Genomic DNA, 57,671 nt, shown 5'->3' on the forward strand with positions numbered 1-57,671 from the left:
TTTTTTTGTGAATACGATCGTCATTCGAACAGAGTTACATCAAAACCTAACCTTTAAAGAATATCTAAATCAAGTAAAACAGACTTGTCTTTCAGCTTACGCCAATCAGGATGTTCCATTTGAAAAATTAGTAGAAGAGATACAACCAGAAAGGAACTTAAGCCATAATCCTATTTTCCAAGCAATGTTTATTTACCATAATAAAAACCAATCAAATAGAAACTCTTTTTATATAGGGAAAGAAGAGGTCGTAGTTTCTAAAGAGCATACAAAGTTCGATATCACCCTATTTATTGAGGATCAAGGTAATAAGATCGTAGGAGAGTTTCAATATAAAACAGATCTTTATAAACAAAGCAAAATTGAACAATTTCTGAATCACTTCCTATGCTTACTAGATACCATATCGATAGAATCGGAAACGCCAATTGATCATATCCCTATCTTATCGAAAAAGGAAAAACAGGATTTCATCGAAATGGCATCAAATTCTAAAGATTTTCCAATTCAAAAGAGTATTTATACCCTATTTGAGGATCAGGCTAAGCATACACCTGAAGCAGTGGCACTTCAATTCAAAAACCAATCGATCAGCTATCAAGATTTAGAACAGAAAGCAAAGAAATTAGCCCATTTCCTACTTGAAAAGCAGGGAATCCAAAAAAACTCAATTGTTGGTGTATATTGCGGTAAATCGATTGACGTTGTTATTTCGATATTAGCTGTTCTTAAATCGGGAGCCTGTCTATTGCCAATAGACGTAAATTATCCTAGAAGCAGGCAGGAATATATGGTGAATCATTCTATGCCTGAAGTCATTCTAACAACACAACAACATGTATTAGATGCGAAAAGTATTTTTAGCGGTGAGACGATTAAAGTAGATGAAGAACATTACCTTGAAACAAAAACTGATCGACATCATGCAGTAGATCCTAATGATAATGCATACATTATCTATACGTCTGGTTCAACAGGAAATCCGAAAGCCATTATCAACCGGCACATAGGGGTGACGAATTACTTAACCTTTATGAAGAAAGAATTTGGTATCAACTCAAAGGATGTGGTCTTACAATTAGCATCCTTGTCTGTCGATGGATTTTTACGAGACTTGATCGGACCGTTGACGACTGGAGCAAGAATAATTCTAGTAGAAGATGAAAAAGTAAAGGACCATGATCATCTCTTGTCACTTATTGAAACCAATAAAGTCACTTGCTTACTAAGTACAGTTCCTTCCATGTTAAAAGTATTAGCGAAGTCAGCGATGGAAAATGAGCTCAACTATGAATCGGTTAGAATGATTTTTTCAAGTGGTGAAGTATTAAATCATGAAACCGCTATGACTGTACTGAATAGGTTCAACCATACAAAATTAGTTAATCTATATGGTCCAACCGAATGTACGCTTACAACTACTTTTAAATATGTGGATAAGCAACCTTCGTTTACGTATGATGTCGGGAAGCCGATTGATAACATGTTTGTTTTTGTATTAGACAAGCATCTTCAGCCTGTTCCAGCAGGTGTGGTAGGAGAAATTTATATTAGTGGAGTGGGAATGACAAAAGGATACTTTAATAATCCCGTTCAGACCGAGAAAAGCTTTATTTCTAATCCATATTCCTCCGATGATCTGCCTTTATACAAAACGGGCGATGTAGGTTTGTATCTACCTAACGGGAATATTGAACTAAAAGGAAGAATCGATCGACAAACAAAGATTAGAGGCTTTAGGATCGAGATGGATGAGGTAGAGAGAATAATCGTAAAACATCCTGCTATTCATACAGCTATCGTACTTGTAAAGGAAAATAAACAGCAGGATCAATATTTAGAAGGATATATCTTACCTAATCAGGGCCAAGAATTGAGTTTGGTTGAGGTGTTTACTTATTTAAGGAACAGCTGTCCTGATTATATGATCCCTACTTATTTAAATATGATCCATTCCCTTCCTAAAACACCAAATGGAAAGATTGACAGGAAAAGGCTTCATGAAGTGACGGTTGAAAGTAAATTAGATCATCCAGTAGAACCTGTTAAAAATGATATAGAAGAAAAGATATTAGGAATTTGGAATGAGCTTTTAGACAAAGAGAATATAAGTGTAAATGATAATTTCTTTGAGGTTGGAGGACACTCTCTGTTAGCAACTCAAATTATTTCAAAAATCAGGAAGAAACTAGAGCTAGAAGTGCCGTTACTCTATTTATTCAAATATCCAACGATTCGAGAGCTATCATCACAGTTAGAAAATATGACATCAACTAATCGAAAAATAACGAAAATGAAAAGGATCCCAAGAAGAAAGAACATATAAGAGGTGAAAAACATGAGTGAAAATCAACTAATGAATGATGAAGTGATCATAAAAGAAGAAGAAACTCTTTTTGAAGCTCCTATGTCTTACAGTCAAAAAAGATTATGGTTTCTTCAATCTTATAACCCAGAATTAAATGCCTATAACATATCTTTTTCATTTAACATGTGCGGAGAATTGAATGTTTCTAAGTTTGAAGAAAGCCTGAAAGTCATAGTCCAGAGGCATGAAATATTCAGAACCTTTTTTAAACAAGAAGGTTCTGAATATATGCAGGTGGTTTATCCAGTAAAGAAATTAAATTTTGACTTAGTCGAATTAGAATCTCTGAACGGTGATGATGAAGAAGAGCAAATTCAACGGTTCACGGAGGAGCTCCAAAATCAAACATTCGGTTTAACATCCAAAATCCTCTATCATTTTTACCTTTTGCGGATTGATGATCATCAATATCGGTTTTTCGTGAATATCCATCATATGATTTTTGATCGCTGGTCATTTAATAAATTCATGCATGAATTAGTTGAAATTTACCATGCTAAATGCCATTCTACTGAAATGAAATTACCAGACTTAGAGATTCAATACTCAGACTATGCTTATTGGCAGCAGTCATGGTTGGAAGAAGGGAATGCAGAGGATCAACTTCATTATTGGTCTACTAAGTTAGGGGGAAAGCTTCCTGTTTTAGAATTGCCAACAGACTTTCCAAGACCATCGAAACAAACCTTTAATGGGAGCAGCGTTAAATTTAAACTTCCGGAAGAATTGTCAATGAAGTTGAAAAAATGGTGTCAAGAAGAAAATGTAACGCCAAATATGGCTTTATTAGCTGCGTATAAAGTGCTGTTATACCGCAATACAGGTGAACAAGATATTTTAATTGGAACTCCGATTGCAGGAAGAAACCAGGAGGAAACCGAGGATTTAATTGGGTTCTTTGTGAATACCTTAGTCATTCGAACGGATCTTAGTCAAAATCCTAGTTTTATAGACTATTTAAATCAGGTGAAAGATGTTTGCCTTGAAGCTTATTCGAATCAGGATATACCATTTGAGCATCTAGTTGAAAAATTAAGTCCAGAAAGAAGTTCAAGCGCAGCACCCATTTTCCAAGGTATGTTTTCATTACAAAATAAGATTGAGACAAACATCGACATGGATGGGGTGGCTATTGAACTTTTGGAGAATGAGAATAAAACCTCTAAATTCGATCTGTCGCTTATCATGCATGAGGAAGGAGCCTGTTTCGTTGGGGAGCTGCAATATAATACAGATCTATTTAAGAAGAGTTCGGTACAAAGAATGGGGCGGCATTTCTTGAATTTGGTAACAGCCGTTATCGAAGAACCTTCAAAGTCGATTGCCGATTTTTCTATCTTGACGAGTGAGGAGAAAGAATTATTCCAGCAGGTTAATAGCTTGGAGCCCAATCATTTGGAAGGCTCGATACAACAATTATTTGAAATGCAGGTCAGAAATCATCCTCACGCTATTGCGCTTGAATATGAAGGAGTTCAATTAAGTTATTCTGAATTAAATTCGAAGGCCAATCAGCTAGCGCACTATTTGATGAAAATTGGTGTGAACAAACAAAAACCTGTTGTGGTATGTCTTGAAAGAACGCCTGACCTCATGATAACCATTTTAGCGGTGCTTAAAGCGGGAAGTTTCTATTTGCCAGTAGATCATTCATTGCCAGCTAATCGAATGAAGGACATTTTAGAAGACAGCAATCCAAATGTGATCATCACAGAAATCAACCATATCGATAAGATGGGAGATGATCAAAATCAAGTAATATGTCTGAGCACTATTAAGGAAGCAGTAAAGAAAGAAGAAAAAACGAATCCCAATATACAAAGTGAAAAACTTGATTTAGCTTATGTCATCTATACGTCTGGTTCAACAGGGAAGCCAAAGGGAGTTGCTATACAGAATAAGGGGGTCATAAGGCTTGTAAGAGATACAAACTATATCAAAATAAAGCCTGAGTCTAATATCGCTCAAATTCTAAGTATCTCATTTGACGTTACATCCTTCGAGATATGGGGAGCATTACTGAATGGGGCAAAATTGATTATAGCTAACAAGGACACCATTCTATCCCCGCAGAAATTCAGTAAATGGTTGAAATCAAAACAGATTACAACACTGGCGATTCCGGCCGCATTGTTTAACAAAGTCGCCCAGGAGGAACCGGCTGCATTCTCAGATGTTGAAAATGTTTTAGTCGGGGGAGAAGCTTGCAGTCCTAAATGGGTAAACCAAATCTTGACCTATGGTGCTCCGAAAAGACTTCTTAACTCGTATGGACCAAGTGAAAATACGGCGATAACCCTGAACTTTGTTATGAATACATCCTTAGATTTAAAGGATAAAGAGATCGAGACGATACCGATTGGGAAGCCGGTTAATAACACACAAGTATATGTATTAGATAAACATTTAAATAGAGTACCGATAGGGATTCCAGGGGAGCTGTATATTGGCGGTGATGGTTTAGCGCTTGGATATTGGAATCGTCCTGATCTAACAAAGGAAAAGTTTATTGATCATCCATTTAGTCATGTTGAAGGGGCAAAGCTTTATAAGACTGGAGATATCGTCAAATTTTTAGACGATGGAAATCTTGATTTTATTGGACGAGTGGATCATCAGGTAAAGCTTCGTGGATTCCGAATTGAATTAGGAGATATTGAAGAAAGCATTCGCCAAAACCTGAGAATTAAAGACGCTGTCGTACTTTTAAAAGAAATGGATCAAGGCGATAAGAAATTAATCAGTTATTACACAACCGGCGAACCCCTCCTTAAAAGCGAGTTAAGAAAAGAGTTAAGTAATAAATTACCTGATTATATGATTCCTTCGATTTTTATTGAGATGGACAATCTTCCGCTTACGTCGAATGGTAAGGTAGATCGTCAATGCTTACCTGAACCAACGGAAAAGGATTTCGAAATGGGAGAGTATATAGCTCCACGAAATTCAGTAGAAGAGATGCTGACAAAAATATGGCAAGAGATTTTAAATCATGAAAAGATCGGGATCCATGATAACTTTTTTGAAATAGGCGGTCATTCCCTTTTAGCAACACAGGTCATTTCAAGAGTCGCGGACAATGTCGGAAAGCAAATCCCAATACGTTTCATTTTTGAATTCCCAACAATTGCTACAATGTCTTCAGAAATAATGAAGAGTGATCAGAAAGAAGAAAAGAAATCAATCCTAGTGAAAAAAAATAAAGAACAGAAATACCCACTTTCATTTTCTCAGAAGAGATTATGGTTTCTAAACCAAATGGACCCGGAGAATGTTTCCTACAATATCCCATTTGCCTTTCAAATCTCTGGAAACCTCCATTATGGAAATTTCGAGAAGAGTTTAAGAGCTGTATTAAAACGTCATGAAAGTTTGCGTACAATTTTCGAAGCGGAAAATGGTGAGCCGTATCAAATCATTCAGAATCAAGTCGATCGTCATTACACTTTTATTAATTATGAGAATGAATCAGAAGCAGATCGACTACAAAAATTAAATACTCTTATCAGCGAGAAATCATGGGAGCCTTTTGATTTAACTAAAGGTCCGTTATTTCGTGCCTATCTTATTAAAATGACGGAAACAGATCATACTTTATTGTTTGTTATCCATCACATCATATTTGATGGCTGGTCAGGGGAGATTCTCCTAAAGGAAATTAATGACCACTATTCAGCATTTCAACAAGGGAAAGACGTTTCTTTAGCTAACCTTGACATTCAATATTCTGACTATGCCCAATGGCAGAAAGAGTTGATGGCAGGTGAGAATGTCAATCAACAGTTAGATTATTGGCGTCAGAAATTAGCGGGTGAATTACCTATACTCGAGCTTCCGATTGATTATTCTAGACCAATGGAACAAACAACTAATGGGAAAAGCATTGCTTTAACGATCCCTGATGATCTAACACTCCAACTTAGAACGTTAAGTCAAAAAGAAAACGCTACATTATATATGACTTTTCTCTCGGCATTTAAAGTCCTTTTGTATCGCTATACAGGTCAAAAAGATGTACTTATAGGAACGCCTGTGGCAGGAAGAATTATGAAAGAATTAGAGTCATTAATTGGATTCTTTATTAATACGGTCGTTATCCGGACAGACTTAGGAGAAAATCCTACATTTAATGAATTATTAAAGCAAGTAAGAGAGAGCTGTCTTGAAGCCTACTCCCATCAAGATGTGCCATTTGAAAAGCTGGTGGAAGAACTGCAACCAGAAAGAAACTTGAGTCATAGTCCAATTTTCCAAGTGATGTTTTCTCATCATTCAATTGAAGAATCAGAGCAGTTTCTATTAGAAAATCCAATCGTTTCATTAAATATAGAGAACGAGGTTTCGAAATTTGATTTATCTCTAAATATCAATGAAAGTCAACATTCGATTACGCTTGAGCTTCAATATAATACCGATTTATTTAGAGAGAATACGATTCAACAATTTAGCAGCCATTTAGTAAACCTATTAGAAAGTATCGTCAATAATCCGAACACTAGTATTTATCAACTACCAATACTAGATGAGACGGAAATCAAAAATCATGTAAATCATACAATGAATGCTAAAGAAGATAAAAACATTGAATACTTCTACGATAGGATTGATCAGCTAGCCCGTTTAACTCCTGACAGACCAGCCATTTCATTTGATGGTGAGTCTATTACTTATAGGGAATTATCCAAATATTCGGACCAGGTAGCGAGTTTCCTAGTAAAAGAAGGATATGAAACTCAATCTACGATCGGTGTTTATATGGATAAAAACCTTACTGTGATCCCCATCATTATTGGAATCATGAAAGCGGGATGTGTATTTGTTCCATTAGATCCGCAGCATCCAAGCGACAGGATTCACTACATTGTAAATAATGTAAGTTTGAAGGCGATATTTACACAAGATAAATGGATGAGTAAGTTGGATACCACCGTTGATTTATTGAGTGTTGATTCAATATGGAAAGACATTCTTTTACAGCCTATCCATCCGAAGATACATGATAGGATACCAGAACATCTTGCCTATATTATCTTTACCTCTGGTACGACTGGAGATCCTAAAGGAGTCACCGTTAGCAATCGAAATCTGGCAAATTCCTTTCCATCGTATTTGGATGCCTATAAGACGAACGAACTAACAAATTTCATTCAGTTGGCTAGTATTGCTTTTGATGTTTTTATCCAAGATATGCTTCGGTCCTTATGTTCGGGTGGAAGGCTGATCCTTTGTTCTAAGGATACGATCATTCATCCTGAGGAATTATACAATGTGCTATTAGATGAAAAGGTGGATTTTGCAGAATTTGTACCTGCTCTATTAAAGCATCTTGTCACATACATGAAGGAAAGCGGAAAAGTTTTAAAGGATTTAAAAGTAATCGTTTCAGGTGCGGATACGTGGTATGTAAAGGATTTCGAAGAGATAAAAAAATTCTTTAATCAAAATGTGAATTTTATCAATTCCTATGGGGTAACAGAAGCGACAATTGATAATACCTACTTCGTATTAAATGACCAGACAAAGCTAAATACTGAAATTGTTCCTATTGGGAAACCTTTCCCGCATGTCAATATTTATATATTTGATGAACAGATGCAATTTGTTCCTCAAGGTGTGGCAGGAGAGATGTACATTGGCGGACCAGCAGTATCAAGTGGGTATTATAACCGTCCTGATCTGACATCTGAAAGATTCCTAACCAATCCATTTAATAATGAGGAAAGACTATATAAAACGGGAGACCTAGCTCGTTATCTACCAGATGGAAATTTGGAGTTCATTGGCAGGAAGGACAACCAAGTCAAGATCAGAGGGTATCGAATCGAAACGAGTGAGATTGAAGCGAGCATAAGGAAATATCCTGATGTTAATGAAGTGGTTGTAACCATGAAGGAAATCCAGGATGAAAAACATTTAGTAGCCTATATCATTTCGAATAATCATATCGAGAATAAAGAATTAATCGAGTTCTTAAAGAAATCATTACCGCCGTACATGGTTCCATACAAAATTGAAATCATTGACGCTTTTCCGCTTAATGCAAATGGAAAGATTGATCATAAGGCATTGCCTCTACCGCAATTAGTGGAAACAGATGACAATCAAAATGAACCAAGAACCTTAGTGGAAAAGAAAGTAGCAGAGATATGGAAAGAGGTTTTAAATCTTAAAAAGATTAGTGTCAAGGATAATTTCTTTGAACTGGGGGGACACTCTCTGATTGCTACCCAGGCAATCTCACGTTTACAGCGGAAGTTCAAAGTGAAAATCCCTCTGAAAATATTATTTGAACAATCAACAGTAGAGGGGATAGCGAATTATATCGAAATAGAAATCTATAAAAAACTAGAAAAGATGTCAGAGGATGAGGCGGAGAATCTTCTTGTTAATTAGGGGGAATAAAGAATGAGTATCACTTTAGATAAATTGTCTACTGCAAAGCAGGACCTATTGAAAAGAATGTTAGAAGAGGAAATGGACGATAGTAATAAAATTGTTAATCTGGAGCCATGGGAAGAAAAACCGTTGTCATTCTCGCAACAACGTCTATGGTTCTTGGATAAATATTTGGACAATAAAGCAATCTACAATGTTCCCTTCTACATGAAAATGAAGGGAACAGTAGACAAAGAGGCATTACGTTTTGCCTTTAATGAAATCATCCATCGTCACCAGGTGTTGAAATCCTTTATTGTTGACGGGGAGAAAGCGACAGTTGGGATTCTAGAGAACTTTGAATTCCAATTAGAGGTGATTTCAGCTAAAGAAAAGCCGATTGAAGAAAAAGCAGGATTTATCCACCAATATATAGAGGAGAATACCAATTTCCAATTTGACCTGAACACTGGCCCGCTATTTACAGTGAAGCTACTTGAGTGCTCTGATTCAGAATCGATTCTACTCGTAAATATGCACCATATTATATTTGATGGATGGTCCCAACAACTATTTATAAAGGAATTCAGTCATTACTACAACGATTGCTTAGAAAAGAATCCAACTCACTTGCTTGATCCGATTAGCCAGTATTGGGATTATTCCAATTGGCAGCAATCCTGGTTTGATGATGGGAATGTAGGCGACCAGATCCACTACTGGTCGACAAAACTGGGTGGGAAGCTTCCAATCCTAGAATTGCCGACAGACTATCCGCGCCCTTCTAAACAAACCTTTAATGGCAGCAATATTGCATTCGAACTCCCTAAAGAGGTTTCGAGTCAATTAAAAAAGATTTGTAAGGAAGAAGGGGTCACTCCTAATATGGCCCTTCTAGCAGTCTACAAGATTCTGCTTTATCGCTATACCGGTAATGATGATATTTTAGTTGGCACTCCGATTGCTGGAAGGAATCATGAGGAAGTTGAAGAACTTATCGGATTCTTTATAAATACATTAGTGATTCGAACAAATTTAAGTGAAAAACCAAGCTTTAGAGATTACCTGAAACAAGTAAAAAATGTTTGCCTGGAAGCTTATTCAAATCAGGATGTTCCTTTTGAGAAGTTGGTAGAGAAATTAAGTCCGGAACGCAGCACAAGTGTGTCACCTATTTTTCAAGTGTTATTCTCTTTACAAAATACGATTCCGGCGGATATCCACTTAAAAGATTTAGAGATTGAAATGCTCGAAATCGAGAACAAGACGGCTAAATTTGATCTTGCCTTGTTTATGCAAGAAGATCATGATCGTTTTCTTGGTGAGTTTCAATATAACACCGATTTATTTAATCGGAGTACGATTGAGAGAATGTGTAAACATTTCGTACGTTTAGTATCAGAAGTAGTGAATGATCTTTCCCAACAGATCACGGCCATTTCAATATTAACAAAGGATGAGACGAAATTATTCCATCAGATTAACAGCAAGGAACCAAACTGTTTAGAAGGGGCAGTCCATCAACATTTTGAGCAGCAGGTTGAAAAGACACCTTATGCCATTGCCATTGAATATCAAGGGTGTAAGATGACCTATCAAGAATTAAATATTCAAGCAAATCAACTTGCATATGAATTAATTAGGAAGGGTGTGAGTCAAGACAAACCTGTAGCGGTTTGTCTTGAAAGAACTCCCGATTTACTTGTCGCCTTCCTAGCAATCTTAAAAGCTGGAAGTTTCTATTTGCCATTTGATGCTGGATTGCCGCAGCGAAGGATAAAAGCGATTTTAGAAGATGGTGAACCAACGGCAATCATTACTAATTCACAATATATGGAGAGAATGAAAGAATACGAAAATCGTTTAGTTTTCCTAAATGACCATATGGCTACAGACGATGAAAGTGATCAAAATAATCCGAACCTAGAAAGTCATCCAGATCATCTAGCATATATGATCTATACATCTGGTTCGACTGGTAAGCCAAAAGGTGTAGCCATTCAGAATAAGAGTGTTATAAGGCTTGTGAAGAATCCTAATTATATACAAATAATGCCTAATGACCATATTGCTCAAATTTCAAATGCTGCATTTGATGCCATTACATTTGAAGCTTGGGGGGCATTATTAAATGGGGCAAAGCTGATCATCGCCGAAAAAGAATCGATCCTTTCATCCCAGAAATTTAGTAAATGGCTAAAGGAAAACAACATCTGTTCAATGTTTATTACCGTCGCTCTTTTCAATAAAGTCGCTCAAGAGGAGCCAACGGCATTTTCCAATATGAAATATTTATTGGTTGGCGGTGATGCATGTAGTCCAAAAATGATAAACCGAGTATTAGCCCATGGTCCCCCTGAAAAAATTCTGAACGCCTATGGACCAACAGAAAGTACGACTTTTGCCCTTACATATGGGATTGATTCCAATAACTCTCCAAATATAGAGATCGTTCCAATTGGAAAACCGATATCCAATACACAAGTACATGTTTTAGATTCAAATATGAATCCTGTGCCAATAGGTGTACCTGGAGAGCTATTTATCGGAGGGGACGGATTAGCTGTAGGGTATTGGAATCAAAGAAGCTTAACTGAGGAGAAATTCGTGAAAAACCCGTTTAGTACAGACCCTAAATCGAAAATATATAAAACTGGGGACATTGTAAGATACCTTCCAGATGGAAATATTGACTATATTGGTAGGGTTGATCATCAAATTAAATTAAGAGGTTATCGTATTGAATTAGGTGAAATAGAGGAGTCCTTACGCCAAACCGGTTTGGTTAAAGAAGGTGTGGTCTTACTAAAGAAAGCGGAACAGGAAGAACCGAAAATAGTAAGTTACTATACTTCTTTAGGAAATGTTTCCAAAAAAGAGATTAGAGATGCATTAAGTAAAGTGTTACCTGATTATATGATCCCATCTATATTCATACAAATGGAGAAGCTCCCTTTCACACCTAATGGCAAAGTGGATCGACGTCAGCTGCCTGAGCCAACAAGTTTAGATATGGAATTAAGAGAATATGTTGCCCCACAAAGCATGATGGAAGAAATCCTAGTAGAAATCTGGTGTGAAGTATTGGGAAATAATCGAATTGGGATTCATGACAACTTCTTTGAAATTGGCGGCCATTCGTTACTGGCGACTAAGGTGATTTCAAGAATTCGCAGTGTTTTGGAACAAAGTGTGAGCATACGGATGATCTTTGAATATCCAACAATTTATCAACTTTCACCTATCTTGGAGAATCTGATTTTTGAAAATGATACCGAAATGGTTTAATGGAAGTTTAAGATGAATAAACCGATAATCTATTATGTTTCACTTTCTGAAATATCAGATCAAGAATTCTTTCATTATTATCATACTAATTTAACTGAAGAAGATCGTGTAATGACTGACAGATTCAGTATGAAAAGATTGAAAGAATATGTAGTGGGCAGAGCACTATTAAAGTCAGCGTTGAAGTTAGAAGTGGGTTTAGATATCCATCTTCTAAAGTTAGGAAAAAACCACTATGGTAAACCCTTTCTAGAAGAGTTTGAGGGAATTCATTTCAACCTTTCACATTCAGAAGATCTCATCATGGTCATCCTTTCTGATACAAGTCCTGTAGGGGTGGATGTAGAGTTTGCTAGAAAGGATTATTTAGATGTGATGGATGAGGTGTTTTCTTTAGAAGAAAGGAAACACATCCAATCCCTTTCGAATGAGGAGGAGAAGATTCTCTCATTTTTTAAGCTTTGGACGAAGAAGGAGGCTATCATGAAAGCGGATGGAAGAGGGTTTTCTTATCCGCTAAAAAGCCTCGAATTTTCCTCAATCGATGATACTAATGGCTTTATTAACGGTTGGTGGTTTCGAACATTTACACTAGAAGAGGATTATGTAGTCTCCATAGCTTCAAAGCATTCTTGTCGTACCCCATGTATTCGGAAGTTGGCGTTCAATAGCACGATTGAAAATTAAGACATTCAAGGAGACGGTTTTATGCAAGATACAAGATTTTGGATTCCAAATCGACTAAATGCTGAAAAAAGTAAAGTAAGACTTTTCTGTTTTCCGTGGGCAGGAGGAGGAGCAAGCTTTTATCTTACCTATTTTAAATCAATAAATCCAGATATAGAAGTTTGCCCGATTCAATTGCCAGGCAGGGAAAATTTGTACAGCCTTCCATTTTACAATGACATGGATTCACTTTGCCACGATTTGCTGCGGGATTTAAAGAAATTTATGTCTGAAAAAAGCTATGCCTTTTTTGGCCACAGTATGGGGGGGATTATTTCTTATATGCTCGTGAAACAGATGTTAAAGGACGGGTTCAATATACCTGAACATGTGTTGATTTCAGCCAGCGCTCCTCCAGATCAACTATCGATTGATCCAGATGGGGATATAGAAGATTTGCTGATTACTAATGAAACGGATCAAGAAATCATGGAGAATAATGAATTGCTTGATATTTACTTACCTATTTTAAAAGCTGACCTTGCCTTATTAAAGTCGATAACAGAGGTTAAGCCTGGTATCGTGGATTCTATTCCCTTTACGATAATGGGCGGGAAGTCTGACAAGCTATTGCCCTATCAATCTTTAGAAAGCTGGAAAAAAAGAGTGAATTCTCTAAATGACATCACTCTTTATGATGGCGGCCATATGTATATCAAAAATAACCAAAGCCATGTCATACACGACATTGAAACAATATTAACTCCTACTATCAATCCAAGAGGGGGTCATTCACCTGTGTATTCCATTTAAGGAGATTCAACTAGCAAGAGATAACTTAAAGAATAGGATTAAACCGACACCTTTACTAGAAAATCCTTTGTTGAATTCGATTACGGATAAGAAGGTTTTTATAAAACCCGAGTTTAAGCAATGGACAGGCTCTTTCAAATATAGAGGGGCATACAATTTTATCTCCCAATTAGATCGAACAAGCAGGAATGGAGTGATTGCCGGTTCATCTGGAAATCATGGGATTGCCGTTTCGAGTATTGCCGAAAAATTTGGGGTGAATGCCACTCTATGTATTCCGAAAGATGCTCCCCGAGAGAAACTAATAAAAATAAACAAATTTAATCCTAGGGTTATTTTATTTGATCGACAAAAGCAAGATCGGACAACATTGACAGAAGAAATTGCAGGACGTGACAGTCTACATATTATCCCTTCCTCTGATCATGAGAAAATCATTGCGGGAACGGGCACAATCGGCATTGAAATGCTGGAAGAACATGATGGTTTAGACGTCATTCTCATTCCAGTAGGGGGCGGAGGTCTTGCTTCTGGTGTGGCATTAGCTGCCCATCATATGAATCCACGAGTACAGGTAATAGGAGTGGAACCTGAAATCGGTTGTGATACGAAAATTTCATTGAAAGCAAATAGAATAACAAGCATTCTTACACCGAATACAATCGCGGATGGATTAAGACATACTCAACCTGGGCAGCTCACTTTTCCGATTATGAAAAAACATTTAGATGATGTGATGACGGTCACAGAAGAAGAAATCCTATCTGCGATAAATTTTTCACATACCAAACTAGGATTAAAGATAGAGGCTTCATCAGCTGTTGTCATAGCAGCTTTGCTTTACAAAAAGCTTCCAGAAAATATTAGGAAAATCGGTGTTGTGTTAAGCGGATCAAATTATGATCATTCCCTTTTGTATAGTGGATCCATTGAAGCTATCTAAAAGAATGGATTTTCATAACTTTCAATACGTAAAAGAAGGTGTATAGTTCGTCTGTATTCATCATAATTGAAACAGTTTCTCTAAAGACGAATGGAGAGATCCTAAAGGGGTTGACCAAATCAATTTATCATTTACCCTACGACTCAAGGAGGTAAAAAAGTTCTTTAAACCTCAATGTTTGGGAAAGTCAAATAAAACAGAGTCAGCCCCTTGATCTTTAGTTAAGTACTAATCAAGCGGGGGGATGGAAAGAATGAATTTACTAAAACAAAATATGAATTTTTTGATGTTATTCCTTGGCAGACTAGTCACGAATATTGGAGATAGTATTTATTATGTAGCATCGATGTGGCTTGTCTACGATCTCGGGAAAAGTGCTTTCTATACGGGACTTGCAGGTTTTTTGATTCTATTGCCCAAGGCATTGCAATTTCTAACCGGCCCCTTCATAGATAAATGGAGGATCAAGAGGACACTTGTGATTACCCAACTATTACAGTGCATCCTTATATTAATTATTCCCATTGCTTATCTGTATGATGTTCTTACCATTCAGATCATCTTAATCGTCATGCCTATTATTGCGTTTATAGAAGAGTTTGCTTATCCTACACAAACAAAAGCGCTGCCGCTTATTCTTAAGAAAGAGGAGTTAATAAAAGGGAATTCTCTTTTTGCCTTCGCATATCAAGGGGTCGATATTGTTTTTAATGCCTCTGCAGGAATCCTTGTAGCTTTGGTAGGTGCGGTTACTCTGTATTTAGTAGATTCTGTTACCTTTGCGGTTGCGGCTCTATTTTTCGGTTTATTAAAGATTTCTGGAGAATCGGTTGTTGAACAAAAAGAGAAGACGTCAGTAAAATCGGCTGTGGGTAATTACTTTGCTGATTTATCAGAAGGATTTTCAATTGTTTTTAAATCCTTGCTTTGGGCCTTTTTAATTGGCTCATTTATCGCAAATTTTGGGATTGGCATTGCCATGGCAATCCTTCCTTCCTTTTCAGCTTCAATAGGTGGAGTAGAAATGTATGGTGTTTTATTAACGGCTCTATCAGCTGGTTCCTTACTAGGAGCTCTACTCGGTTCTCTCGTTGGCAAGTACCGTGTAGGCCTATTAGCTATTATCTGCTTTACAATAGGTTCTGGATGCTGGACAATAGCCGCTATGGTTGCTTCGCCGATCTTAACACCTGTATTATTCGGTTTAGCCTGGGTTCCGATTGGGGCAATAAATGTATTATTTTCAGGGATTTCTCAGTCAATCATTCCTAATCACTTATTAGGGAGAGTGAATTCGGTTATGTACAGCATGAGTATCATTGCAATGCCAATTGGCTCATTATTAGGCGGATATTTAGCTACGAGAATAAGTAGTCAAAATCTATTTGCTTATACAGGGGCAGGTATACTTTTTATTGCCATTGTATGGTTTTTACATCCTAAATTGAGAAAGCTGCCTAGTGCAGGGAACATAGGGGTTGAATCGTTTAACTTGTCGTTTAAGGAAGAGGGGATACAAAGAAGTAAGGTGGTTGGTTAGGGTGAAAGTTAGATTATTTAGAAGATTACCAATGTTAATCATTGGGTTGACAGTAAAATAGTAATATAATATTCTAGTTTCTAGTAGAAATGAACTTCATAATTTTTCTTATCCAGAGAGGTGGAGGGATATGGCCCTTTGAAACCTCGGCAACAGGTTCTGTGTAGTAGAATACTGTGCCAATTCCATCAGGTGTTGCCCTGAGAGATAAGAAGAGACGAATCTATATCAATCGGATCAAGCCTCTTCTTGTTTTCAGGAAGAGGTTTTTTTATATTTTAAACTAAATAATCATCTTATCCAGAGAGGTGGAGGGATATGGCCCTTTGAAGCCTCGGCAGCGGGTTCTTCATTAGAATACTGTGCCAATTCCAGCAGATTTCATTCTGATCGATAAGATAAGTTTAGGTTTATCAAACCTCTCAACTTATCTTAGTTGAGGGGTTTTTATTTGTAAGAGAGGGGAAGAAAACATATTTCCTAGAGGATGAAGAGAAAGAAGGGGTCTTACATATTTAAATCCTACTATTCTGATCTAATTAATTATATTTATAAACGATTTTAGATAGCAAAATATTTTATATATGGAGGACGATCATGTACATAGTTAAACGGTTATTTACCATGGTTGTGACGTTATGGATCATTGCAACCCTTACTTTTGTAATGATGCATTTGATTCCGGGGGATCCTTTTGCAACCGATGCGAAAATGCTGCCGGAGGATATTCTGGAAAATATGCGGGCTAAATACAATCTTGATAAGCCATTAGCGGAACAATATTTTCTTTATTTAAAAGATCTGGTTCACCTCGATCTAGGACCTTCAATTCAATCAAAAACAAGGGATGTCAATACGTTGATTGCAGAGGGATTCGGTCCATCCGCATTGCTAGGGATACAATCACTAGTTATGGCTATTGTCTTAGGAATTGGTTTAGGAGTAATAGCAGCTTTAAATCATAATCGGATACTTGACTATTTATCTATGTTTATTGCGATTATAGGAATTTCAGTTCCAAGCTTTATCTTAGCTCCCCTATTAATCAAATATTTTGGGGTTGAATGGGGAATATTTCCGGTTGCTTCTTGGGGAACTTGGCAGCACACGGTATTGCCTTCATTTGCATTAGCTCTAGGTCCCTTGGCTATCATCGCAAGATTTGTCCGAGCCAGCATGTTAGAGGTCTTTAATCAGAATTATATTAAAACTGCAGAATCCAAAGGCCTCTCAAGCTTTGCTATTGTTGTGAGGCATGGGATTAGAAATGCTCTTATACCGGTTATTTCCTTTATCGGACCATTATTTGCAGCCATCATTACAGGAACCTTTGTCATTGAAAAGATATTCGCAATCCCTGGAATTGGAAAATATTTCGTTGACAGTATTTTTAATCGAGATTATCCGGTAATTATCGGGACAACGATTTTTTATAGCCTTATTTTAATCATTACATTATTTATCATCGATCTATCTTATCGATTCATCGATCCAAGAATCAAAATTACAAGCAGAGGTGAATAAAGTGGCAAATTCTCTATCAAAAATGGATTCACTGTTTCGACCAGTCGATCCTGCTACTTTCGAGAAAACGCAAATCTCACGGCCAAGTTTGAGTTTTTGGAAGGATGCCATCATAAAAATAATCAAAAATAAAATGGCTGTATTGGGCTTTATCTTATTAGCTTCTATTATTTTTCTATCTATTATCGGACCCCATTTGGTTCCATATAGTCCAAGCAAACAGGCACTAACGGAGGGAAATCTTCCTTTATCAAGTGAACACTGGTTTGGTACAGACGATCTCGGTCGCGATATGTGGGCAAGGACATGGGCAGGTGCAAGGATCTCGTTGATTATTGGTATTGTTGCAGCGGTCATTGATCTTGCTATTGGAGTCGTTGTCGGCGGGATTTCTGGATATATGGCAGGAAGAGGCAGAATGGGAGATCGTATTGATAGTTTCTTAATGAGAGTGGTTGAGGTTTTGTATGGAATCCCTTATCTATTAGTGGTCATTTTATTAATGGTTATTATGAAACCAGGCCTACTTACAATGATTATTGCTTTGTCCATTACAGGCTGGGTAGGAATGGCAAGGATTGTGAGAGGGCAAATTCTTCAGCTTAAGCAACAAGAATATGTTTTAGCTGCTGAGAAGCTAGGAACTTTACATTGGAAGATCATTGTAAAACATTTGCTGCCTAATATGATGGGAATCATTATTGTAAATTTAACCTTTACGATTCCTCAAGCGATTTTCGCTGAATCGTTTTTAAGCTTTCTTGGTTTAGGAGTACAGGCACCGACTGCAAGCTGGGGAACGATGGCGAATGATTCTCTTGGAGTGATTTTGAATGGGCAATGGTGGAGGCTGTTCTTCCCAGGTCTCATGATTGCTTTAACGATGTTTGCTTTTAATGCGTTTGGTGATGGATTACAAGATGCTCTCGATCCTCGGTCGAAAAATTAAGGAGGTAGAAGAAATGAGTCTATTAGAAGTGAATGATTTGAGAGTGTCTTTTCGGACGTATGGAGGAGAAGTCCAGGCAGTAAGAGGGGTTTCTTTTCAAGTAAATGAGGGGGAAACTTTGGCGATTGTAGGGGAAAGCGGCTGTGGGAAAAGTGTAACCTCACAAGCGATTATGGGGATGATTCCAACCCCGAAAGGAAAGGTAAAGAGTGGTCAAATTCTATTTAAAGACAAAGATATTACGAAAATTTCTAAAAAGAAACTGCAGCAAATACGTGGAGCAGAAATCGGCATGATCTTCCAAGATCCAATGACCTCTTTGAACCCGACAATGAAAGTAGGAAGCCAAATCAAAGAGAGTATTCTAAAACATCAAAAGCTAACAAAACATGAAGCAATTGAAAAGGCAATAGAACTTCTAAAATTAGTAGGGATTCCCGATGGGGAAAAACGCTATTCACAATACCCGCATGAATTTAGCGGGGGAATGCGACAGCGGGTCGTTATCGCGATTGCACTTGCATGTGATCCTAAGCTTATTATCGCAGATGAACCTACTACAGCACTTGATGTAACGATACAAGCGCAAATTTTAGATCTATTAAAAGACATTCAACAAAAGCGAGATTCTTCTATTATATTAATCACTCATGATTTAGGGGTAGTGGCAGAAGCAGCGGATCGTGTTGCCGTGATGTATGCAGGAGTGATTGTTGAGAGTGGGACGGTGGAGGAGATTTTTGAAAGTCCTAAGCACCCATATACTTGGGGGCTGCTTAAATCGGTTCCAAAACTAGATTCACTCGAAAAAGAAAGACTTATTCCAATAGATGGAACCCCACCCGATTTATTTGCCCCGCCAGAAGGATGCCCATTTGCTTCCCGATGTCCTTATGCGATGGAGGTGTGTGTTTCGCATATGCCGGAGATACAGACGTTTACAAGCGATCATTATGCAAGGTGTTGGTTAAATGATCAACGGGCTGAAGCAGTGAAAGAGTTTATTGCAGTGGGGAGGGAAAAGCATGCCTGATAATATACTTGAAATTTGTGATGTAAGAAAGCATTTCAATGTAGGGCATAAGCAAATAGTGAAATCCGTGGATGGAATTACGTTTTCCATAAAAAAAGGGGAGACCCTTGGCATTGTTGGGGAAAGCGGGAGTGGCAAGTCCACGATTGGTAGAACGATTGTAGGGTTGTATGAAGCGACTGCTGGAAAGGTGGTGTTTGAAGGAAAAGATATTTCACAGTTGGATCGAAGAAATAAGCGAGACGTTAACCGTAGAATGCAAATGATTTTTCAGGATCCCTATGCTTCCCTTAATCCGCGTATGAGGGTTGGGGATATTGTTGCAGAAGGGATTGAAGCATACGGTCTAGCAAAAGGAAAGGCGAAACAAGAAAGAGTGTTTCAGCTTCTAGAAAGGGTTGGATTGAATCCTGATCATGCTGCACGTTTTCCTCATGAATTCAGTGGAGGACAGAGGCAAAGAATCGGAATTGCAAGAGCACTTGCGGTGGAACCGTCCTATATCGTAGCGGATGAACCGATTTCTGCTCTTGATGTTTCCATCCAAGCACAAATAGTGAATTTACTCGAAGATTTGCAAAAGCAAGAGAATCTGACCTATTTGTTTATTGCTCATGATTTAGCGATGGTGAAGCATATAAGTGATCGGATAGGAGTGATGTATCTAGGAAAAATGATGGAATTAGCCGATAGCAGAAAACTATTCCAAAATCCACTTCATCCCTATACAAAGGCATTACTATCTGCCATACCTGTCCCAAACCCAAAACTAAGAGGAGCACGTGAAAGAATTGTACTCGGTGGGGAACTTCCGAGTCCGATCAATCCTCCTAGTGGCTGTCCATTCCGGACAAGATGCCCTTCTGCAATGGATCACTGTGCGAAAGCAGTTCCAGAATGGAAAGAAGTGCAGGAAAATCATTGGGTAGCCTGTCATCTTTATTAACCAGGCATTTATAAAAGTAAAATTCATCAACTAGAAAACATTAAATCGGGGGAAAGAAAATGAAAAGAATATCGTTAGCTTTTATCACCATTATACTATTCATTTTAATAGCGTTATCTGGCTGCGGAAAAGAGGAAGTTGCTTCAGGTGGTAAAACAAGTAAGGATGTCAAACAGGAAATAACGGCAAACCTAGGTGGAGAGCCTTATACTTTAGACCCTGCATTTGCATCTGACACCACTTCCTTTTGGGTTATTAGTCATCTTTATCAAGGATTGTATACCTATGATAAGGATGGAAAGATTGTCGAAGGTTCTGCAAATAAAGTAGATATATCAGAAGATGGAAAAACTTATACCTTTACGATCCGAGAAGGTGCGAAATGGTCCAATGGAGATCCACTAACAGCAAAGGACTTTGAATATTCCTGGAAGAGAGTGTTGAATCCAGAAACAGCTGCTTATGATCCATCCCAATTTTACTATATTAAAGGAGCAGAGGCGTACAACACTGGTAAAGGATCTGTAGAAGATGTTGCCATTCATGCTAAGGATGATAAAACGCTCGTTGTTGAATTAAAAGACCCAGTGAAATTTTTCCCGAAAGTGATATTGGGGGAAGGCTTTTTACCTGTTAATCAGAAGGTGGTTGAAGCGAATAAAGACTGGGCAGCAGAAGCAGAAGGAATTGTCACAAATGGGGCCTACACTGTTTCGGAATGGAAGCATAATGAACAGTTAACTTTGCAAAAAAGTGGTAGCTTTTGGAACGCAGATAACGTGACAATGAACACCATTCACTTCAAAATGGTGGCAGATACAACAACAGAATACCAAATGTATAAATCAGGTGAGCTTGATCTAGTAACAGGATTACCTGCTGAAGCGGTCGAACAAGAGAAAGACAATGAAGAATATGTAAACTTCCCATCCTTTAGTGTTTATACTTATACTTTTAATGTCAAGGAAGAACCTTTTACAAATGCAAAAATCAGAAGAGCTTTATCCTTTGCCATCGATCGAAAAGCGCTAACGGAAAATATTCTTAAAGGTGGAGAGAAGCCTGCATATGGCTATGTTGCAAATGGAGTGGAATCTCCATCAGGAAAAGACTTTAGAGAGGAAGCCCCTGAATACTATAAGTTTGATCCTAAAAAAGCGAAGAAGTTATTAGAAGAAGGGTTGAAAGAAGAGGGTTGGGACAAACTTCCTGAGTTCACGTTAAAATATAACTCAGAAGGGAATCACAAGAAAATTGCTGAAGCCCTGCAAGAAATGTTTAAACAAAACCTTGGTTTGAAAGTGAATATTGAAAATCAGGAATGGAAAACGTATATCGACACATTCAAACAAAAGAACTTCCAATTGGCACGTATGGGCTGGGGAGGGGACTTTATTGACCCATATCCGGTATTAAATCTGTACAACACAAAAAGCTCAAGCAACTTTACCAACTGGAGCAACCCTACTTTCGATGAATTATTGGCTAAGTCATTAGTTGAACAGGATGAAAAGAAACGATTTGAATTATTACATGAAGCGGAAACGGTATTAATGGAAGAAATGCCAATTCTCCCAATTCTCTTCTCTGCACAAAATATCCTTATAAGCAAAAAGGTTGAAGGAATTCGTTTAGATGTTTTATCAAAACCAGACCTTCGTTTTGCGGAAAAGGTTTCAGAATAATAGATGATAGAATCGAAGGATTTAAACAAACTAAAGGAGAAACTTAAATGCTAAAACGATACTTTTACTCTGCTAGTTCTGTGATCATTATGTTGTATTGCTTTTTATTCTTCCAGATCTTTCAGGCTAATTCTGCTGATTTGGATAAGTTTTTTCTTGTTGGAATCACTTTATTACTAGTTGGTGCATTTATGTACGTGCTAAATACTGGTTTTTTAGATCTATTCTTTGAAGGGTTTAAAAGACTAGGGAATGGCGTCATGAAGAAACCCTCTTTAATGGAAGAGGTAGATTACATGATTCAGGCAGATGAAAAATTTATTGAATGGAAAATGAAACTTAAAACACAATTCATGATTTATTCGCTTGGAATGGGGACAGGATTTCTTCTTGTATCGGCAGCTTTGTCCTTTAGTTTGTGATTACAATTGTTAACTCGGACTTACCGATTATGGTGAGTCCGATTGTTTTTTACTCGGTAGTTGGTGGGAATTCTTGTGGACAACCTACCCATGGATTCCTTTTATACCAGTAGTATTCTTTACTTTAACGATTCTTTCGGCAAAGCTAATGTTAAATGGAGTTATAGATGAACTTGGTAATGATCAAAAGGAGACTGAAAATAAAAAGAGTTTAGAGGATAGATTTAGTCGTGTAAAACATGGGTTTTAAAATAAGTAGCAAATAAACAGTTATTCAATAGTTTTCATCTTTTTCTAATATAACTACAGCAGAAAGTTGGAGAGGTTTGTGTAGAGTAGATAACGAAAAATACCCAATGTGGTCTTTTTTATCAATCGTTGGAACCTTGTGGATGGCTGTACTGGAAAAATGGTTTAACAGCTACCATTCTTTATTATATGTTTTTTCATCTTGTCTGGTTGGGTTTTGAAAAAATTGGAACAAGCAAACGGTTTGGCGTTATAATAATGAAGGGATAAAAAAGTAGGGAAATGCCCCCTGCTTTTTAATATGGCTTCACGAAGTACAATTGAACATGATTCTGGTACAATACAGACAAATAAATGTGAGAGGAGACTTCAATCTTGTTCAAAATATTAATTGTAGAAGATGATGTAAAGCTAGTGTCTCTACTTGAGGATTTTCTTTATAAATATGGATATGAGCCCTGCACAGTGAAGAGTTTTGATACTGTTTTAGCTGAATTTGAACAGTTTGAACCTCATATTGTCTTACTCGATGTGAATTTGCCTAAGTATGATGGTTATTATTGGTGTAGGCAAATACGAAAGATTTCAACATGTCCGATTCTTTTTGTTTCCGCTCGGGACGCGAAAATGGATCAAGTGATGGCACTCGAGAATGGAGCGGATGATTATATTACGAAACCATTTGATTATGAAATTGTACTTGCGAAAATAAAAAGTCAATTACGAAGAGCTTATGGATCCTATGCAGTGAATCAAAACGGATGGACGGTAAAGGTGAATGATTTAGTGTTAGATGTTGAACGATTGGAATTAAGACTCGGGGAGAAAAAAGTTGAGTTGAGCCATACTGAGGCAAGAATACTTGAAGAATTAATGAATAAAGCAGACCGTGTGGTAGGTCGTGAGCGATTACTCGGGAAAATTTGGGATGATCAAGTATTCGTCGATGATAATACGTTAAATGTTTATATAACAAGAGTGCGAAAGAAGCTTGCTCAGCACGATATCCATGATGCACTCCAAACCGTTCGCGGGAGGGGTTATCTTTTAACTACCAGTTGGAGTACGGATGAATGACACTGTTTATTCGTGATCATCTCCCATTATTCTTTGTTTACTTTATCCAATTAGCAATTATCATGTTTATTTTCTGGCTGGATGGCTACGAGCATTTTGTTACGATGTTTTACGCCTGTTTCTTAAGCACATGTTTGTTCATAGGGTATCTGTTCTATCGATATGTGACAAACAAATCTTTTTACAAGAGGCTATCGACTCCGCTTGCTTCCCTTCAGGATTTAAAAATCGAACAACAATCAGCACCACTTCCTGAAAGCTTAGAACGATTTCAAAAGCAACAGATTCAACATTATAAACAAGAGCTATTTACCTACAAACATAAGCAGGATCACCAAATTCAATTTATCAATCAATGGGTCCATCAAATGAAAACACCCATATCCGTCATTCATTTAATGATTGAGGATTTAGAGGATATTCTTCGTGAATCCATTGATGAGGAGCTGGATCGACTAAGAAAAGGACTTGAGCTCGTTCTCTATAGTTCAAGGTTAGAGACGTTTGAAAGGGACTTTCATGTAGAAACGATCCATTTATATGAATTACTTCGGACATTAACTTCACAACAGAAGAGTCTTTTTATCCGAAATCGAGTATATCCTGAAATAGTGATCGATCCTTCCATCAAAATCACTTCCGATGAGAAATGGCTTACATTTGTTCTTTCCCAACTTGTGACAAATGCGGTACGTTATACGGTTGACAAGGGAAAGACGATTGTTTTCAAAGCAAGGAAGGTGGAGGGGCACACTCTATTAGAGGTCATAGATCAAGGTGTGGGGATTCCAAAGAGTGATATGGCACGTGTATTCGATCCTTACTTCACCGGTGAAAATGGACGTAATTTCCAAGAGTCCACAGGGATGGGGCTTTACCTTGTCAAACAAATCTGTGACAAGCTTGGTCATCACGTCGAAATGGAATCGGAAATAAACTCTGGGACTATTGTTCGTATTGTTTTCTAGAATCCAGCTACCTTACAATATTGTAAGCTAACTGTAATTTTAAAAAATAGTAGCTCCTGGAGAATCTAGATAACATAGAGGTATACATCGAACAAGGAGTGAGATCAATGTCGATCTTAACTGTTAGGGATTTGACGAAGATTTATGAAGGGAAGGTAGCCCATAAAGCTTTAGACAATATTAACTTTTCAATTGATAAAGGAGAGTTTGTTGGGATCATGGGTCCGTCGGGAAGCGGGAAAACCACTCTGCTTAACTTAATCGCGACGATTGACCAACCAACATCTGGGGAGATTTTCATCAATGGGAAAAATCCACATAGCATGAATCGAAAAAATACGGCTTTATTTAGACGGCAAGAGCTCGGATTTGTCTTTCAACATTTTAATCTACTTGACACGTTAACGGTAGAAGAAAATATCGTTTTGCCTCTAACTCTAGATGGTGAAAGTGTAAGTGAAATGTCGAACAAGCTTAAAGAGGTTGTAAAAAAGTTAGGAATAGAAGAGATAGGGATGAAACGAACGTATGAAATTTCTGGAGGGCAAATGCAGCGTACGGCAATTGCAAGGGCCATTATACATGGACCCTCACTTGTTTTGGCAGATGAACCAACTGGTAACTTAGATTCGAAAGCATCGAAGGATGTCATGAATACTTTTTCAACGATCAATAGTGATGAGAAAGCAACAACTTTAATGGTGACACATGATCCCGTGGCTGCGAGCTATTGTCATAGAGTTATTTTTATTAAAGATGGACAGCTTTATAATGAAATTTATTGTGGGGAAAATCGGCAAGCCTTCTTCCAAAAGATCATTGATATGCTTTCTTTGCTAGGGGGAGACAGTCATGACCTTTCCACAATTCGTCTTTAGAAATGTTGTACGGAATAAGCGTACATACGCTGCCTACTTTTTTAGTAGTGCTTTCTCTGTTATGATTTTCTTTGTGTATGCCCTCTTTATCTTCCACCCGGGGATCCAAGGTGGCATTACGAATGCTGCGGTAATTCAATTAATGATCGCCGCTGAAGTTATTATGTATTTGTTTTCTTTCTTCTATGTTTTATATTCAGTTAGTACCTTTCTGAAAACAAGAAAACGAGAATTCGGGATCCTGATGATGCATGGAATGACGAGAAGACAACTAAATTGTCTCGTATTCTTAGAGAATATGCTTATCGGTGGAGGGGCAATTATTTTAGGAATCGGCTCCGGGTTAATTACCGGGAAATTATTTTTAATGATCGGCTCGAAAATTCTTGATATTGGGTCATTAGGATTCCATTTATCATGGCAAGCCATTAGTTTAACGGTAGTAGCCTTTTCATTACTTTTCCTGTCGATCTCGCTATTTACGACGTTTTTAGTGAGAACGAATAAATTAATTGACTTATTTCAGGCTAGTCAAAAACCAAAGAAAGAACCGAAAGTATCGACTTTCTTTTCAGTTGTATCAGCTATCCTGCTACTGACAAGTTACTATTTGGCTGCTACCACAACGATGGAAACCTTATTAATACGTATGCTTCCTGTTATAGGAATGACCATTATCGGGACCTATTTCTTGTATACACAATTATCCGTTTTCATTTTGAAATGGTTACAGAAAAACCGACTTTTATTCTGGAAAAATACAAATATACTTACGATTTCAAACCTTGCTTACCGGATGAAAGACAATGCTAGAATGTTTTTTATGGTGACGATCGTTTCTACCGTTGCCTTTTGTGCCGTTGGAACACTTGCTTCAATGAATGTGATTAATAAACAATTTGAAATCGATTATCCTGCTGCCATTAGTTATGTTGCTAAAAATGAACAATCGATTCATCAACGAAATTTGCAGCTAATAAAGAGAGAGTTAGATGATAAAGGGTTTGACTATACATCACATCAAGTTCCTATAAAATATGTAGAAGTAGTTTCTTCAACAGATCCAGACGTCTCTGATTCACTTCCGATTATTTCTTTTTCAGACTATAAGATAATGGCTAACTTGGCTGGCTACGATTTTTCAGAGAAGGCCATAACGGGAAAACAAGCACTCGGAATGAGAACGCATCGATTTGAAAATGATGCTAATCACGTCACATATACATTGCAACAAGAAGACATCCATTTGCAAAGAGTAGACTTAACAAAAAATGTAGTCATTCCAACTGAACTTGTAGCAAATGATGGACTTGTTGTAAGTGACGATACCTTCGAAATGCTGAAAGGAAACAAAGATATCGAGCTCTTTACCGGTTTTTTTATAGATGACTTCGAGAAAACAAAACAGATGTTTGAAGGTTTAGTAAACGAAGGGAAATTAATACACGATGAGGACAAACCTTATGCAATGTCAGTAAGCGGGACCTTATTGGAATACCAAATGAGTTTGTTTAGTATGATGTTATTTATTGCGTTACTTGCGGGTGCGGTCTTTTTCATCGCTGCCGGAAGTTTCCTATACTTCCGACTATATGCTGACTTGGACTACGATCGACATCAGTATTTAACTATTATGAAGGTTGGGCTGACTGATAAAGAATTAAAAAAAATCGTTACAAGGCAGCTGATTCTATTGTTTTTTGTACCGATTATTGTAGCGATGGTTCATAGTACGTTTGCCTTTAAGGCGTTACAAAGTTACTTTACTTTATCGATTGTTACTGAGATGATTATCGTTCTGGCATGCTTTTTTATGGCTCAAACGATCTACTTTTTCTTTATCCGTAATCGATATTTACGAAAACTGAAAAAGAATTTATTTTGAATTATTTAAGTAAATGGAGACGATATAATGGAAAACTGGATCACAGATATAATTGAACAGTTTGGTTATATAGGAATTTTTATTATGATAGCACTTGAAAATGTTTTCCCTCCGATCCCTTCCGAGGTCATTCTCACATTTGGGGGAATGATGACTACTTTCTCAGATCTGACGATAACAGGGGTGGTTATCGCTGCAACTGCAGGGTCAGTAGTGGGAGCGGTCATCTTATATAAGATTGGTAATCTGTTAGATGTTGAAAGGCTTGAGAAAATTGTTGATCGCTGGGGACACATTCTTAGAGTGAAAAGGGAAGATATCTATAAAGCAGATCGCTGGTTTGATAAGTTTGGTTATTGGACAGTACTTCTGTGCAGGATGGTCCCTTTAATTAGAAGTTTAATCTCTATTCCTGCAGGGATGTCTCGAATGAAATTCCCAATCTTTCTTCTTTATACTACAATTGGAACCTTGATTTGGAATATTATTCTAGTAACCGTTGGAGCCGCTTTTGGGGAATCATGGGAAAAAATTGTTCATTTTATGGACATTTACTCAAATATTTTTTATGTGTTGATTGCCTTAGGGCTCATCACGTTTATCATCATCTTTATGAAAAAAAGAAAAAGAGTGTAAGGAGTTTATATTATGGATATTTTTACAATTCTAAAGGCAATTATATTAGGACTTGTTGAGGGGTTAACGGAATTTGCGCCCGTATCTTCAACAGGACACATGATTATCGTGGATGACATGTGGCTTCAATCGGAAGAATTTCTAGGGAAATATGTAGCTAATACATTCAAAATTGTTATTCAGCTTGGTTCTATTCTTGCCGTTGTCGTCGTTTTTAAAGACCGTTTCATTAATCTACTTGGTCTTGGGAAGCTCAATAAAGAAACAAATGATAATCAAAACCGTTTAAAATTGTCCCAAGTAATAGTTGGTCTGATTCCAGCAGGAGTATTAGGAGTGTTATTTGAGGATTATATTGATGAGCATTTATTTTCGCTTACAACCGTGTTGGTTGGTTTAGTGATTGGAGCCGTATTAATGATTATAGCCGATCTATTTGGGCCAAAGAATCCAAAGGTTCAAACGGTTGATCAAATCACCTATAAACAAGCACTATCGGTCGGGCTCATTCAATGTCTTTCCCTTTGGCCAGGTTTCTCAAGATCAGGATCGACCATTTCTGGAGGGGTATTAGTTGGAATGAGTCATAGAGCAGCTGCTGATTTTACCTTTATTATGGCCGTTCCGATTATGTGTGGAGCAAGCGGTATTTCTTTACTCAAGAACTGGCAATACTTTACCCTTGATGCTATGCCATTCTTTATTGCCGGATTCATCAGTGCTTTTGTGTTTGCATTAATCTCCATCCGATTTTTCTTGAAGCTGATCAACAAAATTAAATTAGTTCCATTTGCTATCTATCGTATTGTTTTAGTGTTGGTTATTTATTTCCTTTACTTTTAATATGAGTAAAGAAGTTAGAGAACCGGAGCTTTTCTAAAAGGGGGCTAAGGACCACAATGTTCATCGAAGTTGTGTTCCTTAGCCCTTTTGGATTAGGGAAGCCTTGTTTTCTTATTTTATAAAAATATCTCAATAGAGCTAAAAAGCAAAAATGACATCCTCAAAGGAGTCGAATGAGGTCCTGAAAAAGAGAAAAAGCTTAAATGAGGAACTCAATAGAGCGGAATGAGGTAATGAAAATTCAATAAAAAGAATAGACAACCTCAAAAAATTGGCTGTAATAGAAGCCATGATTTTCATGACTCTTATTACAGCTTTTTTTATGCTAAATATTGCTTCGAATAAACCTGCGAATATCACGATTTCCAATAAATTTCTTCGACTGCTCATCCCATAATTTAAAAGTAAGAGATTTTAAACTTGTCCATAATGTTAATGTTGGGACATCCTGAAGTCGCGGGTCACTCTTGTGCGCTTTTTCAAGGTGATAGTTCGGCACTCTTGAATTAAGGTGGTGAACATGATGAAATCCGATATTTCCTGAGAACCATTGTAATACTTTCGGCAGCTTATAGAAAGAACTTCCTTTTAATGCAGCTTCAACGTAATTCCAATTTTCGCTAGTTTCAAAGTAGCCATCTTCAAATTGGTGTTGAACATAAAATAGCCAAACTCCTGAAAAGGATGCAATAAAGAAGATAGGTAATTCTACTAAAATAAAGGCTTTCCATCCAATAGTTAAGCAAAGTAACAACACAATAGAAGCAAGAATGATATTTGTCATCCATACATGTCTTTTCTCTTTCTTAGATGCCCCTTTAGAATTGAAACGGTAGGAGATTAAAAAGATATATAGCGGGCCGATGATAAACATCACGAAAGGGTTTCTGTAAATGCGATACGAAAGTCGTTTCATCCATGATGCATCCGCATATTCTTGCAGTGTCATTGTCCAAACGTCCCCAACACCACGCTTCTCTAAATTTCCATTTGTCGCATGATGGGTTGTATGGCTGTGTTTCCATTGTTCATAAGAACAAAATGTGAATAATCCAGTAATAATCCCCACTACTTCATTAGCTTTTCGACTCTTGAAAAAAGAGTAATGAGTGCAATCATGAAAAATAATGAAGGTACGAATTAAAAAACCTGCTGCTGGAATCGCACATAATAACGTTAACCAAAAAGATATTTCTAAACTAAAATAGGCTAACACCCAAAGGATCAAGAAAGGAACAACAGAATTAAGGAGCTGTATGACACTTGCTGATTTACTCGGTTTCTCATATTGTGCTAATTTTTTCTTCCATTCACGTATACTGTATTTTGAATTTTCACTCATTATTCAATCGCCTCATCTAATTTTGACTTTAGTATTTTTCTTCTAAGAATAAAATAGTACATACTTAATGGCCACCAGAGAATGGCGAATATTGGATAGATCGCCCATATTACATGTGGTGTTGACACCTTATTTACAACAATAAAGAATATGATGCTTAGTACACTCGCCCATAATGAAAGGTGAAAGTATTTCTTTGCTTTTACACAATGAAGTACAATCGGCCACCATAGGACAACAAAGGAGGGGTAAATTGCCCATGGGTATTGATGGGAAAGGGTAGCATTTAAAATGGAGTAATACACAATGGTCAGCAAACTACCAAATATGGCAAGTGAAACGGTTTTTCTTTTTTGGACTGAATACATCAGAATCGGCCACCATATCAATGGATACGATGCATATAAGAACCATGGATGGGACGGGCTATATAGATAGTTGATCGTAATTAGGAAAATGATGATCCAAATACTACAGAAAATCGAGTGAATTTTAAAATCACCTTTTCTAAGATAATGCAAACTGACCGGCCATAGTAATAAAATAAAAGAGGGATAGATAAACCAAATCTGATGTGAGCTGGTTAAATAATTGACGGTAGCAAAAAATAAAATACTCATTATACTTCCTGCCCAAGCAAAACCGACATCAAGTTTAAGCATGCTAACTCTCCTTTACTTTAAACGTAACCATCTATATAACATCGATAAAGGCCACCACAATATCGCAAACGTTGGATAGACAAACCAAATGGTTTGTGGAGTATAGTAGAAATTAATAAAAACAACGAGAGCAATGATTAAGCCGCTCCCCCAGAGAGAAAAGCCAAAATCGATTTTCGTTAAATTCTTTTTTACGGGTTTCATGGCTCCTAACTCTTTTTCAATTTCGTCGATATCTCCAAAGTCTACGATTGTCTTATTAATGGCATCCTCTTCCGATTTTCCTTCAGCCATTAAGTCGTAAACTTTTTCTTCAAGATTTTCCATAATCTCTTGTTTGATCAATTCTCTTTGTTCACTTTTAGGAATGTTCTTGAATAATGCATCCACATGGTCCTTAACTTCTTTCACTCTAATCCCTCCATAAATAGATCAACAATTTCCTTTGTTTCCTGCCACTCTTTGAAGGTTTCTTGTAAATAGGCCTTCCCTAAAGTCGTGATTCGATAATACTTTCGTTTTCCTCCATGTGAAATATTCCCTAAGTAAGATTCGATTAATTCCTTCTTTTCCAATCTTTGAAACACTGCATAGAGGGTGGCTTCTTTTATTTGAAAACGATTCTTTGTCCGTGAACTTATTTGTTTCGAAATTTCATAACCGTACTGATCCTTCTCTAAGATCAATCGCAGGATAATCGAATCCAAATGACCCCGGATAATATCACTTCTAATCATATTTCACCATCCAAAAATGATTGTTCTATCTGATAGAGTAATCATAACTTACATTACTCTATCTGTCAAAGTAATGTTTAAAAAGTTTTTCTATTTTGATAAATGGAAACATAACGGGAGGGAATAAACCCCAGTTGAGTAGACTGATAGACTTTCGAATCGATTCAATGAAATGCATTTCCTTTACAGATGTAGGTAAATGTACAAGCCTCGATAAACAAATTACATATCCTATAAAGATATAAAAATGTGAATATATGGCTGAATATAATAAGTTAAGGTCTATGTAGGAGGGTATTTCTATAAAAGATCCTCACGTTTAACTAGAATCGAAGGGGGGTTCTAAAATGGGGAAAAGGAGAAAGCATACGAGAATTTTTCCTAAGTGGTGTGTGTTCCCTCATTACAGATGGTGCGGGCCTGGATGTAGCGGACCAGGTGCACCTATTAATGCAGTGGATGCAGCTTGTAGAAATCATGATTTGTGTTATCAAAAGTATGGGTCGTCTTGTAAATGTGATCGGTTGTTCCTCTGTCAACTTAAGTCAAGTATTAACCCTCATACTAAGGAAGGGAGGCAAGCCCTTCTAATATACAGATATATGAGGTTTCAAACATTTTTAAAATGTAATTAATTAGGCGGTATACTCTTAATAAAAAGATGACCCATAAGTGTAGGAATTACTATAAGCTTTAGAAAAGTGTGAGTTCTCTATATAAAATTTGGACGAGTTTTCTGACCAATTTGTTATCACTGTTAGTTACTAGCTCAATATACCAAGAAAGGGAAAAGGCACCCTTTCCAGGTGGCTCGTCTTATGCTTGTCAGAGGTCCACAGGATGTGGATCAGAAAGGCGTTGCCACAGGACGTGGTGAACTTAGCCTTTCATCATCTAATCAAGGTGCTTCCGCTTTTCTGTTCATTTTTCCTTCTTAAATTCTTCATTCCAAAAGCTTGCTTTATGAAGAGCGAGTGGATCGTGTGATACTTCTTCTGGTTTTACGCCACGGGCAATTATATAATCGATGTATTCCATTCCAACAAAGTCAAAAATATATTTGAATTGTTGGATAAGAGGAAGGGCTGTAATGGTTGAAGTGTTCCCACCTGTTACAACTACATAAGCTTTCTTCTTCCTTAATTCCTCTTTAAAGTTGTACCGCTCATCACGCAAATATTGTGACCAGCGATCAACGAAGTTTTTCAAATGCCCTGACATCCCGTACCAATATAGCGGGGTAGCAAAAATAATGACATCATGTTCTAGAAATTGATGAAGTAAGGTTTCATAATCGTCGTCAACAGGTGAAAAGCCTTCTTCTGTATGTCGCATATCGGTTATTGGCTGGATGGTGTAGTCCGCGATGTGAACCGATGTATGATCGACTCCTTCTAGAATACGATGAACCATATACTCCGTGTTCCCTTGTTTTCTAGAGCTTCCTAATAGTGCCAATATCTTCATATCGTCGCCTCCTTTTCAAATAATTAAGTATGAATTTTTGGAGTGTTTACAAATAAAAGATCTAATCCTGCCTGGCTCCTAGAGACATCATACAAATAAGGGAAAAGACATAATCCTTTGTGACTCGCCTTATACTTTTCAGAGCTGATCAAGGCACTTTCGCTCTTCATATAGTATGTTTGCCTATTCAGTATGTTGAGAGCATTAGTGAAAATCATTAACAAAGAACTAAGAAGAGTATAGCATTTAGATGAAAACAACACATCCGAGAAGTTTCGGGAACCGAAAAAAACGAACTAATCCTTGGGGAAGAGTCCGTTTATTCTATATCATTAGTCAAGCCTTATGTAATACAAATAGCTTTAATTTCCGCTTACCGATTGTTCTCTTTTGTATAATTCAAATCCCAAGTAATTCCAAAAGGATCTTCTACTTTAGCATAAGTCGCTCCCCAGAATGTATCTTGAAGCTCCATCAGAACAGACCCTTTTTCTTTAAGCTGATCGTAAATCTTCTGGATTTCCTCACTGCTTTCGAATTCAAGAGCTAAAGAAATATTGTTCCCCACTGTAACGGACTGATCTTGAAATGAATCAGACATCATAATAAATAATTCTTCCTTCTTAAATTGGGCATGCATAATTTTGTCATCCATTTCTGGCGGCGTTGGATAATCGGCATCACCAAATGTTTGAACATTTAATATTTCTCCTTGAAAAACATCATGATAATACTCTAATGCCTCAAGTGCTATACCATCAAATATAAGGTAAGGGGTTGCCTGATGCTTCATTGTTATCACTCCTTTTTCTTATTAAGAAACACAATTTTTATTATTGAGTATTCTTACAATTATTATTATAGATTAATTTTTAGGGATAATAAAGAACATATGTTCGTTTTCGGTAGAGTCAGATCGTATAAATTCATATTGTGTTCGTTTCTATAAGAATCACTGCTAAGTTGTATGCTAAAATATCCCTAACATCTTAATGAATGAGGGATAAAAATGGATAAGCCCAAAATTTTAATTGTTGAAGATGAAGAAAAAATTGCACGAGTGTTGGAATTGGAATTAACTCATGAAGGCTATGAAGTCGTAAAGGTGATGGATGGATTCGAAGGATTAACGATTTTTCGCGAGCAGTCATTTGACTTGGTCTTGTTAGATATCATGCTTCCAGGGATGAATGGGATTGAGTTATTACGTAGAATTCGATCCAAGGATTCCGTTACACCCGTTTTACTTTTAACAGCAAAGGATTCTGTTGAAGACAAGGTTGCCGGACTTGATTTAGGTGCAAATGATTACATCACCAAGCCTTTTCAAATTGAAGAGCTTTTGGCACGTGTTCGTGCAGCACTACGCGTAAAGCTGAAAAGTTCTGAACCTGAGTTTGATGAGAGCCTACTGCAAATTGCTGATTTAAAATTAAATGTATCAACACGAGAAGTGACGAGAGGGGAAGATGAGATTGAACTTACTCCTCGTGAATTTGACTTATTAGCTTATTTAATGAAGCATCCTAAACAAGTTCTAAATCGTGAACAGATTCTCGATGGAGTCTGGGGTTATGATTATTATGGCGACACAAATGTAGTGGATGTCTATATCCGTTATTTACGAAACAAAATGGATAAACCATATAAAGAAGGTTTAATCCATACGATTCGTGGAGTCGGCTATGTAATGAAGGAGTCAAAATGAAGCTAAGAAATAAAATACATTTATATACGACAGTGTTATTTATTCTCCTTTTGATTTTAATAAATGTCGCCGTCTATTTTTCGTTTAGTCGGATGATGTATGAGAGTGAGCTCGAACAAACAGTAGCAGAGTCAGAGCAAATTTTAACAGGGATTAACCAGAGGACCAATCAAATCCCAGCATCCGATCTAGTAAGAGCGTTTGTTCCTATTAATGGAAAACTGCAAATTGTGCTGGACAATGAGCATATCGATGTAGAAGCAATGGTACCTAATCAGCCATCACTTATGGACATTCCGATTCGTTATTATCAAAGTGAAAAACAAGAAATTATTGAATATAATGGGATTCCTCATGCCTTTGTGTCCACCCCGATTATTTGGAATGAGGGAGTGGTTGCAAATCTTCAAGTAATCGAAAGCCTAAAAGGAACAGCTGAGAATTTAAGGGTTTTACAAATAGTATTAACAGTGGTAACCGTTATTGCGCTTATACCATTATTCATCTCTGCCCGGTTGTTAAGTGAAGTCATGATCCGTCCGATTACAAGCATGATTGATACAATGACAGAAATAAGAAAGAGCGGCCATTATAAACGACTCTCTTTTCCAACAAAATCAAAGGATGAGCTTATGCAAATGGGGAAAACGTTTAACGATATGATGGATTTATTAGAAACAAACTATGAAAAACAGGAGCAATTCGTAACAAATGCGTCTCATGAGTTGAAGACTCCGTTGACCGTAATTGAATCATATGCAAGCCTTTTAAAGCGAAGAGGCATGGATCAACCTGAACTTTTTGAAGAATCAGTGGAAGCGATACACTCTGAAGCTGTTCGAATGAGGGAACTAACCCAGCAGCTTTTACTTTTGGCCAGGCATGAGGAACATTGGAAGGTGGAAATTCAAGAGGTTTCATTATTTGAACTTGTAGGGAATTCTGTTCGTTCATTCCAGGAAGCCTTTCATCGAAAAGTGGACCTCGACACTCAGTCAGAAGAGCTATTCGTACGAACAGATCCACAAAAATTAAAGCAAATACTCTATATTTTTTTAGACAATGCCTATAAGTATAGCCAGCGTGCAATACAAGTGCGTATAACGTCGAATCAAGAGGGAGCAACCATTGAAATCATCGACTCTGGTTTCGGCATACCTAAAAATGATCTTCCGAAAGTGTTCGACCGTTTTTATCGAGTGGATAAGGCAAGAACAAGAAAAACAGGTGGGTTTGGCCTTGGGTTAGCTCTCGCGAAAGAAATAGCCGATGCTATTGGTGTACGGATACAGCTTAAGAGTTTAGAGGGAAATGGGACAACGGCCATAATCGTTCTTCCGCAATTGGACTCTCAGTAAATTCTCATCTAAGGTCGATACAATAGTAAAAAATAAGATGAGGTGAACTAGATGTTACAAGCACATTGGATCAGAATCGTCGGAATGATCATAGCTCTTACCTTGATCGTGCTTGTTATTTGGCAGTGGACAGGGAAAAATTCTTCTACTGAACCGCTTTCGAGAGCGGAAGCAAGTGAATTAGTAAGGGAAAAATTTAATGGAGATATCGTGGAGATTGAGACGAAAGAGAATAAATATATCATTTCCATAACGTTGGACACTGGTGATTATGAAGTTAAAATAGACCGTAATAACGGCGAAATCGCTAGTGTGACTCAGATTACCTCTAGGAAGGAAGACATCGAACAACAATTAACAGTAGAAGAGCTGAAGGAAAAAGTTTTGCTCGAGCAAAAGGGAGAAATCGTAAAATTTGAAAATGAAAAAGATCACTATCTAGCGGTGGTTGAGCATGATTCAAAACAGACTACAATGAAAATTCATCCTGTAAGTGGAAAAATTATTGAAAAATCGACGAGGGATGTTCAAACGAAAAATCCTCCTAAAAGATTGAGTGAAAAAGAAGCTCAGCAAATTGCGTTAAAGCAAGTACCTGGTAATATAGATGATATTGAGCTTGAAGAATTAAATGGTCAAACATATTATTTAGTAGAGATTGAGTTAGATGAAGAGCAGGAAGCGGTCGTCCAAATCAATGCTATTTCTGGGGAAGTAATGACGATCACAAGAGATGACTAAGAAAGACCTGAAGCCTATGTGCTTACGGGTCTTTTTTTATTAGAATTGGAGCATCTCTCAGTAAATTCTCAGAAACCTATCTCTATGTTCTCAGATTCAGTGGATATGATGTAAGTAACAAATTAAAGGAGGCATTTTAAATGAAACGAAAAATATTAACTGGAAGTATTATTGGATTTATTGTATTGGGTGGAGCTGTAGGAGTTAGCGCAGTAAGTGGAAATGTTGATGGTGGAAAAAGTTCTACTGGTCAAGAGTTGATTTCAATGGAAAAGGCAAAAGAGATTGCTTTAAAAGAAGCTCAAGGAACAGTTGAAAGTATTGAGTTAGATAAAGGATATGGCCAAGACATTTATGAAATAGATATTGAAAATAAGAATGATGATGTCGATGTGAAAATTAATGCCAAATCTGGAGAAGTCGTGAAAATTGAGAAGGAACACAACATTGATGATGATAACAATGAGCCAGCTACCAAGGTGAAGATTACTCAAGAAGAAGCAATTGAACTCGCCCAAAAGGCAAAGCAAGGGAAAGTAGTAGAAATAGAACTTGATGACAATCAATACTATGATATTGAAATGAAAAATGGTAATGAAGAAATTGAGTTAAAAATCGACGCGAATAATGGGAAAATAGTAGAAGAAGAAACCGATTGGGATAATGATTGATTAGTGGGCTCCTAGTGGGGGCTCTTTTTGTTTGAAGAAAGAAGGCTCATGAACTATGGGAGTCGGTGCAGATAAGATGGGTGAGTTACAAAAGCAGGGGGAAGGTTCATAAAAGGAAAAGGCGGCTCATAAATCGATGGAAACGGAGCATAAGAGCGGAGGAGTGGCTCATAAATGAATTGAAGAGGCGCATAAAAAGGGGGAAGGCACATAAAAGGAAAAGTTGGCTAATAAAACGTACGTTATGGAGCAAAAAAGTCGAGGATGGGCTTATAAAGAAACATAATGGGTGCAAAAAAGGACCAAGCAATTAAAGTACTAAAAACTTAATAAAACATTTTTATTAATACATCAAAATTTCTTTGTTATAAAAAGGGAAATTTAATTCTCATGTCGAATATTGAATCTACCCTATTAAAAGGAAGTGATAGATTGATTCTAAAAAACGGGAAGTTCCCCTGCAAGTTTTAAAATTGGAAGCTCTGAAACGCCGTCTCCCTTTAAACATCCCAAAAGATCTGTAATTGAAGATAATCTAGCAAGAAGTAAGGCTGGTTTTAAAGGGGAACAGTCAATTGATTATCCTTTAGTTTTTTTTATCTAATGGAGAAAACTATATTCTTCATGATTTAAGGCTTTTTGATGGACAACATCATTTTCAAATTGACACTCTGATTATAACATCTAAAGTTATCTTCATAATTGAAGTGAAGAATATCTCCGGAACAGTTATTTTTGATTCTGCTTATAACCAATTAATTTCAGAGTTAAAAATGGAAAAGAAGAGGCGTTTTCTGATCCTATAGTACAATCTGAATATCATTTGCAGCAGTTGAGAGCATGGCTCGAGTATAATAATTTTCCCTAAATCCCCATAGAATATCTCATCGTCATTAGTAACCCGCATACACTCATTAAATCTTCTTCAACACATATCGAACCACGGGTGATTCATAGTGCGACTATTCCCCAAAAAATTGACACTTTAAAAAATCAATTCACTAAAAAGTACTTTACCAAAGAAATAAAAAATAAGTTATCACAGCAACTAATCAGTAAGCATGAGCCGTTAAACTATAATGTGATGAAATACTTTCAAATCCCTTTGAAGATATTATTAAAGGAGTTATTTGTGAGAAGTGTGAATTTCTCCCGATGAAGAGAATTAAAGGAAAATGGAATTGTTCAAAATGCGGTTGGATATCAAAAAAAGATCATATTTCTGCTATAAATGATTACTTTTTATTAATAAAGCATACAATTACAAATCGTGAGCTTAGGGACTTTCTTTGTTTGCCTTCAAGGTTTATCGCTACTTCACTACTTAGATCCTTAGATTTTCATTTTTCAGGGGAAAGAAAATCTCGTAAATACGAGCTTGTTTTAAAATGATTTTTTTCTAACCCCTATGTTAAAAAATGTGATATACTCTAACCGAAATCAAAACCAACCTCATACAAAAGTTCTCTAGGGTTCCGCAATTCATCTGGTCTGGTCCGAGAGAGAACGCATAGTTAGAAACAAACTGTGACACGGAAGGACAAAAGCCTGGGAGATTTACATTTTGATGTAATCTTCTAGGCTTTTTTGCTTTTACTTGATCATACTAAACTAAAGGAGTGAACGATGTGAATGTTCAATGGTTGAAAGTGATAATTGCTGCCTTTTTTGAAGTGTTTTGGGTCATTGGGTTGAAACATGCTGATGATATTTGGACTTGGACAGGGACCGTGATTAGTATTGTTATTAGTTTTTACTTGATGATCATGGCAGGAAAGACTCTTCCTGTAGGGACGGTATATGCTGTCTTTGTTGGTTTAGGGACAGCAGGTACGGTGTTTTCAGAGATTCTCTTCTTTGGGGAGCCCTTTAAATGGATGAAAATGATCTTCATTTTGATTCTATTATTAGGGGTTGTTGGACTGAAGCTAGTGACGAAAGCTCATGAAGAGGAAGTGAACTCATAATGGATTGGTTTTATTTAGTTTTAGCGGGGTTATTTGAAATGGTTGGCGTAGTGATGATTAATCGATTACACCAGCAGCGTAATGTACAGTCGTTTCTTTATTTGCTGGCGGGATTTGGTTTAAGCTTTCTTTTTTTAGCGCTAGCGATGAAGACTCTTCCGATGGGGACTGCTTATGCAGTGTGGACGGGAATCGGGGCTTCTGGCGGTGCGATAATGGGGATGATTCTGTATGGAGAACCAAAAGATTGGAAGAGGATTCTCTTTATTGCAATGGTATTAGGTGCGGCCATTGGGCTTAAATTGATTTCATAGTAAAAAATCTCTATCGGAAAAGCAAAAGTATGGGGCTGTCCCAAAACCAAGGTGTCAGGAACCGCAACTTTAATATATATTGCCGACCTTGGTGTTCTGGACCTTTATAGGACAAGCCCCTATATTATTTGGCGTCAGCCTGCTGTATCGGCGAAATCGGTAGCTTGAAGCCAGCTCTAGTACCAATGCCTTTTTTACTTTCAATAAATAGCTTTCCATGATGAAGTTCAATAATATGTTTGCTGATGGCGAGACCGAGACCTGCCCCTTCTGAATTTTCATCTACTTTAAAAAACAGCTCAGAAACGTTATGGATTTGATTTTCTTCAATTCCCTTTCCTTCATCCACTACTCCAAAGTAAAAAAATCGATGGCTTAATTCATAATGAATCGTAATGGTGGTGTTCGTATCGGAGTATTTAATCGCATTATCCACCAAGTTAATAAGAACTTGGCGAATCCGGTTTTCATCCGCTTTTAATTCAATAGGTTCTTCGTTTTCAAAAACGATGGTTAAATTTCTACTTTTGATTTTCTTGTCAAACTGTAAAATCACTTGTTTTAAAAGTGAATCGAACGAAAAAAGGGATGGGAATATTTGAAAAGTATTTTTAGAGTAACGGGAAAAATCTAATAGTTCCTCAACTAATCCAATCAAGCGATTTGTTTCATTCGATATGATGGTAAGACCTGTTTCCGTTTCATTTACATTTCTTAGATCACCTGCTAGCAGTGTTTCGCTCCAACCTTTAATACTTGTTAACGGTGTTCTTAGTTCATGAGAAATCGAAGAAATAAATTGATTTTTCATTTGTTGCGTTTTTAATAACTCTTTGGCCATCTCATTGAAAGACTTACTTAAAGTTTGAAATTCATCCTTATACGTACCTACCACCTGTGTTTCCAATTTCCCCATAGCTAATTTCTGCGATACTTCTGTTAATTCAACAACTGGGGTGATGATGTTTCGTGCAAAAGCTTTACTAACAAGAAAGACAATGATAAGAATGATAAGTCCGATGATGAACAATGTACCAATGATCGTTCTAAAATTATCATCTAATGGCTCTAAGGAAGTTACAAACCGGAGAACTCCCACGGTTTTTTTCTCTTCCATTAGTGGGACAGAAACGGCCAGGATGTGTTCCTGGGTAATTGGGTGATGCCCCATCCATGTTCCGCTTTCAAGGTGAAGGGCTTCTTCTATATCTTTGAACTGGCTGGTATGATCATGCTGAAAGCCCGAAGAAGAAGATAATAAGTCTCCATTTGCATCGAGTATTTGCATCTCCGCTTGAGGGAGGGAGAAGTTATTTTGAATTTCAGATAGATGACTTCTTAAAGTGTACGTACTTATATTCATATATCGATCAGCAAATTGCGCTGAATTGATAGCATGATTTTTTAGGATATCTGCTGTCCCATTATAGTAATAATGGTAAATGCCAGAAATAAGAATTCCTAGAAGTAAAGCAATGGTTAATGAAATAATGGTCAAGTTTTGAAATAATAACCTTCTTTTAATTCCCATGTGGATCTTCCTTTATATTTTCATTCCAACGATATCCATAACCCCAAACCGTTAAGAGGTATTTTGGATTTGAAGGCTCCGTTTCAAGCTTTTGGCGAATACGGCGAATATTTACATCTACGATTTTAGTGTCCCCTGCATAATCAAGTCCCCATACTTCATCTAATAAATCAATACGACTAATCGCTTTTCCTTTTGCATTCATTATAAGTGCCAACAATTCATATTCAATTGGTGACAATTCGACCTTATTCTCCTCAACCATGAGAAGACGTTTTTCCTCGTCTAGATAGATTTTAGGAGGAACGACCTTTGGTTCTTGATGAACCTTTATTCTTCTAGAAAGAGATTGAACTCTTGCGATTAATTCATTAGGACTGAAGGGTTTTGAAATATAATCATCCGCCCCATTCATCAATCCGTGAACTTTATCCATTTCTTGCACCTTGGCCGTCAACATGATGATTCCAATAGACTGATTCCGTTCTCGTATGACTTTACAAGCTTCAAATCCATTCATCCCAGGCAGCATCACGTCTAGTAGGATGATATCAATAGGACGGGAAGAGTTTTTGAGGATCTCCAACCCCTGCTCGGCACTACTTGCTTGTGACACCATAAAACCATAGCGTTTCAAATTGATTTCGACAAAGCCACGAATGGATTCTTCATCTTCTACTATCAAGATATGTTCCATTTGATAACATCCCTCCTCACAATCCTTAATGTATTAATTGAAATAATGATTTCCATTCCTCAGGTGAAGATTTGGTTAGATATAGAAACTCGTTGGTTTCAGTCATGACACTCCAACCTTGTAAATCTGATTGTTTTCCTTTGTCTACCACATAGACATCAAACAATAGAGAGCCATCTTCAGTTGATAAAAACTGTACATATCGTCGGTCTTTTGAAACTTCGATCTTAAAGTCACGCCAATCCTTTGGGATTTTGATTTCGTAGGCATATTCATAATCGCTATAGGACTGTTGAACCATAGTGGCTTCTTGGTCGTCATTCAACTGATAATACTGGTCAATCAGGGGCATTTCCGAGTAGGGTAAATCCTTATTGGCTTCCTTCTGTAAGGAAAACTCGATAATGCCATCTCCGTTAGTATCATCACTCATTCCTGAAGAAGCTCTAAATAATTCTTCCTCTTTCATATTTTTTGGAATAACATTCACTAATTGATTATTGATTACCCCCACAACGAATGAAAGCGAAGAATGAGCACCAAGTCCAGCATCAAAAATTGCTCCTTTTATTGATGGAGAAATATGCCCTGACCGAGAATGATAATAGTTATATACATAGGGATCTAATTTTAGTTGATCGATTATTTCTATTTGCTTTTGTTTCATATGGTAGAGAGATACCTCATGTTTTTGATTAGGCTCTAATAAAGAAAGTAGAAGCTCGTCCCTATCATCATCATTAAAATCTCCGGAAAAAAATGCGCTGTAAGGAGATTCAAATAATTTTTTTGGTTTTTCTCCTTGAACATCATACACTGTTAGAGCTTTTTCTAGAGCGTCATTAGAATAAGAGAAACCAATGAATACTTCCTTCACATTATCGTTTGTTAAATCACTGAACTCAACCTTATCAAGCTCCCTGCCTAAATCCTTTAAGTGAGAAATACGCTGCCATTTGTTTTTGATTTTCTTTAATACAATGGCCTCTATTTGGGTTGTTTCCTCAGGAAGTCGATAAAAAACAATCAGTTCATTCTTACCATCTTGGTCTAAATCTTCTTTTATCATTTTGTTTGCCTTCTTTTCATCTGTCGGGGAAACCCATTCAGCCTGTGCAGGAACATATTGCTGAATAGCGTTTTTTAATTCTTGCTGATTGGCAGGCAATTCTGGTGGCTTCATTAGGGATGTGTTGGATTGAAAAAGGGAACAACCAGAACACATGGTAAGCAAGCCCAGTACACAAAGGAATTTCTTCACTCTACTATCACACCTCACGAACATAGCTTTATATAGTATAGTGTAATCCCTTTCGACAAAAGTAACAAAAAAGTTACAAATCCGGTCAAAAACTGTAACCAGGAATTAACCCTTTTTCTGCTACCCATAAGTATGATCGAATTAAAGATCATGAAAGGAAAGGGGAAAAAAATGGAACGACAAAAGAAGACAAGAAATTGGATAAAACCTTATGAAATAGTAGGAGTATTGGGGCTGCTATTACTACTCACTTTATTTTCTACGATGATGGTCATTGATCAAGGAGAAGCGAAAGCACCCAAGGATACGCACAGTGAGAAACAATCTGCTATAAATACAGAAGCAATAGAAGAGAATGGAAAGCGTGATGAAAACGAGTCTTCTATTTCTGATGAAAATGAAAAACAGAGAGTAGAGGTCACCAAGAAGGAAAATCAATCAGACCAAACGTTAACAGAAAATGAAGACAAAAGCGAAACGGTTTCCCCTAATAAAGAAGAGAACACTCAAATTGAAAATAATGGGGATTTAAACGATCAAGGAATCCTAAATGAAAAAACATTGTATATCACCTTTGATGATGGACCTAATGAGAACACGAAAAGTATCCTTAATCTATTAAATAAATACAATGCAAAAGCGACCTTTTTTATGTTAGAACCCAATATGAGAAAATTCCCAGAAGCTGTGACTGCAATGGTGGAGAATGGACATGCTGTAGGGCTGCATGGTGTCTCTCATAATCAAGAGGTAATCTATGAATCTAGTCAATCGGTTGTTGGTGAAATGACAAAGGCTCAACGTACACTTGAAAACATTGCGGGTATCCACAGTGATTTAATTCGAGTACCTTATGGCTCTGTTCCTCATATGAAGCCTTCCTATTTTGATGCTGTAGATCAAAAAGGATTTAAATTATGGGATTGGAATATTGATAGTGAGGATTGGAAATTCCATCATGGCGAATTCGTTCAAAAGGTGTTAAATCAATTAGAAGAGTTTCCGTATCAACACGAACCAAAAGTGGTATTACTTCATGAAAAATCAACCAGTCTTCAATACTTAGACTCGTTACTTCAAAAACTTACAGATATGGGATATCAAATGCAAGCTTTAACCGAGCAAATGGATACGGTCACTTTTTAAACGATATTGTTGATAGATTAGGAGAAAAATATGAATAATAAATGGAAACTAGCAATTAGTATTTTAACCGTTTTAACGTTATCGTCAGGAATCTTTTTATATTTTGTTTTCTCAAAAGTTGGTGCATTTTTTGAGGAGACCTATAAGCCGATTGAGACGAATCAACCTGAAGAGTCCTCATTAAAAAATACAGATGAAAGGATACATGTACTACTAATGGGCGTAGACGAACGACCAAATGATAAGGGTAGGCCTGACGTAATAATGGTAATGGAATTAAACCCTAAAACAAAGCAAACAAAATTGGTAAGTGTTCCACGGGATACGAAAGTCCAGATCCCAGGAAAAAATGAAATGACAAAGCTCAATCATGCTTATACTTTTGGCGATGTAGCGTTGACAGTACAAACAGTTCAGAAGTTGCTTGAAATAAAGATCGAATATTATGCAAAGGTGAATATGGATGGCTTTGAAAACATTATCGATAAAATTGGGCCATTGACTGTCGAAAATGAGTTAGCGTTCTCTTATAAAAATATTGATTTTCCTGTTGGAACGATCGAGTTAAGTTCAGAGGAAGTCCTTCCATATGTAAGAATGAGAAAAGATGACCCTTTAGGGGATGAAGGCAGAAATATACGTCAACGAAAGGTAGTTAATGCAGCGGTTGAAAAAGTGATAGAAAGCAAAGATTATTTACGAATGGTAGAACTATTGGACGAGGTTTCTCCCTACTTAGAGTGGAATGTGCAGGATACAGATTTTAAAACGCTATTTGTACATTATCTCCCAGCATTAAATAACATCGAATTACAATCATTATCTGGAGAGGGAGAGCTTGATAAGACGGGAGTTTGGTATTTCGTTCCCGAAAATCCTTCAGCAGTCTTCCATGAATAAGGAAAGAATAAAAAGGGAAAACTAGGTTAAAAGATCATTTTTGAGGGGTGTTTTGGTGAAAGAAAAAAAGTATTTTGATCAGGAAGCTACTGAAGCCAATATGGAAATACAAGAAAAGTTTTATGAAAATAACGAGAAATTAAGTGAAGATTCTCCCCCAAGTTATATTGGAAATGGGACACCTTCTATTAAAATTACTGGTAACGATGAATAAAAAAACAGCCACAAACTTGAATAGACAACAAGTTTGTGGCTGTTTTTTAAAAAAAGATGTGTCTATTGTCAGCTTTAGTGACTGTATGAAGCGCCTCCGCTTTTCTTATCGATCCGATTTATCTCGCTGATCTTTGTTGTGCTTATTTCCCTTACTATTATCACCACTGATAAATTCTTTCCCAAACTCTTCTTGGAAGTGTCCCCGCTGTGGTGAATTTTGATTCTGACTGCCTTTGTTTTCCCTTTTTGTCATTAGTCATTCTCCTTTTTAGTTGATAAGGATAGTTTGGCAGTCCTTTCAAACATTATTCATTTCAATTATCTTACTTGTGGAAACCCAAAGCCTGAAGCGATGTCATCTCCATCAGTTGCATGAAGACCACCCTTAATGTCATGGGTTTTCGCCCGATTCTGAAGTTCAGATCTTAGGTCTGCATTTGAAAAACCAGGGTTCTCGCTCCAAATTTTTGCCGCAAGACCGGAGACATGCGGTGTAGCCATTGATGTCCCGCTAATGGTGTTGTATGAACCATCATACCAAGTAGATAAAATATCCCGACCTGGAGCAGAAACTTCTACATCTTGTTCCACTATGACATAATCACCATCAGAAGCAGGGTTCCCTCGAGAAGAAAAGTTCGCTACTCGATAGGTTCTATTTTCTTGAACATCTTCTAAAGCCGCTACAGCTACTGCATCCTTAAGAGCACCTGGGTATCCGATCGTATTTTCATTTGGTCCTTCATTTCCTGCTGCCGCAATGACTAAAGTCCCTTTTGAATTAGCATAGGAAACCGCTTCTGCAATCAATTCGTCTTTTCCTGTGGAGCCTAACGACATGGAAATGATCACTTTTACTCCTAATCGTTTCCCTTCATCTGCTGCATGACGAATGGCGCCGGCAATATCATCTGAAAAACCAAACCCTAAATCTCCAAGAACTTTGTAAGTCCATAGCTTAGAATCTGGTGCGACACCGTAAATTCCTTGTCCATTATCACCTCCATCGGCAAGGACAGTTCCGGCTACATGGGTTCCATGACCATTACGATCAGCACAGGAATTATTTATGATTTTAAAGAAGAAGCTTGAAAAATCCTTGCATTGTTCGACTTGGTTTTCTAGATCAGAGTGATTCTTGTTCGTCCCTGTATCTAGGACAGCGACACGAATGTTTTCACCACCAGTTGTTTCTGTTAGCGACGGGTTATTGTAGATTGCTTCAATTCCCCAAGGAGTCTGGTCAGTTAAAGTAGCTTGTGTTGAATTTCCAAGGAAGTCGATGGACACTTGGTTCACTTTTTCAACCTTTAAGTTTTTGTTGTTCTGGAGTGCTTCATATTGTATCTCGTTAACGTTTGTCGTAAACTCATTGCCATTAAATTGCCACCTTACTCCAAATTTTTGTTTGGATTCTTGCAAATGAGAAGCTTTTGACGATTGAATTAACACACGGAATGTTTCTGGTTTATTTTTTTCAGATTTTTGTACCGCAGTTGCATCGTAAGAAAGGGAAGGGAAAATAATGGCAGTAGAGAGGATTAAGATCCCAAGAATTTTTTTTGATTTTTTCATCTGGTAAACAAACTCCTTTATTCAGAATTTTGAATCAATTTTACCGTAGCATAGATATTCCTCTGTGTATATTGAGAAAGTTTGTATCTAAAGCACCGAAAGAATAGCAGTAATCACACCTATCTTTCTCAATAAAAAAAGGATGAAAAGCCTATTCTCTTTAATTGGTTTAAATCTTTAGTCTTTATCGGAGATCCAGTGAATAATTAGTTCTCAGTCCTTTATCCTATCTCTCACTTTAGGTGTTCTATTTCCTATTTTTATTCCGATATAAATAGGGAAGAGTTGCTCTGTTAAACTTTTCGAAAATAATTTATAAAGGAGAGAGAGAATGAGAAAGGTATGGTGGATGGTAATGGTTGCGTTATTAATGATCCCTTATCAGGCTCAGGCGGGTTCATTTGGAAAGGATGATCCTTCCGGAAATCCTGGAGAATGGTACTTAGGAGATGTGCCGACGACAGTTGATGATGAGAAATATCCCATTCTTTTTGTTCATGGATTAAATAGCTCATCTGCAACATGGTGGAATGAAAACGACATGTACAATACGGCATTCACAAATGGCTATAAAACGGCATTTATTGACCTCTATCCGACAAAGAATATGTGGGATAACGGGGAGCTGTTAGCACAGAAAATTATCGATATCTATCATCATTTTGGTGAGAAGGTGATTGTGGTCGCTCATAGTAAAGGGGGGATTGATACTCAATCAGCGCTTGTACACTATGGAGCATACCCTTATGTCGAAAACATCATCACCTTGTCAAGTCCACATTATGGGTCACAATTAGCAGACTTAGCTTATAGTAGCTGGGCAGGATGGCTTGCCGATATATTAGGATCAAAAAATGATGCAACGTACTCACTACAAACTGGTTACATGAATTATTTTCGAGAATTGACAGACGACCATACGAATGTTAGGAAAAACGATATCTATACACTGGGAGGCACAAGCTGGGGGAGCTTTGGAAGTTCCCTATATTGGGGCGGGCTTTATTTACGCCAATTCGGTTCAAATGATGGAGCTGTAACTGTCCAAAGCTCCCGGCTTCCATATGCTCAGGAAATAAGTGTAGGAAGTTGGAATCATTATGCGATTAAGGAAGGAAGCAAGACCTTTCAACTGTTTGCCCCTTATTTAACGGAGAGTGGTCAAATCCAAAAAGCGTTTATCGCAAACCAGTATGAGCAAGAACGACATGCTGCCTCGAGCTTCATAAGGGGAGGACAATTTGAGGGGGGGCAATCTGAAAGTTTTTATGTAGAGGAAGACGTCACTGAAATCCAAATTGATTGGATGAGTGACCAGCTCCTTGATTCTATTGTGCTCACAGGCCCATCAAATAAACAGCATCAGTTTAAACAAACCAATGGACATTCAGAATTTTTCCCTGATTCTGAACAACATTCCGTAAGTGTCAAAGATCCAAAGCCAGGAAAATGGACCATTACTTCATCTAACACAAAAGAAAGTAATTACTTAGTTAATGTCTCATTTGAAAGTCCATTGAATGAACAAGTGAAGCTAGGATTATCTAGTAAAAAAACGGCAATGGAAGTCAAAAAAATGGGGACAAAAGTAAAAGATTTTAAAACAACCACGACGATCCATTATTACAAAAATGGAAAAGCAAAAGAGAAAAAACTGAAATTTACCCATAAGGATAAACTTAAACTTCCTCAATTAGGTGAAGGAATCTATAATATTACGACGGATATTGAGGGAAAGACAGCTAAGGGAAATCATTTTGAAAGGACCATTGTAGAAAGTATTTACGTAGATGGAAAAGGGAATGTGTATTAATTGCTGTTTTCTCTCGGGACACAGGCGCCTGAGGTGAACATAGCAATAGGGAGTCCACTTGATGACTCCCTATTGCTTATTGATTATTTTCTAAGAACTCGGTTACTTGTTCTGGAGTTTTAGCATTTGCACTATGAAGATGAGCCACCTTTTCTCCATCTTTAAAAATGAGTAGACTAGGTATTCCCATGACTTCATACGTTTCAGCGATTTCTGGAAATTCGTCACGATTTAATTCATACCACTTATATTGATTGAATTGGTCCATGATCTCATCAATAAACATATCCATTCTCCTACAGTCTGGACACCAGTTTGCAAAGAATTTAATGATCACAGGACTGGACCCGGCAATCAATTCCTCGAAAGCTTCTTGGTTTTGTATAGATTGCATGTTGTTCTACCTCCTATTACCTCCATTATAAAGGATACAAAATATTTGTGAAAATAAAACGATTCAAACAGAAAAGGAACGTTTGAAATCTTGACTGTATTCGCAAACTTTGTTGCCTCCATGTTCCTGTAACGTCTAGTGTATTTGATGTCAGAAGAGAGAGGTCGAACTAAGAAGCAATTGGTGATTTGCCAATTGCTTAATCTAGAAGAACTTCTATTTGTAATAAACATCAATCATTACAAAAAGAGTTGACAATTTTTTATAGAATAGAATTAAGTCCCTATTCTACAGTTCCGGATTCGACAATTTTTACATCTGCTTTCACTTTAATATCTGCCTGCGGGTAAGAAGCTTCCCATTTTTTGAAATCAAAACCACGAACTTCATGCTTTAAGTGCTGACCAATACCGAGTGGATCAATTTTTTTTTCTTTAAACATATTTATCATTTTGTTCCCGTGTTTTTCAATGTCTTTTACCATTTTCTTTTCAATCGTTGTTATTATCTTTGGAGAAAGTTTTTCACCAGTATATTCTTTTATTATCCCTTTTATTTTTACTTTAATCTCCATTTTTGGAGGTAGTCCATTATTTTTTATAACGATATTATTTTTTGAGTCTAAACTATTTATAGTTGCCTCAATTTTTTTACCAATGGTACTTTTCCCTTTTTTATTTAATTTGACAATATGACTTCCTTCACTGTATTTATCAACTAATAGTTTGAAATAAAACATATCCTCTGAGGGTATTTCAGCCACCACTTTATCTTTATCGAATAAAGCGACGCCAGCTATTTCCATATTCTTTTCATCCAATTGACGAATCATAGGAAGATAGGCTGTCTGTCCTTCCTGGAAATGATTAAATAGAAACAAATGTAGGTTTGTTTCAGGGACGTCTCTTTTACGTATATTATGCTCTAGCAAGTTTGAAATGAAAATAGCATTTCCTCGATGTCCATATTCTCCATTTAATAGCTCCTTTGAACTCCCTTTAACAACTGCAATATATACTCTTGAACCAACACTTGGATCTCTTTGAAGAGAATCCCCTATGTTAATAACTCCTTTATGAGCAAGTGATTCTCCCACTAGCACTGCTTCTAATCCCCCTCTAACAAGAGGTTGTTGTGATCTTTGTTCAAGCTTGCCAAAGATTTCTCTTGTCGACCCGGCTGAAGCGGAGATCGTTACGTTTTCAGTTGTTTTGTCACTAAGATAACGTGCAAATAATCCAGTTCCTTCAATCGTGTTCTCATCAACAAGATCATACCCTAGTGCTGTTTCTATATTCAGATCATCTAATATTTCCCTCTGGACACAACCGTTCAATAAAATTGGTGTCAGTATGAGGATGATTGCCCATCGTTTCATTGCTTTTTTCTCACCTTCTTCATAATTAGGAGAATAGATAACAGAATCGGAATATAAATGTAATTAATATAAAACCCCATTTTTGAGGAAATATCATTAATTAAGTTAATTTGTTGACGATCAAATAACAAACTTGTGCCAAGAACACAAAGGATCATTAAAACAATTAATGAATGTCGTTGACGGAAAGGTGTCATTCTTTTCAAGATACGACTTGCACACCACAAAGCAATACATGCATTTGGTAGAATAATTAAGCACCAATTTGCAATTCCGATATACTCAAAACGTTCAATAAAAGGCATCTCTACAATCTTCCACATGGATAATGTAGCCCATACGGTTTTCGCCAGTTGTTTTTCGCTAAAAAATGAAAACGTAATGATTGCCAAAAGGGTATATAAAGATGTAGTCGTTAATAGTGCCCAATGCGCCCACTTTTGAGATTTCCTCCCTTTATTTATAAAAGGGTAAATGACGAGTAGGACTTCATAGCCAAGATAGGTTAAGGACATATCTCTAGCAGATTGAAGAAAGTCCATTAAGCTATGATCGAAAATGGGGAGAAGATTTCGAAAGTCGGAGTATTTAAATGTAAACACAAAGGTTAATAGCAAATAACTAGGTAAAATAATGCCAAAGAATGCTACTCCGGTAACCGTTCGAATTCCTCCATTTACAATGTAGTAGACAAGGATTAAAAAACAGAGGGCAAATGCCCAAGTGCTAAGCTTGGGGTACATCCAAACCTGGAGGACTTCAATATACGTACGAACAGTTGTCACAGTTAGTAAGCAGAAATAAAAGATGAAAATAACATTGAAAATATTCCCTATCCATTTTCCGAAAGCGATGTAATGAGCAGAAATGATATCCCCCTCACTATTCTGAACTACCTTATAAATAAGGAACATGCCGACATGGGTTAAACCACCGGCAAGAATGACAGACATCCATGAATCATAGCCTGCACTCATTGCAATGACTCGCTGATACCCTAATACTCCTACCCCTACTTGGACGGAATGAATTAAAAAGAAGACAAGAAAAGGTGATATTTTTCTATTTTCAGGAATGGATAGCATAAATATAACCTCCGTTGTCTATTCGTCGATATCAAGCTTACGTTGCCCTTCTTTCTTTTGGAAACGAAACAATTTGTCTGTCCGTAAATATTGTGGACGTTTATTATGCCTGCTAAATGGAAAGCGAATAAGAGCATCCTTCAGATCATTTAACCGTGGAGGATATATTGGTTGTAAAAAGGGTCGTCCTAAAGATGTCAACTGTAAAAGGTGTGTCATTAATAAACAAAAGCAAAAGACGATCCCAACAAGCCCCCATAATTGTGCAAATAATAAAAATGGAAATCGTAGTAGACGAATGGTATTACCAATCTTATAAACAGGTGTTGTAAAGGAAGCCAGTGCAGCTAAGGCAACAAGAATAAGGAGGACATTACTCGTTAGGCCTGCCTCAACAGAAGCAGTTCCAATAACAATCCCCCCCACGATACCGATTGTCTGACCGACCTTGGTTGGGAGTCTAGCCCCTGCTTCTCGCAATAATTCAATTGTTAATTCTAGAAACAATGCTTCTAGAATGGGTGGAAGAGGTATTTCTTGTCTAGATGTAACTAATGTCGCCATTAAGTCTTTTGGAATTAGTTCATAATGGTATGTTAAAGCTGCGACATATATGGGTGTAATCAGGATCGAAAACGCAACGGCAAATAAACGGACAAGACGAAAGAATGATGCGATAATGAAATTAAGAAAATAATCTTCGTACGCATTAAAGAATTCTACTAATGTGGTTGGTCCTATAAGGGCATGTGGTGATCCATCAGCAAGTATCACGATTTTACCTTCCACTAGTACTGAAGTGACTCGATCGGGTCTTTCGGTATCTAAAAGCTGTGGAAACGGAGAATTGGAATTATCGGCAATTAATTGTTCGATAAAGGAAGTATCGTTAATCTGATCAAAGTCAATCGCTTTTAAACGTTGTCTGGTGGTATTGACATTCTCATCATTTGTTAATCCGTCAATATATAGAAGAACCACTTTTGTATGTGTTAATTTTCCAATTTGAAATTCTTCTGTTATCAACTCTTTAATAGGGATTCTTTTCCTAATCATGTTAATGTTTTGATCAATTGATTCTACAAACGCCTCTTTAGGACCGACAACGCTAAATTCAACTTCAGGTGTGGTAACACTTCGTCCAACTTGTTTTTGGGCTGCTATAAAGGCAAAACTCTTTTTTTCTGACTCGATTTTTAATAAGACATACCCATTGAACATTTTTTGTTCTATTACCGATTCGTCCTCTGACACTTGGATATCCGCTAATGGTACGATTCTTTTTATATCATCAAGAGAGTTAAAGTCTTTACTTAATAGGGAAGGGAGTACATGTTGTTGAATGATATTTTCATCAATAATCGATGTCATAAATTGGAGATGAAATCGTACACCTGTTTCAGCATTGGTATAATAAATGGTTTGGAAATCAGAAGACTTTTTTGCTTCTCTTTCAACACTTTCCAACGTTTTCTTCTCTTTTTCATTTTGTTTATCCTTATTTTTAAAGAATGAAAACATGGTTTTTCCTCCAAATCCCTAATAGCTTCTTCCTGTAGTGTTTCCGAAAAGATTAGATTTATGAAAAAAATGGAGAGAGTGGAAGAGAAATAATGAGTGGAAAATGAGGGTTTGACTAAATGTTAATTGTTAGCAGCGGCAGGTTTATAAAATAGGCAATGAAAAAGACTGACCCAATAGGATCAGTCTGAAAATTTTGTTATGTTATTCTTTTTCAAGAAAAAATTTCTCGATATCATCTAACATCTCGTTTGCTGCAAGAACTCCACCAGCAGTATTCCAAGTCGTATCACTTACTTCGTGTACTTTACCATTTTTAGAAGCCTCTAACTTTTTGAATAAAGGATGATTAAGGAATTTTTCTGCCATCGCATTTCCTTCACCATCACCTGTTTCATAAGTAAAGTAGAATAATACGTCTCCATCCATTTCCGGAATTCTTTCTTCCGTAACACCCATTTCAGCAAGGTCATTTACTTCTTGACCTTCTGGACGAGCAAATCCTAATTGTTCCAGGATTACACCTGAGAAGGAATCTTTATGGTAGATACGAGCTTCTCCCGCCATAAAACGAACCATGGATATATTTTGATTAAGTTTGTCACCTAGTTTTGATTTTAAATCTTCAATTCTTTGAGTATACTCTGCAATCACTTCTTTCCCTATTTCTTCTTTATTAAGTGCTTTTGAGTATAGATCAAAGTTTTCTTGCCAATCTCCACGTAACGTTTCAGAGAAAACGGTTGGAGCAATTGCTTTTAATTTTTCGTATTGTTCTTCTTGACGCATTTTGTTTCCAATAATAAGATCTGGCTTAAGCTTTGCAATCGCTTCTATGTTTAATTCACTTTCTGTACCGACTACTTCAACGCCATCCATTTTCTCAGCGATATGATCATACCAAGGATCACCAGTCCAAGATTGTACGGCTCCCACAGGTGTAACTCCCATTGAAAGTAAAGCTTCTGTTCCTTCATTTGTTAAAATAACCACACGCTCTGGAGTCCCTTTAATTTCCGTTTCGCCCATAGCATGTTTAATTGTATAGGATTCTTTTTCTTTCTTATCACCGTTATCATTGCTTTCCTCTTTTGTGTCATTGTTGCCACAAGCAGCAAGTAGAAAAAGAGAGGAGATGAGAACTAGAGAGAAGATAAATTTAAAATTACGCATATGTAGTACCCCCTATTTTTATTGATAATGATTTTCATTTGCGCTTCACAAAATTTATATTAGAAGAATTGTGAACGATTGTCAATAAATAATTGATAATGATTTTCAAAGTCATTGACGCATAGTACAAAATTCACTAAAATTAAATAGTATGAAGAACTAGAAAGGTAAATTAATTTAATGAGAAAAGTAAGCTATCAAGCGGGAATATTTATAGGAACGATTCTCATTTTAGGATTATTACTTGGAATGAGCATTGTATACGGTTACACAGATACTTCTTGGAGTCTCGCCTATGAGGCATTTATATCCTCAAATAATAGTAAGGAACATATTGTTATTGAATCTATTAGACTACCAAGGGCTCTGATTGCTGCAGTTGTAGGTTCATCGTTGGCCATTGCAGGATTATTAATGCAAACATTAACGAAAAACCCACTGGCATCTCCAGGGATTTTTGGTATTAATGCTGGTGCAGGTTTCATGGTTGTGGCAGCTGTTACGCTATTCGGTGTTGCAGACCTGCAAGCATTTTCTTGGATTTCTTTTTTAGGTGCAGGAATTGCTGCGGTCGGAGTGTACGTTATCGGATCGGCTGGACGTGAAGGTCTGACCCCAATGAAATTGACTTTAGCAGGGGCAGCCATCACGGCTTTGTTTGCCTCTTTTACTCAAGGATTACTAGTTCTTAATGAAGCCGCACTTGAACAAGTATTATTTTGGCTAGCTGGTTCAGTCCAAGGAAGAGATCTTGAAATATTGGGAAGCGTTTTTCCATATATATTATTTGGATGGATTCTTGCGCTTGTCATTGCTAATAAAATGAACGTGATTGCCATGGGTGAGGATGTAGCAAAGGGACTAGGATTAAAAACAGGTCTGATTAAATTCCTTGCACTATCTATTGTCGTGCTATTAGCAGGTGGGTCAGTGGCGATTGCTGGACCAATTGGCTTTATTGGAATTGTGATCCCACATATAGCAAAAAAGATTATTGGCATCGACCATCGCTGGTTAATTCCCTATACAGGTCTATTAGGAGCGATTCTTTTATTAGCAGCAGATATTGGAGCAAGGTATATTATTATGCCTCAGGAAGTTCCGGTAGGAGTGATGACAGCTGCCATTGGTGCTCCGTTCTTTATTTACATCGCAAGAAGGGGGTTTTAACCAATGAACAGATTTTCATCAAAAAGATGGCTCGGTGAACGAATCTCGTTCTTAATGGATTTAACGGCTGTTAAAAAGATTCTTATTTTAGCCATTTTCACAATGTTAGTGTTTATTATAAGTACAGGTCTTGGAGATATGAACATGAAACCGTGGACGGTTGCTTCCGTGTTCTTCGGTGGAGGGACTGAGCTCGAGCAGCTTGTCGTTCAATCCTTCCGCTTACCGAGAATCATTATCGCACTTTTAGCGGGTATGGCTTTAGCGGTTGCTGGAGGTATTCTTCAAGGGATGATACGAAATCCGCTCGCATCACCAGATATTATTGGAATTACTGGTGGAGCCGGAGCAGCGGTTGTTGGATTTTTAACCCTCTTTAGTGATGAAGATAATACCCTAACAGTGAGTATACATTGGCTTCCAATGGCAGCCTTTTTGGGTGCTACCGTTATCGCATTTCTCGTTTATTTGTTGGCGTGGCGAAACGGGGTATCACCTATTCGACTCGTTTTAATAGGAATTGGAATAACCGCTTTAATGCAAGCAACGACAACAATGTTAATGATACTAGGACCGATCTATCGGGCAAGTCAGGCGAATATTTGGATTACGGGAACAGTGAATGCTTCAAACTGGACGGATGTTTATGTGATGTTACCTTGGATTCTGGTCCTCACGGCTTTGGCATTTTTCCTTGCGAGAAATGTCAATATTCAAGAGCTTGGAGATGAAATTGCTACAAGTGTCGGGGGAAATGTTCAGAAACAACGCTTCCTATTACTGCTTTTATCAACTGCTTTAGTTGGGGGAGCCGTTGCTTTTGCAGGTGGAATTGGTTTTGTTGGTTTAATGGCACCACATATGGCAAGGAGATTAGTAGGATCGTCTTTCGGTGCATTATTACCTACAGCTGCATTACTTGGCGGATCCCTTGTTATGTTAGCTGATTTAATTGGAAGAACGTTATTTTTACCTTTAGAAGTCCCGGCTGGAGTCTTTACTGCAGCGATTGGAGCCCCTTATTTTATATACTTACTATTCAAAACGAAGAATGCATAACCCTATGGAAAGAAGGAGTGGATCAAAATGTCCGAACTATTAAAAACAGACGCATTAACACTTGGCTACGGAGATTCAATCATCATTAAAGAGCTTGATATAGAGATTCCAAAAGGCGAGATAACCGTGTTTATTGGTGGGAACGGATGTGGGAAATCTACCCTTCTTCGTTCTATGGCAAGATTACTTAAACCAAAAACGGGAACAGTGATGTTGGATGGAAGTGCTATTTCAAAATTGTCTACAAAAGAAGTAGCTCGTAAAATGGCCATTCTTCCACAATCACCTTCTGCTCCTGAAGGATTAACCGTTCTTCAGCTTGTAAAACAAGGGAGATATCCACATCAAACCTGGCTTAAGCAGTGGTCCCAGAAAGATGAGGAGATTGTCCAGAATGCGCTAAAAGCGACTAAGATGGAGGATTTCCAAGATCGTAAGGTTGATGAACTATCAGGAGGTCAAAGGCAGCGAGCATGGATTGCGTTAACTCTTGCTCAAGATACGGATATTATTTTACTTGATGAACCAACGACCTATTTGGATATGACCCATCAAATCGAAATTCTTGATTTGCTTTTTGAGCTTAATGAAAAAGAAGAGAGAACAATTGTCATGGTTCTTCATGATTTAAATCTTGCATGCCGGTATGCTCATAATATTGTAGCCATCAAAAATCAGCAAATCTATGCTCAAGGAA

Annotated in this window: 51 protein-coding genes and 3 riboswitches (2 of these 54 running past the window's edge); of the genes, 35 read left to right on the plus strand and 16 right to left on the minus strand. The window is 37.2% G+C overall.

Going from position 1 to position 57,671, the window contains the following annotated elements; translation table 11 throughout:
- The 20 genes from JOC86_RS25170 to JOC86_RS13015 form a co-directional block, all read left to right on the plus strand.
- A protein-coding gene (locus JOC86_RS25170; RefSeq protein WP_205173185.1) for a non-ribosomal peptide synthetase crosses the window boundary here: on the plus strand, positions 1-2,326 show its 3' portion. The gene continues 2,720 nt to the left of window position 1, outside the view; the window shows 2,326 of its 5,046 coding nt (coding positions 2,721-5,046); the start codon falls outside the window, past its left edge; its stop codon occupies positions 2,324-2,326.
- 12 nt (positions 2,327-2,338) lie between these two features.
- Positions 2,339-8,761 carry a non-ribosomal peptide synthetase gene (locus tag JOC86_RS12925; RefSeq protein WP_205173186.1) on the plus strand — a complete coding sequence of 2,141 codons (6,423 nt, stop codon included), beginning with the start codon at positions 2,339-2,341 and terminating at the stop codon, positions 8,759-8,761.
- A 12-nt stretch (positions 8,762-8,773) separates the two neighbouring features.
- Positions 8,774-12,031: a non-ribosomal peptide synthetase gene (locus tag JOC86_RS12930; RefSeq protein WP_205173187.1), complete on the plus strand. Its 3,258-nt coding sequence runs from the start codon at positions 8,774-8,776 to the stop codon at positions 12,029-12,031.
- Positions 12,032-12,043: 12 nt separating this feature from the next.
- Positions 12,044-12,718, plus strand: coding sequence for a 4'-phosphopantetheinyl transferase family protein (locus JOC86_RS12935; RefSeq protein ID WP_205173188.1), 675 nt, complete (start codon positions 12,044-12,046; stop codon positions 12,716-12,718).
- A 21-nt stretch (positions 12,719-12,739) separates the two neighbouring features.
- Positions 12,740-13,510, plus strand: a complete 771-nt coding sequence (locus JOC86_RS12940) for a thioesterase II family protein (protein ID WP_205173190.1) — start codon at positions 12,740-12,742, stop codon at positions 13,508-13,510.
- A 37-nt stretch (positions 13,511-13,547) separates the two neighbouring features.
- Positions 13,548-14,453, plus strand: a complete 906-nt coding sequence (locus tag JOC86_RS12945) for a threonine ammonia-lyase (protein ID WP_338021758.1) — start codon at positions 13,548-13,550, stop codon at positions 14,451-14,453.
- A 253-nt stretch (positions 14,454-14,706) separates the two neighbouring features.
- Positions 14,707-15,993 (plus strand): MFS transporter, encoded by a 1,287-nt coding sequence (locus tag JOC86_RS12950; RefSeq protein WP_205173195.1) that lies wholly within the window; start codon positions 14,707-14,709, stop codon positions 15,991-15,993.
- 105 nt (positions 15,994-16,098) lie between these two features.
- Positions 16,099-16,207: riboswitch (SAM riboswitch) on the plus strand.
- A 79-nt stretch (positions 16,208-16,286) separates the two neighbouring features.
- Positions 16,287-16,393, plus strand: a riboswitch (SAM riboswitch).
- 197 nt (positions 16,394-16,590) lie between these two features.
- The gene (locus JOC86_RS12955; RefSeq protein WP_205173197.1) at positions 16,591-17,517 is read left to right on the plus strand and encodes an ABC transporter permease; all 927 of its coding nucleotides are present in this window, start codon (positions 16,591-16,593) and stop codon (positions 17,515-17,517) included.
- A gap of 22 nt (positions 17,518-17,539) precedes the next feature.
- Positions 17,540-18,466 carry an ABC transporter permease gene (locus JOC86_RS12960; RefSeq protein ID WP_205173199.1) on the plus strand — a complete coding sequence of 309 codons (927 nt, stop codon included), beginning with the start codon at positions 17,540-17,542 and terminating at the stop codon, positions 18,464-18,466.
- A gap of 13 nt (positions 18,467-18,479) precedes the next feature.
- Positions 18,480-19,499 carry an ABC transporter ATP-binding protein gene (locus tag JOC86_RS12965; protein ID WP_205173201.1) on the plus strand — a complete coding sequence of 340 codons (1,020 nt, stop codon included), beginning with the start codon at positions 18,480-18,482 and terminating at the stop codon, positions 19,497-19,499.
- Complete coding sequence (locus tag JOC86_RS12970) at positions 19,492-20,445, plus strand: ABC transporter ATP-binding protein (protein WP_205173203.1); 954 nt, start codon at positions 19,492-19,494, stop codon at positions 20,443-20,445. Before JOC86_RS12965 ends, JOC86_RS12970 begins: the two co-directional genes overlap by 8 nt.
- Before the next feature lie 59 nt (positions 20,446-20,504).
- Complete coding sequence (locus tag JOC86_RS12975; RefSeq protein WP_205173205.1) at positions 20,505-22,130, plus strand: peptide ABC transporter substrate-binding protein; 1,626 nt, start codon at positions 20,505-20,507, stop codon at positions 22,128-22,130.
- Between the two features lie 47 nt (positions 22,131-22,177).
- Positions 22,178-22,552, plus strand: coding sequence for a DUF3899 domain-containing protein (locus tag JOC86_RS12980; RefSeq protein WP_205173206.1), 375 nt, complete (start codon positions 22,178-22,180; stop codon positions 22,550-22,552).
- A gap of 73 nt (positions 22,553-22,625) precedes the next feature.
- Positions 22,626-22,802, plus strand: coding sequence for a hypothetical protein (locus tag JOC86_RS24730; RefSeq protein ID WP_239587547.1), 177 nt, complete (start codon positions 22,626-22,628; stop codon positions 22,800-22,802).
- 374 nt (positions 22,803-23,176) lie between these two features.
- Positions 23,177-23,878: a response regulator transcription factor gene (locus JOC86_RS12990; protein ID WP_205173207.1), complete on the plus strand. Its 702-nt coding sequence runs from the start codon at positions 23,177-23,179 to the stop codon at positions 23,876-23,878.
- Complete coding sequence (locus tag JOC86_RS12995) at positions 23,875-24,846, plus strand: sensor histidine kinase (RefSeq protein WP_205173208.1); 972 nt, start codon at positions 23,875-23,877, stop codon at positions 24,844-24,846. Before JOC86_RS12990 ends, JOC86_RS12995 begins: the two co-directional genes overlap by 4 nt.
- A gap of 107 nt (positions 24,847-24,953) precedes the next feature.
- Complete coding sequence (locus JOC86_RS13000) at positions 24,954-25,724, plus strand: ABC transporter ATP-binding protein (RefSeq protein ID WP_205173209.1); 771 nt, start codon at positions 24,954-24,956, stop codon at positions 25,722-25,724.
- Entirely contained in the window at positions 25,699-27,609 is a 1,911-nt protein-coding gene (locus JOC86_RS13005) for an ABC transporter permease (protein ID WP_205173210.1), read from the plus strand. Before JOC86_RS13000 ends, JOC86_RS13005 begins: the two co-directional genes overlap by 26 nt.
- 27 nt (positions 27,610-27,636) lie before the next feature.
- Complete coding sequence (locus JOC86_RS13010; RefSeq protein WP_205173211.1) at positions 27,637-28,245, plus strand: DedA family protein; 609 nt, start codon at positions 27,637-27,639, stop codon at positions 28,243-28,245.
- Between the two features lie 12 nt (positions 28,246-28,257).
- Positions 28,258-29,088 carry an undecaprenyl-diphosphate phosphatase gene (locus JOC86_RS13015; protein WP_205173213.1) on the plus strand — a complete coding sequence of 277 codons (831 nt, stop codon included), beginning with the start codon at positions 28,258-28,260 and terminating at the stop codon, positions 29,086-29,088.
- Between the two features lie 325 nt (positions 29,089-29,413).
- Here JOC86_RS13015 and desA read toward each other — a convergent pair whose 3' ends face one another.
- The 4 genes from desA to JOC86_RS13035 are packed head-to-tail and all read right to left on the minus strand — an operon-like array spanning position 29,414 to position 31,829.
- Positions 29,414-30,430, minus strand: coding sequence for a Delta(5) desaturase DesA (gene desA / locus JOC86_RS13020; protein ID WP_205173215.1), 1,017 nt, complete (start codon positions 30,428-30,430; stop codon positions 29,414-29,416).
- Complete coding sequence (locus JOC86_RS13025) at positions 30,430-31,092, minus strand: hypothetical protein (RefSeq protein WP_205173217.1); 663 nt, start codon at positions 31,090-31,092, stop codon at positions 30,430-30,432. Before JOC86_RS13025 ends, desA begins: the two co-directional genes overlap by 1 nt.
- Positions 31,093-31,104: 12 nt before the next feature.
- Positions 31,105-31,503, minus strand: coding sequence for a permease prefix domain 1-containing protein (locus tag JOC86_RS13030; RefSeq protein WP_205173219.1), 399 nt, complete (start codon positions 31,501-31,503; stop codon positions 31,105-31,107).
- The gene (locus JOC86_RS13035) at positions 31,500-31,829 is read right to left on the minus strand and encodes a PadR family transcriptional regulator (RefSeq protein WP_205173221.1); all 330 of its coding nucleotides are present in this window, start codon (positions 31,827-31,829) and stop codon (positions 31,500-31,502) included. Before JOC86_RS13035 ends, JOC86_RS13030 begins: the two co-directional genes overlap by 4 nt.
- 347 nt (positions 31,830-32,176) lie before the next feature.
- On the opposite strand from JOC86_RS13035, the gene JOC86_RS24735 reads away from it, so the two are divergent.
- On the plus strand, positions 32,177-32,464 hold the full coding sequence (locus tag JOC86_RS24735) for a phospholipase (RefSeq protein ID WP_239587548.1): 288 nt from the start codon (positions 32,177-32,179) through the stop codon (positions 32,462-32,464).
- Between the two features lie 286 nt (positions 32,465-32,750).
- Here the strand turns inward: JOC86_RS24735 and JOC86_RS13040 are convergent, their stop codons facing one another.
- Positions 32,751-33,290, minus strand: a complete 540-nt coding sequence (locus tag JOC86_RS13040) for an NAD(P)H-dependent oxidoreductase (RefSeq protein WP_205173527.1) — start codon at positions 33,288-33,290, stop codon at positions 32,751-32,753.
- Between the two features lie 379 nt (positions 33,291-33,669).
- On the minus strand, positions 33,670-34,089 hold the full coding sequence (locus tag JOC86_RS13045; RefSeq protein WP_205173223.1) for a VOC family protein: 420 nt from the start codon (positions 34,087-34,089) through the stop codon (positions 33,670-33,672).
- 216 nt (positions 34,090-34,305) lie between these two features.
- On the opposite strand from JOC86_RS13045, the gene JOC86_RS13050 reads away from it, so the two are divergent.
- From JOC86_RS13050 to JOC86_RS13080, 7 genes are all read left to right on the plus strand, one after another.
- Positions 34,306-35,004, plus strand: coding sequence for a response regulator transcription factor (locus tag JOC86_RS13050; protein ID WP_205173225.1), 699 nt, complete (start codon positions 34,306-34,308; stop codon positions 35,002-35,004).
- Complete coding sequence (locus JOC86_RS13055; protein WP_205173227.1) at positions 35,001-36,362, plus strand: sensor histidine kinase; 1,362 nt, start codon at positions 35,001-35,003, stop codon at positions 36,360-36,362. The genes JOC86_RS13050 and JOC86_RS13055 overlap by 4 nt, the downstream gene beginning before the upstream one ends.
- 51 nt (positions 36,363-36,413) lie before the next feature.
- Entirely contained in the window at positions 36,414-37,103 is a 690-nt protein-coding gene (locus tag JOC86_RS13060) for a PepSY domain-containing protein (RefSeq protein WP_205173228.1), read from the plus strand.
- Positions 37,104-37,243: 140 nt separating this feature from the next.
- Positions 37,244-37,774: a PepSY domain-containing protein gene (locus JOC86_RS13065; RefSeq protein WP_205173229.1), complete on the plus strand. Its 531-nt coding sequence runs from the start codon at positions 37,244-37,246 to the stop codon at positions 37,772-37,774.
- A gap of 617 nt (positions 37,775-38,391) precedes the next feature.
- Positions 38,392-38,580 (plus strand): nuclease-related domain-containing protein, encoded by a 189-nt coding sequence (locus JOC86_RS25330; RefSeq protein ID WP_205173528.1) that lies wholly within the window; start codon positions 38,392-38,394, stop codon positions 38,578-38,580.
- A 650-nt stretch (positions 38,581-39,230) separates the two neighbouring features.
- Positions 39,231-39,331: riboswitch (guanidine-I (ykkC/yxkD leader) on the plus strand.
- Positions 39,332-39,402: 71 nt separating this feature from the next.
- Positions 39,403-39,741 carry an SMR family transporter gene (locus JOC86_RS13075; protein ID WP_205173230.1) on the plus strand — a complete coding sequence of 113 codons (339 nt, stop codon included), beginning with the start codon at positions 39,403-39,405 and terminating at the stop codon, positions 39,739-39,741.
- Positions 39,741-40,055: a DMT family transporter gene (locus tag JOC86_RS13080; protein WP_205173231.1), complete on the plus strand. Its 315-nt coding sequence runs from the start codon at positions 39,741-39,743 to the stop codon at positions 40,053-40,055. Before JOC86_RS13075 ends, JOC86_RS13080 begins: the two co-directional genes overlap by 1 nt.
- A gap of 124 nt (positions 40,056-40,179) precedes the next feature.
- Here the strand turns inward: JOC86_RS13080 and JOC86_RS13085 are convergent, their stop codons facing one another.
- Genes JOC86_RS13085 through JOC86_RS13095 form a run of 3 tightly spaced genes read right to left on the minus strand, consistent with a single transcriptional unit; the run spans position 40,180 to position 43,466 of the window.
- Positions 40,180-41,586, minus strand: coding sequence for a HAMP domain-containing sensor histidine kinase (locus JOC86_RS13085; protein WP_205173232.1), 1,407 nt, complete (start codon positions 41,584-41,586; stop codon positions 40,180-40,182).
- Positions 41,576-42,283, minus strand: coding sequence for a response regulator transcription factor (locus tag JOC86_RS13090; RefSeq protein WP_205173234.1), 708 nt, complete (start codon positions 42,281-42,283; stop codon positions 41,576-41,578). Before JOC86_RS13090 ends, JOC86_RS13085 begins: the two co-directional genes overlap by 11 nt.
- 25 nt (positions 42,284-42,308) lie before the next feature.
- Positions 42,309-43,466, minus strand: coding sequence for a hypothetical protein (locus JOC86_RS13095; RefSeq protein WP_205173236.1), 1,158 nt, complete (start codon positions 43,464-43,466; stop codon positions 42,309-42,311).
- Positions 43,467-43,715: 249 nt separating this feature from the next.
- Here JOC86_RS13095 and JOC86_RS13100 point away from each other — a divergent pair, with 249 nt between their 5' ends.
- From JOC86_RS13100 to JOC86_RS13110, 3 genes are read left to right on the plus strand one after another with little or no spacing between them, the layout of a single operon-like run.
- Positions 43,716-44,690 carry a polysaccharide deacetylase family protein gene (locus JOC86_RS13100; protein WP_205173238.1) on the plus strand — a complete coding sequence of 325 codons (975 nt, stop codon included), beginning with the start codon at positions 43,716-43,718 and terminating at the stop codon, positions 44,688-44,690.
- Between the two features lie 30 nt (positions 44,691-44,720).
- Positions 44,721-45,590, plus strand: coding sequence for an LCP family glycopolymer transferase (locus tag JOC86_RS13105; RefSeq protein WP_205173240.1), 870 nt, complete (start codon positions 44,721-44,723; stop codon positions 45,588-45,590).
- Positions 45,591-45,645: 55 nt separating this feature from the next.
- Positions 45,646-45,804, plus strand: coding sequence for a hypothetical protein (locus JOC86_RS13110; RefSeq protein WP_205173242.1), 159 nt, complete (start codon positions 45,646-45,648; stop codon positions 45,802-45,804).
- A gap of 105 nt (positions 45,805-45,909) precedes the next feature.
- On the opposite strand, the gene JOC86_RS13115 is transcribed toward JOC86_RS13110, so the two are convergent.
- The gene (locus JOC86_RS13115) at positions 45,910-46,059 is read right to left on the minus strand and encodes a hypothetical protein (protein WP_205173244.1); all 150 of its coding nucleotides are present in this window, start codon (positions 46,057-46,059) and stop codon (positions 45,910-45,912) included.
- Between the two features lie 65 nt (positions 46,060-46,124).
- Complete coding sequence (locus JOC86_RS13120) at positions 46,125-47,381, minus strand: S8 family peptidase (RefSeq protein ID WP_205173246.1); 1,257 nt, start codon at positions 47,379-47,381, stop codon at positions 46,125-46,127.
- A gap of 331 nt (positions 47,382-47,712) precedes the next feature.
- On the opposite strand from JOC86_RS13120, the gene JOC86_RS13125 reads away from it, so the two are divergent.
- Positions 47,713-49,194: an esterase/lipase family protein gene (locus JOC86_RS13125; RefSeq protein WP_205173248.1), complete on the plus strand. Its 1,482-nt coding sequence runs from the start codon at positions 47,713-47,715 to the stop codon at positions 49,192-49,194.
- Between the two features lie 76 nt (positions 49,195-49,270).
- Here JOC86_RS13125 and JOC86_RS13130 read toward each other — a convergent pair whose 3' ends face one another.
- The 5 genes from JOC86_RS13130 to JOC86_RS13150 all read right to left on the minus strand — a co-directional run bounded on the left by JOC86_RS13130 (position 49,271) and on the right by JOC86_RS13150 (position 54,745).
- Positions 49,271-49,588, minus strand: coding sequence for a thioredoxin family protein (locus JOC86_RS13130; RefSeq protein WP_205173250.1), 318 nt, complete (start codon positions 49,586-49,588; stop codon positions 49,271-49,273).
- Between the two features lie 283 nt (positions 49,589-49,871).
- Positions 49,872-50,966: a Ger(x)C family spore germination protein gene (locus tag JOC86_RS13135; RefSeq protein ID WP_205173252.1), complete on the minus strand. Its 1,095-nt coding sequence runs from the start codon at positions 50,964-50,966 to the stop codon at positions 49,872-49,874.
- Positions 50,963-52,051, minus strand: coding sequence for a GerAB/ArcD/ProY family transporter (locus tag JOC86_RS13140; RefSeq protein WP_205173254.1), 1,089 nt, complete (start codon positions 52,049-52,051; stop codon positions 50,963-50,965). Before JOC86_RS13140 ends, JOC86_RS13135 begins: the two co-directional genes overlap by 4 nt.
- An 18-nt stretch (positions 52,052-52,069) precedes the next feature.
- On the minus strand, positions 52,070-53,572 hold the full coding sequence (locus tag JOC86_RS13145; RefSeq protein ID WP_205173256.1) for a spore germination protein: 1,503 nt from the start codon (positions 53,570-53,572) through the stop codon (positions 52,070-52,072).
- A gap of 204 nt (positions 53,573-53,776) precedes the next feature.
- Positions 53,777-54,745, minus strand: a complete 969-nt coding sequence (locus tag JOC86_RS13150) for an ABC transporter substrate-binding protein (RefSeq protein ID WP_205173258.1) — start codon at positions 54,743-54,745, stop codon at positions 53,777-53,779.
- 180 nt (positions 54,746-54,925) lie between these two features.
- On the opposite strand from JOC86_RS13150, the gene JOC86_RS13155 reads away from it, so the two are divergent.
- The 3 genes in view from JOC86_RS13155 to JOC86_RS13165 are tightly spaced (at most 27 nt apart) and all read left to right on the plus strand, a layout consistent with a single transcriptional unit that may run on beyond the window.
- Positions 54,926-55,915, plus strand: coding sequence for a FecCD family ABC transporter permease (locus JOC86_RS13155; protein WP_205173260.1), 990 nt, complete (start codon positions 54,926-54,928; stop codon positions 55,913-55,915).
- A 3-nt stretch (positions 55,916-55,918) separates the two neighbouring features.
- Positions 55,919-56,974, plus strand: a complete 1,056-nt coding sequence (locus JOC86_RS13160; RefSeq protein WP_205173262.1) for a FecCD family ABC transporter permease — start codon at positions 55,919-55,921, stop codon at positions 56,972-56,974.
- Between the two features lie 27 nt (positions 56,975-57,001).
- A protein-coding gene (locus JOC86_RS13165; protein WP_239587550.1) for an ABC transporter ATP-binding protein crosses the window boundary here: on the plus strand, positions 57,002-57,671 show its 5' portion. 149 nt of this gene lie beyond the right edge of the window; the window shows 670 of its 819 coding nt (coding positions 1-670); the start codon lies at positions 57,002-57,004; its stop codon lies off the right edge, out of view.

This window comes from Rossellomorea pakistanensis (assembly GCF_016908495.1).
GTDB lineage: Bacteria > Bacillota > Bacilli > Bacillales > Bacillaceae_B > Rossellomorea > Rossellomorea pakistanensis.

What these genes read in the sequence shown, in the direction of transcription:
- JOC86_RS13025 (WP_205173217.1), bottom strand. Translation starts at nt 31,092, where the DNA reads ATGCTTAAACTTGATGTCGGTTTTGCTTGGGCAGGAAGTATAATGAGT.
- JOC86_RS13060 (WP_205173228.1), top strand. Translation starts at nt 36,414, where the DNA reads ATGTTACAAGCACATTGGATCAGAATCGTCGGAATGATCATAGCTCTT.
- JOC86_RS13035 (WP_205173221.1), bottom strand. Translation starts at nt 31,829, where the DNA reads ATGATTAGAAGTGATATTATCCGGGGTCATTTGGATTCGATTATCCTG.
- JOC86_RS13065 (WP_205173229.1), top strand. Translation starts at nt 37,244, where the DNA reads ATGAAACGAAAAATATTAACTGGAAGTATTATTGGATTTATTGTATTG.
- JOC86_RS12940 (WP_205173190.1), top strand. Translation starts at nt 12,740, where the DNA reads ATGCAAGATACAAGATTTTGGATTCCAAATCGACTAAATGCTGAAAAA.
- JOC86_RS13055 (WP_205173227.1), top strand. Translation starts at nt 35,001, where the DNA reads ATGAAGCTAAGAAATAAAATACATTTATATACGACAGTGTTATTTATT.
- JOC86_RS12925 (WP_205173186.1), top strand. Translation starts at nt 2,339, where the DNA reads ATGAGTGAAAATCAACTAATGAATGATGAAGTGATCATAAAAGAAGAA.
- JOC86_RS13125 (WP_205173248.1), top strand. Translation starts at nt 47,713, where the DNA reads ATGAGAAAGGTATGGTGGATGGTAATGGTTGCGTTATTAATGATCCCT.
- JOC86_RS13010 (WP_205173211.1), top strand. Translation starts at nt 27,637, where the DNA reads ATGGAAAACTGGATCACAGATATAATTGAACAGTTTGGTTATATAGGA.
- JOC86_RS12970 (WP_205173203.1), top strand. Translation starts at nt 19,492, where the DNA reads ATGCCTGATAATATACTTGAAATTTGTGATGTAAGAAAGCATTTCAAT.
- JOC86_RS13135 (WP_205173252.1), bottom strand. Translation starts at nt 50,966, where the DNA reads ATGAAACGATGGGCAATCATCCTCATACTGACACCAATTTTATTGAAC.
- JOC86_RS13090 (WP_205173234.1), bottom strand. Translation starts at nt 42,283, where the DNA reads ATGGAACATATCTTGATAGTAGAAGATGAAGAATCCATTCGTGGCTTT.
- JOC86_RS13080 (WP_205173231.1), top strand. Translation starts at nt 39,741, where the DNA reads ATGGATTGGTTTTATTTAGTTTTAGCGGGGTTATTTGAAATGGTTGGC.
- JOC86_RS24735 (WP_239587548.1), top strand. Translation starts at nt 32,177, where the DNA reads ATGGGGAAAAGGAGAAAGCATACGAGAATTTTTCCTAAGTGGTGTGTG.
- JOC86_RS12930 (WP_205173187.1), top strand. Translation starts at nt 8,774, where the DNA reads ATGAGTATCACTTTAGATAAATTGTCTACTGCAAAGCAGGACCTATTG.
- JOC86_RS13145 (WP_205173256.1), bottom strand. Translation starts at nt 53,572, where the DNA reads ATGTTTTCATTCTTTAAAAATAAGGATAAACAAAATGAAAAAGAGAAG.
- JOC86_RS13115 (WP_205173244.1), bottom strand. Translation starts at nt 46,059, where the DNA reads ATGACAAAAAGGGAAAACAAAGGCAGTCAGAATCAAAATTCACCACAG.
- JOC86_RS13000 (WP_205173209.1), top strand. Translation starts at nt 24,954, where the DNA reads ATGTCGATCTTAACTGTTAGGGATTTGACGAAGATTTATGAAGGGAAG.
- JOC86_RS12975 (WP_205173205.1), top strand. Translation starts at nt 20,505, where the DNA reads ATGAAAAGAATATCGTTAGCTTTTATCACCATTATACTATTCATTTTA.
- JOC86_RS13140 (WP_205173254.1), bottom strand. Translation starts at nt 52,051, where the DNA reads ATGCTATCCATTCCTGAAAATAGAAAAATATCACCTTTTCTTGTCTTC.
- JOC86_RS13095 (WP_205173236.1), bottom strand. Translation starts at nt 43,466, where the DNA reads ATGAAGCCACCAGAATTGCCTGCCAATCAGCAAGAATTAAAAAACGCT.
- JOC86_RS13155 (WP_205173260.1), top strand. Translation starts at nt 54,926, where the DNA reads ATGAGAAAAGTAAGCTATCAAGCGGGAATATTTATAGGAACGATTCTC.
- JOC86_RS13045 (WP_205173223.1), bottom strand. Translation starts at nt 34,089, where the DNA reads ATGAAGCATCAGGCAACCCCTTACCTTATATTTGATGGTATAGCACTT.
- JOC86_RS13050 (WP_205173225.1), top strand. Translation starts at nt 34,306, where the DNA reads ATGGATAAGCCCAAAATTTTAATTGTTGAAGATGAAGAAAAAATTGCA.
- JOC86_RS13150 (WP_205173258.1), bottom strand. Translation starts at nt 54,745, where the DNA reads ATGCGTAATTTTAAATTTATCTTCTCTCTAGTTCTCATCTCCTCTCTT.
- JOC86_RS13130 (WP_205173250.1), bottom strand. Translation starts at nt 49,588, where the DNA reads ATGCAATCTATACAAAACCAAGAAGCTTTCGAGGAATTGATTGCCGGG.
- JOC86_RS12960 (WP_205173199.1), top strand. Translation starts at nt 17,540, where the DNA reads ATGGATTCACTGTTTCGACCAGTCGATCCTGCTACTTTCGAGAAAACG.
- JOC86_RS13105 (WP_205173240.1), top strand. Translation starts at nt 44,721, where the DNA reads ATGAATAATAAATGGAAACTAGCAATTAGTATTTTAACCGTTTTAACG.
- JOC86_RS12955 (WP_205173197.1), top strand. Translation starts at nt 16,591, where the DNA reads ATGTACATAGTTAAACGGTTATTTACCATGGTTGTGACGTTATGGATC.
- JOC86_RS13015 (WP_205173213.1), top strand. Translation starts at nt 28,258, where the DNA reads ATGGATATTTTTACAATTCTAAAGGCAATTATATTAGGACTTGTTGAG.
- desA (WP_205173215.1), bottom strand. Translation starts at nt 30,430, where the DNA reads ATGAGTGAAAATTCAAAATACAGTATACGTGAATGGAAGAAAAAATTA.
- JOC86_RS12995 (WP_205173208.1), top strand. Translation starts at nt 23,875, where the DNA reads ATGACACTGTTTATTCGTGATCATCTCCCATTATTCTTTGTTTACTTT.
- JOC86_RS12980 (WP_205173206.1), top strand. Translation starts at nt 22,178, where the DNA reads ATGCTAAAACGATACTTTTACTCTGCTAGTTCTGTGATCATTATGTTG.
- JOC86_RS12965 (WP_205173201.1), top strand. Translation starts at nt 18,480, where the DNA reads ATGAGTCTATTAGAAGTGAATGATTTGAGAGTGTCTTTTCGGACGTAT.
- JOC86_RS12950 (WP_205173195.1), top strand. Translation starts at nt 14,707, where the DNA reads ATGAATTTACTAAAACAAAATATGAATTTTTTGATGTTATTCCTTGGC.
- JOC86_RS13005 (WP_205173210.1), top strand. Translation starts at nt 25,699, where the DNA reads ATGACCTTTCCACAATTCGTCTTTAGAAATGTTGTACGGAATAAGCGT.
- JOC86_RS13100 (WP_205173238.1), top strand. Translation starts at nt 43,716, where the DNA reads ATGGAACGACAAAAGAAGACAAGAAATTGGATAAAACCTTATGAAATA.
- JOC86_RS12935 (WP_205173188.1), top strand. Translation starts at nt 12,044, where the DNA reads ATGAATAAACCGATAATCTATTATGTTTCACTTTCTGAAATATCAGAT.
- JOC86_RS13085 (WP_205173232.1), bottom strand. Translation starts at nt 41,586, where the DNA reads ATGGGAATTAAAAGAAGGTTATTATTTCAAAACTTGACCATTATTTCA.
- JOC86_RS13160 (WP_205173262.1), top strand. Translation starts at nt 55,919, where the DNA reads ATGAACAGATTTTCATCAAAAAGATGGCTCGGTGAACGAATCTCGTTC.
- JOC86_RS13120 (WP_205173246.1), bottom strand. Translation starts at nt 47,381, where the DNA reads ATGAAAAAATCAAAAAAAATTCTTGGGATCTTAATCCTCTCTACTGCC.